The organism is Pseudomonas sp. RA_15y_Pfl2_54 (genome assembly GCF_963971015.1).
GTDB lineage: Bacteria > Pseudomonadota > Gammaproteobacteria > Pseudomonadales > Pseudomonadaceae > Aquipseudomonas > Aquipseudomonas baetica_A.
On the sequence record NZ_CAXAPN010000036.1, the window covers coordinates 1 to 57,671 of the forward strand.

48 protein-coding genes and 2 pseudogenes (1 of these 50 running past the window's edge) are annotated in these 57,671 nt (G+C 58.1%); 19 read left to right on the top strand and 31 right to left on the bottom strand.

The genetic code is table 11. The features are described from left to right. Positions 1-223: 223 nt before the first annotated feature. A pseudogene (locus tag AACY50_RS23290) lies at positions 224-472 on the bottom strand (site-specific integrase); the annotation flags it as partial. Positions 473-611: 139 nt separating this feature from the next. Between AACY50_RS23290 and dusA the strand changes: the two are divergent. Next, positions 612-1,586 carry a tRNA dihydrouridine(20/20a) synthase DusA gene (gene dusA, locus AACY50_RS23295; RefSeq protein ID WP_339466212.1) on the top strand — a complete coding sequence of 325 codons (975 nt, stop codon included), beginning with the start codon at positions 612-614 and terminating at the stop codon, positions 1,584-1,586. A gap of 49 nt (positions 1,587-1,635) precedes the next feature. On the opposite strand, the gene AACY50_RS23300 is transcribed toward dusA, so the two are convergent. Then, positions 1,636-2,469, bottom strand: coding sequence for an undecaprenyl-diphosphate phosphatase (locus AACY50_RS23300; RefSeq protein WP_339433344.1), 834 nt, complete (start codon positions 2,467-2,469; stop codon positions 1,636-1,638). Between the two features lie 503 nt (positions 2,470-2,972). Between AACY50_RS23300 and AACY50_RS23305 the strand changes: the two genes are divergently transcribed. The 3 genes from AACY50_RS23305 to AACY50_RS23315 all read left to right on the top strand — a co-directional run bounded on the left by AACY50_RS23305 (position 2,973) and on the right by AACY50_RS23315 (position 6,410). Continuing rightward, positions 2,973-3,713, top strand: a complete 741-nt coding sequence (locus AACY50_RS23305) for a winged helix-turn-helix domain-containing protein (protein ID WP_339433345.1) — start codon at positions 2,973-2,975, stop codon at positions 3,711-3,713. Between the two features lie 270 nt (positions 3,714-3,983). Beyond that, positions 3,984-4,625, top strand: coding sequence for a winged helix-turn-helix domain-containing protein (locus tag AACY50_RS23310; protein ID WP_339433346.1), 642 nt, complete (start codon positions 3,984-3,986; stop codon positions 4,623-4,625). A 390-nt stretch (positions 4,626-5,015) separates the two neighbouring features. Beyond that, positions 5,016-6,410: an undecaprenyl-phosphate glucose phosphotransferase gene (locus AACY50_RS23315; protein ID WP_339433347.1), complete on the top strand. Its 1,395-nt coding sequence runs from the start codon at positions 5,016-5,018 to the stop codon at positions 6,408-6,410. Positions 6,411-6,695: 285 nt separating this feature from the next. Here the strand turns inward: AACY50_RS23315 and AACY50_RS23320 are convergent, their stop codons facing one another. The 6 genes from AACY50_RS23320 to galE all read right to left on the bottom strand — a co-directional run bounded on the left by AACY50_RS23320 (position 6,696) and on the right by galE (position 12,896). Then, on the bottom strand, positions 6,696-8,774 hold the full coding sequence (locus AACY50_RS23320) for a YjbH domain-containing protein (protein WP_339539226.1): 2,079 nt from the start codon (positions 8,772-8,774) through the stop codon (positions 6,696-6,698). Further along, positions 8,771-9,532, bottom strand: a complete 762-nt coding sequence (locus tag AACY50_RS23325; RefSeq protein ID WP_401160224.1) for a capsule biosynthesis GfcC family protein — start codon at positions 9,530-9,532, stop codon at positions 8,771-8,773. The genes AACY50_RS23320 and AACY50_RS23325 overlap by 4 nt, the downstream gene beginning before the upstream one ends. Then, positions 9,529-10,194: a YjbF family lipoprotein gene (locus AACY50_RS23330; protein WP_339433350.1), complete on the bottom strand. Its 666-nt coding sequence runs from the start codon at positions 10,192-10,194 to the stop codon at positions 9,529-9,531. The genes AACY50_RS23325 and AACY50_RS23330 overlap by 4 nt, the downstream gene beginning before the upstream one ends. 11 nt (positions 10,195-10,205) lie before the next feature. After that, positions 10,206-11,267 carry a polysaccharide biosynthesis/export family protein gene (locus AACY50_RS23335; RefSeq protein WP_339539227.1) on the bottom strand — a complete coding sequence of 354 codons (1,062 nt, stop codon included), beginning with the start codon at positions 11,265-11,267 and terminating at the stop codon, positions 10,206-10,208. Positions 11,268-11,411: 144 nt separating this feature from the next. Next, a complete protein-coding gene (locus AACY50_RS23340) occupies positions 11,412-11,648 on the bottom strand; it encodes a hypothetical protein (RefSeq protein WP_129394762.1) in 237 nt (78 codons plus the stop codon). A 231-nt stretch (positions 11,649-11,879) separates the two neighbouring features. Next, positions 11,880-12,896, bottom strand: a complete 1,017-nt coding sequence (gene galE, locus AACY50_RS23345; RefSeq protein ID WP_339433352.1) for a UDP-glucose 4-epimerase GalE — start codon at positions 12,894-12,896, stop codon at positions 11,880-11,882. Positions 12,897-13,286: 390 nt separating this feature from the next. Between galE and galU the strand changes: the two genes are divergently transcribed. Together galU and AACY50_RS23355 are read left to right on the top strand one after the other, a co-directional pair. Further along, a complete protein-coding gene (gene galU / locus AACY50_RS23350) occupies positions 13,287-14,120 on the top strand; it encodes a UTP--glucose-1-phosphate uridylyltransferase GalU (RefSeq protein ID WP_339433353.1) in 834 nt (277 codons plus the stop codon). 44 nt (positions 14,121-14,164) lie between these two features. After that, positions 14,165-14,575 (top strand): mannose-1-phosphate guanylyltransferase, encoded by a 411-nt coding sequence (locus tag AACY50_RS23355; RefSeq protein ID WP_339433354.1) that lies wholly within the window; start codon positions 14,165-14,167, stop codon positions 14,573-14,575. A gap of 31 nt (positions 14,576-14,606) precedes the next feature. Here the strand turns inward: AACY50_RS23355 and AACY50_RS23360 are convergent, their stop codons facing one another. The 8 genes and pseudogenes from AACY50_RS23360 to AACY50_RS23395 form a co-directional block, all read right to left on the bottom strand. Continuing rightward, positions 14,607-15,743, bottom strand: coding sequence for an SGNH/GDSL hydrolase family protein (locus tag AACY50_RS23360; RefSeq protein WP_339433355.1), 1,137 nt, complete (start codon positions 15,741-15,743; stop codon positions 14,607-14,609). 37 nt (positions 15,744-15,780) lie between these two features. Then, the gene (locus tag AACY50_RS23365) at positions 15,781-16,824 is read right to left on the bottom strand and encodes an acyltransferase family protein (protein WP_339433356.1); all 1,044 of its coding nucleotides are present in this window, start codon (positions 16,822-16,824) and stop codon (positions 15,781-15,783) included. A 12-nt stretch (positions 16,825-16,836) separates the two neighbouring features. Then, entirely contained in the window at positions 16,837-17,940 is a 1,104-nt protein-coding gene (locus AACY50_RS23370) for a hypothetical protein (protein WP_339433357.1), read from the bottom strand. After that, a complete protein-coding gene (locus AACY50_RS23375; RefSeq protein ID WP_339433358.1) occupies positions 17,931-19,163 on the bottom strand; it encodes a polysaccharide biosynthesis C-terminal domain-containing protein in 1,233 nt (410 codons plus the stop codon). The genes AACY50_RS23370 and AACY50_RS23375 overlap by 10 nt, the downstream gene beginning before the upstream one ends. Further along, complete coding sequence (locus AACY50_RS23380) at positions 19,160-20,272, bottom strand: polysaccharide pyruvyl transferase family protein (RefSeq protein WP_339433359.1); 1,113 nt, start codon at positions 20,270-20,272, stop codon at positions 19,160-19,162. Before AACY50_RS23380 ends, AACY50_RS23375 begins: the two co-directional genes overlap by 4 nt. A gap of 18 nt (positions 20,273-20,290) precedes the next feature. Continuing rightward, positions 20,291-21,370, bottom strand: a pseudogene (locus AACY50_RS23385) (glycosyltransferase); the annotation flags it as partial. 31 nt (positions 21,371-21,401) lie between these two features. After that, positions 21,402-23,630 carry a polysaccharide biosynthesis tyrosine autokinase gene (locus tag AACY50_RS23390; protein ID WP_339433361.1) on the bottom strand — a complete coding sequence of 743 codons (2,229 nt, stop codon included), beginning with the start codon at positions 23,628-23,630 and terminating at the stop codon, positions 21,402-21,404. A 39-nt stretch (positions 23,631-23,669) separates the two neighbouring features. Further along, the gene (locus tag AACY50_RS23395) at positions 23,670-24,110 is read right to left on the bottom strand and encodes a low molecular weight protein-tyrosine-phosphatase (protein ID WP_339433362.1); all 441 of its coding nucleotides are present in this window, start codon (positions 24,108-24,110) and stop codon (positions 23,670-23,672) included. 288 nt (positions 24,111-24,398) lie between these two features. Here AACY50_RS23395 and AACY50_RS23400 point away from each other — a divergent pair, with 288 nt between their 5' ends. Together AACY50_RS23400 and tal are read left to right on the top strand one after the other, a co-directional pair. Next, the gene (locus AACY50_RS23400) at positions 24,399-25,361 is read left to right on the top strand and encodes a glycosyl hydrolase family 5 (RefSeq protein WP_339539228.1); all 963 of its coding nucleotides are present in this window, start codon (positions 24,399-24,401) and stop codon (positions 25,359-25,361) included. Positions 25,362-25,563: 202 nt separating this feature from the next. Then, the gene (tal, locus tag AACY50_RS23405) at positions 25,564-26,490 is read left to right on the top strand and encodes a transaldolase (RefSeq protein WP_339433364.1); all 927 of its coding nucleotides are present in this window, start codon (positions 25,564-25,566) and stop codon (positions 26,488-26,490) included. Between the two features lie 202 nt (positions 26,491-26,692). On the opposite strand, the gene rssC is transcribed toward tal, so the two are convergent. Together rssC and rssB are read right to left on the bottom strand one after the other, a co-directional pair. Beyond that, complete coding sequence (gene rssC / locus AACY50_RS23410) at positions 26,693-27,175, bottom strand: anti-sigma factor antagonist RssC (protein ID WP_042560140.1); 483 nt, start codon at positions 27,173-27,175, stop codon at positions 26,693-26,695. Next, entirely contained in the window at positions 27,172-28,356 is a 1,185-nt protein-coding gene (gene rssB / locus AACY50_RS23415) for a two-component system response regulator RssB (protein WP_221733203.1), read from the bottom strand. The genes rssC and rssB overlap by 4 nt, the downstream gene beginning before the upstream one ends. A gap of 275 nt (positions 28,357-28,631) precedes the next feature. On the opposite strand from rssB, the gene AACY50_RS23420 reads away from it, so the two are divergent. Next, complete coding sequence (locus AACY50_RS23420; RefSeq protein WP_221733204.1) at positions 28,632-28,931, top strand: PilZ domain-containing protein; 300 nt, start codon at positions 28,632-28,634, stop codon at positions 28,929-28,931. 54 nt (positions 28,932-28,985) lie between these two features. Here the strand turns inward: AACY50_RS23420 and AACY50_RS23425 are convergent, their stop codons facing one another. Further along, entirely contained in the window at positions 28,986-29,675 is a 690-nt protein-coding gene (locus AACY50_RS23425) for an MlaA family lipoprotein (RefSeq protein WP_221733205.1), read from the bottom strand. Positions 29,676-29,872: 197 nt separating this feature from the next. Here AACY50_RS23425 and AACY50_RS23430 point away from each other — a divergent pair, with 197 nt between their 5' ends. Both AACY50_RS23430 and AACY50_RS23435 read left to right on the top strand, forming a co-directional pair. Then, complete coding sequence (locus AACY50_RS23430) at positions 29,873-30,493, top strand: HAD family phosphatase (protein WP_339466204.1); 621 nt, start codon at positions 29,873-29,875, stop codon at positions 30,491-30,493. Positions 30,494-30,601: 108 nt separating this feature from the next. Beyond that, positions 30,602-30,865 (top strand): DUF4404 family protein, encoded by a 264-nt coding sequence (locus AACY50_RS23435; protein ID WP_339466203.1) that lies wholly within the window; start codon positions 30,602-30,604, stop codon positions 30,863-30,865. Between the two features lie 87 nt (positions 30,866-30,952). Here AACY50_RS23435 and queF read toward each other — a convergent pair whose 3' ends face one another. Together queF and copI are read right to left on the bottom strand one after the other, a co-directional pair. Further along, a complete protein-coding gene (queF, locus tag AACY50_RS23440; protein WP_339433368.1) occupies positions 30,953-31,783 on the bottom strand; it encodes an NADPH-dependent 7-cyano-7-deazaguanine reductase QueF in 831 nt (276 codons plus the stop codon). A 61-nt stretch (positions 31,784-31,844) separates the two neighbouring features. Then, positions 31,845-32,378, bottom strand: a complete 534-nt coding sequence (copI, locus tag AACY50_RS23445) for a copper-resistant cuproprotein CopI (RefSeq protein WP_339539229.1) — start codon at positions 32,376-32,378, stop codon at positions 31,845-31,847. A 164-nt stretch (positions 32,379-32,542) separates the two neighbouring features. On the opposite strand from copI, the gene AACY50_RS23450 reads away from it, so the two are divergent. Together AACY50_RS23450 and AACY50_RS23455 are read left to right on the top strand one after the other, a co-directional pair. Then, positions 32,543-33,223 carry a heavy metal response regulator transcription factor gene (locus AACY50_RS23450; RefSeq protein ID WP_339433370.1) on the top strand — a complete coding sequence of 227 codons (681 nt, stop codon included), beginning with the start codon at positions 32,543-32,545 and terminating at the stop codon, positions 33,221-33,223. Then, entirely contained in the window at positions 33,223-34,572 is a 1,350-nt protein-coding gene (locus AACY50_RS23455; RefSeq protein WP_339433371.1) for a heavy metal sensor histidine kinase, read from the top strand. Before AACY50_RS23450 ends, AACY50_RS23455 begins: the two co-directional genes overlap by 1 nt. Positions 34,573-34,678: 106 nt before the next feature. Here AACY50_RS23455 and AACY50_RS23460 read toward each other — a convergent pair whose 3' ends face one another. The 3 genes from AACY50_RS23460 to AACY50_RS23470 form a co-directional block, all read right to left on the bottom strand. Next, complete coding sequence (locus AACY50_RS23460; RefSeq protein WP_339433372.1) at positions 34,679-35,923, bottom strand: lipoprotein-releasing ABC transporter permease subunit; 1,245 nt, start codon at positions 35,921-35,923, stop codon at positions 34,679-34,681. A gap of 63 nt (positions 35,924-35,986) precedes the next feature. Beyond that, on the bottom strand, positions 35,987-36,685 hold the full coding sequence (gene lolD / locus AACY50_RS23465) for a lipoprotein-releasing ABC transporter ATP-binding protein LolD (RefSeq protein ID WP_401160251.1): 699 nt from the start codon (positions 36,683-36,685) through the stop codon (positions 35,987-35,989). Beyond that, positions 36,678-37,928, bottom strand: coding sequence for a lipoprotein-releasing ABC transporter permease subunit (locus AACY50_RS23470; RefSeq protein ID WP_339433374.1), 1,251 nt, complete (start codon positions 37,926-37,928; stop codon positions 36,678-36,680). The genes lolD and AACY50_RS23470 overlap by 8 nt, the downstream gene beginning before the upstream one ends. A gap of 94 nt (positions 37,929-38,022) precedes the next feature. Between AACY50_RS23470 and AACY50_RS23475 the strand changes: the two genes are divergently transcribed. Continuing rightward, entirely contained in the window at positions 38,023-38,604 is a 582-nt protein-coding gene (locus tag AACY50_RS23475) for a PilZ domain-containing protein (RefSeq protein ID WP_339433375.1), read from the top strand. Positions 38,605-38,618: 14 nt separating this feature from the next. Further along, a complete protein-coding gene (locus AACY50_RS23480) occupies positions 38,619-39,341 on the top strand; it encodes a glycerophosphodiester phosphodiesterase (protein ID WP_339433376.1) in 723 nt (240 codons plus the stop codon). 42 nt (positions 39,342-39,383) lie between these two features. Here the strand turns inward: AACY50_RS23480 and sthA are convergent, their stop codons facing one another. Beyond that, the gene (sthA, locus tag AACY50_RS23485; protein WP_339433377.1) at positions 39,384-40,778 is read right to left on the bottom strand and encodes a Si-specific NAD(P)(+) transhydrogenase; all 1,395 of its coding nucleotides are present in this window, start codon (positions 40,776-40,778) and stop codon (positions 39,384-39,386) included. A 197-nt stretch (positions 40,779-40,975) separates the two neighbouring features. Then, a complete protein-coding gene (locus AACY50_RS23490) occupies positions 40,976-42,025 on the bottom strand; it encodes an FAD:protein FMN transferase (protein WP_339433378.1) in 1,050 nt (349 codons plus the stop codon). A gap of 74 nt (positions 42,026-42,099) precedes the next feature. Here AACY50_RS23490 and AACY50_RS23495 point away from each other — a divergent pair, with 74 nt between their 5' ends. Next, a complete protein-coding gene (locus tag AACY50_RS23495; protein ID WP_339539230.1) occupies positions 42,100-43,398 on the top strand; it encodes an MFS transporter in 1,299 nt (432 codons plus the stop codon). Positions 43,399-43,472: 74 nt separating this feature from the next. Here AACY50_RS23495 and AACY50_RS23500 read toward each other — a convergent pair whose 3' ends face one another. After that, positions 43,473-44,936, bottom strand: coding sequence for a glyceraldehyde-3-phosphate dehydrogenase (locus AACY50_RS23500; RefSeq protein ID WP_339433380.1), 1,464 nt, complete (start codon positions 44,934-44,936; stop codon positions 43,473-43,475). 354 nt (positions 44,937-45,290) lie between these two features. On the opposite strand from AACY50_RS23500, the gene mfd reads away from it, so the two are divergent. Genes mfd through AACY50_RS23515 form a run of 3 tightly spaced genes read left to right on the top strand, consistent with a single transcriptional unit; the run spans position 45,291 to position 52,019 of the window. Next, complete coding sequence (mfd, locus tag AACY50_RS23505; RefSeq protein WP_339539231.1) at positions 45,291-48,740, top strand: transcription-repair coupling factor; 3,450 nt, start codon at positions 45,291-45,293, stop codon at positions 48,738-48,740. Positions 48,741-48,750: 10 nt separating this feature from the next. After that, on the top strand, positions 48,751-49,317 hold the full coding sequence (locus AACY50_RS23510; protein WP_339433382.1) for a CsiV family protein: 567 nt from the start codon (positions 48,751-48,753) through the stop codon (positions 49,315-49,317). A gap of 11 nt (positions 49,318-49,328) precedes the next feature. Then, positions 49,329-52,019, top strand: a complete 2,691-nt coding sequence (locus AACY50_RS23515) for a DEAD/DEAH box helicase (protein ID WP_339495341.1) — start codon at positions 49,329-49,331, stop codon at positions 52,017-52,019. 113 nt (positions 52,020-52,132) lie between these two features. Here AACY50_RS23515 and AACY50_RS23520 read toward each other — a convergent pair whose 3' ends face one another. The 4 genes from AACY50_RS23520 to AACY50_RS23535 form a co-directional block, all read right to left on the bottom strand. Beyond that, on the bottom strand, positions 52,133-55,426 hold the full coding sequence (locus AACY50_RS23520) for a DEAD/DEAH box helicase (RefSeq protein WP_339539232.1): 3,294 nt from the start codon (positions 55,424-55,426) through the stop codon (positions 52,133-52,135). A gap of 4 nt (positions 55,427-55,430) precedes the next feature. Then, positions 55,431-56,168 carry an S-methyl-5'-thioinosine phosphorylase gene (locus AACY50_RS23525; RefSeq protein WP_339433385.1) on the bottom strand — a complete coding sequence of 246 codons (738 nt, stop codon included), beginning with the start codon at positions 56,166-56,168 and terminating at the stop codon, positions 55,431-55,433. A gap of 12 nt (positions 56,169-56,180) precedes the next feature. Beyond that, on the bottom strand, positions 56,181-57,191 hold the full coding sequence (nagZ, locus tag AACY50_RS23530; protein ID WP_339433386.1) for a beta-N-acetylhexosaminidase: 1,011 nt from the start codon (positions 57,189-57,191) through the stop codon (positions 56,181-56,183). Positions 57,192-57,349: 158 nt separating this feature from the next. Continuing rightward, positions 57,350-57,671: the 3' end of a TetR/AcrR family transcriptional regulator gene (locus tag AACY50_RS23535; protein ID WP_339433387.1), read on the bottom strand. It continues 386 nt past the right edge of the window; the window shows 322 of its 708 coding nt (coding positions 387-708); its start codon lies beyond the right edge, outside the window — the gene reads right to left on this strand; the stop codon is at positions 57,350-57,352.

Sequence of the window (57,671 nt, forward strand, 5' to 3'; positions counted from 1 at the left end):
GGTCTGGCCAGACAAGAAACTGGGAGCCGATGGGCACTGTGATGTTGAACCCGGATCGGCAGCAGCAGACCGAGAAAAGAGCGGCATAGTTAGACGGCGACGCGACAACAACCTTGAAAAACGCCGCCGAGAACAAACCTAAAGAAGCCGGGCGCCAAGGCACTATCCTAGGTGGTGGGGCCGCTGGTGGCGCGTTGGCTGGACAGAGCATCTCGATGCTATGCGGCCACGCGCTTTCAACTTTGCGCAGGTACTGATCAATCATCGCTTTGGCAGTGGCGCCCTTGCGGCTTGCCCGCTCGATCGCACCAGGCTCATCGAGTTCCGACTTACGCGCCCACGCCTGCGCAGCCTGTTTTCGGGCGAAGGTCTGGCTCTCTTGGTAGACTTGCACCCCATCACGCTTGATGCGGATCTGAGCGGTGTAGCTCACAGACCCATCCGCCAGTTTTCTTGCCCTGATAGCTGCCATATCGAAAGTGGTACGCGTCAGTTTTGAAGTGGTACATCGTACCACCGAGACCTGAAAAACGCCTGAAAACGCCCTAAAACACGCCGAAAACACGTTGAGTAAAATGGTACAGAATCAGAGCCTTAGCCCAGTAAAACCAATGCCTACGCTGTCTCGCCGCTTCAGCGTGGCCCCGATGATGGATTGGACTGACCGCCATTGCCGGTTCTTCCTACGCCTGCTGTCGAAGAACGCCCTGCTCTACACCGAGATGGTCACCACCGGCGCGCTCCTTAACGGCGATCACGAACGTTTCCTCCGTCACAACGAAGCCGAGCATCCGCTGGCGTTGCAGTTGGGCGGTAGCGTTCCGCTGGATCTGGCCGCTTGCGCGCGGATGGCCCAGGAACACGGTTATGACGAGGTGAATCTCAATGTCGGCTGCCCAAGCGATCGTGTGCAGAACAACATGATCGGTGCGTGCCTGATGGGGCATCCGCAACTGGTGGCCGATTGTGTGAAGGCGATGCGCGATGCAGTGTCGATTCCGGTGACGGTGAAACATCGGATCGGGATCAATGGGCGCGACAGTTACGAGCAGTTGTGTGATTTCGTCGGGACGGTGCGGGATGCCGGGTGTACCAGTTTTACAGTGCATGCGCGGATTGCGATTCTGGAGGGGTTATCGCCGAAGGAAAATCGCGACATCCCGCCGTTGCGCTATGACGTTGCCGCGCAGTTGAAGGCGGATTTTCCGGCGTTGGAGATTGTACTGAACGGCGGGATCAAGACGATAGAGGCTTGCCATGAGCATTTGCAGACCTTCGACGGGGTGATGCTAGGGCGTGAGGCTTATCACAATCCGTATTTGCTGGCGGAGGTGGATCAGCAGTTGTTTGCTAGTTCAGCGCCGGTGATCAGCCGCGCTGAGGCGCTGGCGCAGTTGCGGCCTTATATTGCCGAGCATTTGCAAGCCGGGGGCTCGATGCATCACATCACGCGGCATGTGCTGGGCTTGGGCACCGGGTTCCCGGGGGCGCGCAAGTTTCGTCAGTTGTTGTCGGTGGATATTCACAAGGCCAAGGATCCGCTGGCGTTGCTGGATCAGGCGGCGGAGTTGCTTGAAGGCCGTTGATGCCCTCCCCTCAAACTGGCCAGGCGAGCTGATTCGCCTGGCTTGATCCTCATCCCGCCGCTGCCTCCGTCCAGTTCACCCAGCCGAACAGCCACGTTGCCAGTATCAGCAAGCCAAACGCGATCCGATACCAGGCGAACGCGGCGTAGCTGTGGTTGGCGATGAACTTGAGCAGGCCGCGCACGGCGATCATCGCGAAAACAAACGCAGTAACGAAGCCGAGGGCGAAGACTGGCAGGTCACTTTGCTGAAACAGGTCGCGGTACTTGTAGCCAGAGTACACGGCAGCGCCGACCATGGTCGGCATGGCGAGGAAGAACGAGAACTCGGTGGCGGCTTTGCGCGACAGACCGAACAGCAGGCCGCCGATGATGGTCGAGCCGGAGCGCGAGGTGCCTGGAATCATCGCCAGGCATTGTACGAAACCGACCTTTAGCGCGTCAGACCAGTGCATGTCGTCGACGTGATCGACACTCACGACGTGATTACGCTGTTCGGCCCACAGCATCACAACACCGCCGACGACCAAAGCCACAGCGACGGTGATGGGGTTGAACAGGTATTGATGGATTTTGTCAGCGAACAATACTCCCAGTACAACGGCGGGGAGAAAGGCGATCAACAAGTTGAGGGTGAAGCGCTGAGCATTACGCTCAGTGGGCAATCCTTTGGCGATGGCGAAGATCTTCGGCCGGAACTCCCAGACGACGGCAAGAATGGCCCCCAGTTGAATAATGATGTTGAAGGCCATCGCACGTTCGCCGCCGAAATCCAGCAAGTCGGCGACGATAATCTGGTGGCCGGTACTTGAGATAGGCAGGAACTCGGTCAGGCCCTCTACCGCACCTAATATCAACACCTGGAAAAGGGTCCAGAAATCCATTAATCCTCCGTCAGAGTGCTCGTGGCGAGCGACCCGTTAAAACTGCACTCAGAAATTGAGTATCGGTATTGAAACAATTGCCGTATCGCCCCATTGCTGAGTAGGCGACGCAGAATATGCCTTATCAAAAGACACACTCAAGCCATGTTAGTAATCGTCCGCGTACGAACTACTCGAAAAATATTCAGGCACTTTAATAGAAAAAGTTTGCCAACCGGGAAAAGTGTGATCAATATCACACTCTCTTCGATGGCTAGATAATGGCAAAAGGACACAGACCAGTAATGGCCACTGATTCAAAACAGTGGCACAATTTCATATTGCCACCATCTGGCAGCTAGTTCAGCACCTCGAGAAAATCAACTAAAAGCATGGAATGCTTAATTATTGTTATAAAACTCGGGAGCCACGTCTAAAAATCGCGTGAATGTTACCAATTGTCAGTCACAGATGAGAATTAGTGCTTTAACATCCCGATGTCAGCACTTAATTCGAGTCAATGCATGATGCTCTCAGGGAACTTGGCGACTAGAAGTCCGCGCCCGACAAACGACGAACCCGGCGTTCTCACTCTGGGTCGAACCCGTGGCGTGGCTGAACACTTTAGAGCGCTGATCGCCCGGCACATACGAAGCGATATGGCACTGGATGCCAACGCCTACACTAGTTCATATGAGCAGAATGAACACCCTGGTTCGTATCGAGCCATCTTCATTGTCATCGACAGCCCCCAGGCTCTTGAAGAGAATCTTGCGCTGGTGGAGAGCCTGCGCACTGACAACTTGAAACCTATCATTTGTGCGGTCATCACCGGTCGCGGCGCCTTCAACAAGATCAAGTATTTTCTAGCCGGGGCGGACTTTTGTATCAAGGTCAACACTCCTTGCGACGATGGCGCCGAGTCACTTGGCGAATTCTTCAACAGTGAAGAATGGCAAAGAGAAGTCAATCTGACACTCGACCCCACTCGTATCTGCCTGATGGATACCAGCAAGAAGCTGGATATTTCTTTCGCTGAAATGAAGATCCTGGAAGCCTTTGCGCAAACCAGTAATCACATCCTCAGCCACGATGAAATCGCCGATATCATGGGGCTCAATACCAATTTCTACGATCCCAGGGCGCTGGAAAAATCAATCAGCCGCTTGCGTGGAAAAATCAAGGACATGTATGGTACGAACGCGATTCAGAGCATCCGCGGCTACGGCTATCGCCTGATGCGCGGTCTGATATCGACTGCCTGACTCAAGGGCACCCTCCCTTTTGCATACTTACGAAGGATCGTCTGATGCAACCATATAGCTCTAGTTATACCTCACGCCTACTAATAACAAAGCGCTTGAATGAGCACGCCAACATAATAATAAATTCAACAACATAGCAGCAGATCGAGTGGAATTCATCGAGAGCTATCATTGGGCCCAGACCCTGCCTATCGATTACTTCCAAGGAAGTCATTGCTCGCCTGCCGATTTATCTTTTAGCCATTTTTGGTGTGTATTTAGGAGAGAGACATGGAAACTAGTACAACCCTCCCAAGAAAATATTTTGTTGTCGTGACTCACAGTACAAGTTCTCAGCGTGAACTTGAGAGCATGCTGTCCAGCAAGCGCTTCAATTCGTTTGGTACGTCTCAGGCACAAATGTTTATTGAAGGTGCTACTTCGCCCTCTTCCGCCCCCATGCTGATGGAGTTCACCTACGCAAACGGCACCCGAAGAAACGTCGCCCGCACGATTGAACATGACACACAGCGAATATTGGCCACTCTTGAGTCCGAATGGCTGGCTGCACAGTCGGCGAATCCATTTCACAGCGTTCCGGCAAACACGCCTCCAGTCATCATGGACGACACGCCTTGCAGCGAAACCTGGCATCTTGATGATGATCAGGGCGCACTGAGCAAAGAAGGCGTCGAAATCAGTCTGACTGGCCTGGAAACAGCATTGGTCAAGAAAATGCTTAACCATGAAGAGCGTGTTGTCAGTCGCGATGACCTGATCCTCAGCATCGGCCGAGAGCCGGAGCAGTATCGCGGCCTGGAGATGTGCCTGAGTCGCCTGCAAGACAAATTCAAAAGCGCCAGCAAGGGTGAGCGATTGTTCCGTGCCGTAAGAAATCGCGGTTATTGCCTCATCCAGGAAATCGTCGCGTAAACACGGCGACCGCTCCATACAAAGCAAACAGATAACAGTGCGATTACAAAAACAAGAAGAGCACTCTGTTTGACTTTACCTCCCTTCGCCAAATAAGACATCCCTGCCTCCACCCGACAACAGTAACAAAAACGACATCACCTATTCACCCCCTCCTCCACGACCTTTTCTAACACCCCTCTATTTAATTATTAAAAAGTTGGCACTATGCCACCTTGTTAGAACTCGTCAGACACCATCCCCGACAATAACTTAGTCTATTGATTGACGACAGTTCGGCCTATCGACGTTGTTACCTCAGGACACTCGTTAAAACAAAAACAATAACTCTGACTAACAACTCGGTTTTCAACTGTTGAAACCTGAATGGACGTCTTTTGGGGATATCGTATGGATCTTTCTCTTAGTATCAATCGAAGCGCAGGCCTCAAAGGACTGACCTTTTGGGGCCAATGGGCGCTGGCACAGGGCTTTGTTGTAACGCTGTTGTTCATGCTCGCTGAACAGCACACCGGTACCGTGGCGTTCTACTACCGAATGTGCGCAACGCTGGCGGTATTGGCCTCGGTCCCGGCTTACACGTTTAGCGGCGTTTATCGCAAACGCGACAATTACCTGACCGGGTTGGGTCGGCTGTTGATGGGCTGGTCCATGACCATGGCGGCGCTGGCCTTCATCGCCTTTGTCTGCAAGGCCGATGAACTGTTCTCACGACAGGTGATTCTGAGTTGGGCGGTGTATGGCTTCCTGGGTCAGGCACTGCTGTACGCGCCGCTGCATGCGTTTTCGAAGTTCTATCAGCGCTCACGTAAAAGCGAGCACAAGACCCTGATTGTAGGAACAGGCGAACTGGCACTGGGCTTGGCGAAGAAGCTCAACCAACTGGAGAACCTGCCGTTGGTGGGTCTGGTCAGCAACGGTGATCTGCCGGCCCTGGACTCGGACGCACCGCGCATCGTCGGCGCTCAGGAAGAGTTGCTGACGCTGATCGAGGCCCATGACATCCGCCGCTTGTACATCACGCTGCCGCTGTGCGAAGCGGCGAAAATCGAAGCGATGTATGTCGATTTGCTGGGGGCCAACGTGGACGTTGTCTGGGTGCCGGATCTGAACAGCCTGACGCTGCTCAATCACTCGGTGAAAGTCGTGGACGGTCTGCCGGCGATCTACCTGAACGAGAGCCCGCTGACCAGCCGCCCGACGGCGGCCCTGAGCAAAAGTCTGATGGAGAAAAGTGTGGCGCTGCTGGCCATCATCCTGCTGAGTCCGGTGCTACTGGTCATTGCGCTGGCGGTCAAACTCAACTCGCCCGGCCCGGTGTTCTTCAAGCAGGATCGCCATGGCTGGAACGGCAAGGTGATCAAGGTCTGGAAGTTCCGCTCGATGCGTATGCACGATGACCATGAAGTGAAACAGGCCAGCCGTAACGACTCGCGTATTACGGCGGTCGGCCGCTTTATCCGTCGCACATCGCTGGACGAGTTGCCGCAATTGTTCAACGTGCTGCAAGGGCATATGGCCCTGGTGGGGCCGCGTCCCCATGCTGTCGCGCACAACCATTTTTACTCGGGGAAGATCCTTGCCTACATGGCGCGTCACCGGATTAAACCGGGGATCACCGGGCTTGCTCAAATCAGCGGCTGCCGAGGCGAGACGGACACCATCGACAAGATGCAAAAGCGTGTTGAGATCGACCTGCAATACATCAATAGCTGGTCATTGTGGCTGGATCTGAAGATCCTGGTGAAGACACCGTTTACACTGCTGTCGAAGGATATTTACTGAGGTTGAAGGCTTAACACCGCGAGGGGACGAAAGTCCCCTTTTTTGTGCCTGTTGTTTTTTTTGGGGGGGGCAGGCGACATCGATGCTGAATGTGCCGACGCCTTCGCGAGCAAGCCCGCTCCCACAGGGATTCTCGGCGGGCAGCGGGGTTGGGGTTCGGCAGATAACACGGTGGGAGCGTGGCTTGCCCGCGATGGCGGTGGGTCAGGCAACATTAATGCTGGATGTGCCGACGCCGTCGCGAGCAAGCCTGCTCCACAGGGGTTCCCACCGGTTTAGCGAGGGTTACTCGGTGATCTTCTCGAAGTTGCGATAGAACATGTCCCCTTCCCGGCTATCGGTCATTGAGTGCAATTGATAGCTGCGATTGAGCCTTGCGCCACCGTCACGAGTCAGTGGCGCCCACACCAGGTTGGCGCGGCGCATGGTGGACATGCTCATCATTTCGTCGAACGGAATGGACAGGTAGATGCCTTTGTCGAAGCTACCTTCACCGTACTCGGCACTGCCGGCGGTGGTGATCGTCGCCCAGGCCCCAAAGCGTACGCCGTTGAAAAACTCACGCGAGATGTCCAGCGTGCCGCCCCAGTCGCCGGCCAGGTATCGGCCGACGCTGACGGCCGCCAGCGTGTCGTAGGGCAGGTCGGTGTAGCCCGTGATGTGCCCGGTCACTACCGAGTAGTCACGCAGCGCGAAGCCCTGATCAAAATCGCGCTGACGCACGTAGTTGAGATCCGCTCCCACCGACCAACGCTCACCCGTCGGACGGAACAGTACTTCCCCGCCAACCCCGGCAAACATCGACTCCAGATACCCGCCGTACACCATGCCATACAGGTCTTTATCCAACTGTTCGGCATGGCTGACCTGGAACAACGGCATGGTCACTTCGGAGGTGGTCAGGTATTGACGTAAATCCGTGCGCACGCGCGGCAAGCCGCTCGGCGCATCGTAGGAAAACTTGTCGAAGTTGTTCGCCAGGTTGGCGCTGAGCAGGCCGCTCCACCAGGTGTTGCGGTTGAAGCGGTATTCGGCGTCCGCATCGGCACTGAACTGATAGAGCAAACCATCGGGGCCGCCAACGTTCTGTTTGAAGCCCAATCCAACGCCATAACTGAAGTGCTGCGGTGCTTCGGTGTAGAGAGTCTTCTCGTTGCGCGGCATCGCCGGGTTGATCTCGGTGGTGCGGTGCAACGACTCCAGCGGCTCTTCGTTGTTGATCACTTCACGGAAGGTCTGGCGCGGTACGCTGGTTTCTTCCAGCGGCAGGTCGTAGCGTTTGTTGACCAGGGTGAACCAGTCGATGTCGTCGTTGACGCTGTTGTCGAGAACCCGGCTCGCACGGCCGACCGCCTTGGACGAATGGAAGTAGCGCTGTTGCTCGCCATACACGATCAACTCGCGATCGCGCTGGCTGATGCGCTCGACCTTATAGCCGGCATTCTGCTGCAGGCGTTGCGACACGTCGACCCAATTGACCTGTTCCATCGACGTGGTCGGCATTTTTGCCGGCAACGGCTCTGGAGTGGGATCGTACGTTTTGGCCGGGGCTTTGCGGCTGACGAAATTGGTGTGGAACGTCACGCCAAACATCGCTGTATTACCACGCTCCCACGCTGCACTGAGGTCGATCGAATCGGTGACCTTGAACACCGCACCGAGGTTGATCGGCGAGTCCTGTTTGATCACGTTGTCCTTCGGTTCGCTTTTGTAATCATTGCCTTCGTATTCGAGTTTCAGGCTGAGGCGATCCCAGGGCGTCTGGTAGCTCACGCCGCCAAAAAGCGAGGGGCTGCCGCGAAAGTACGAACCGGCGTTGACGTCACCAGTACCTTCAGTTGCCGGGCGGGTTTTGAAACGGTCATCGGCGTAGCCCAACGGGTTGTCGACGTCGCCGCGATTGCCGATATAGCCCCACGCGATACCGGCGCTGAAATCGAAGTTGTCGTAGCGCTTGTTGGCGACGAAAAACTCACTGGAGAACAAACCCGTACCCCCGATATCCCGGAAGCCCAGCGCCACTTCGGGCGCCCAATGACTCTCCTGCCACAGCCGGACCTTGGCGTCGACCGCCTTATCCTTATAGCTCTGGCTGCCACTCAGCGCCTCGGAGCCGTATGGCCGGTTGGTGATTGCGGTGTAGCGAAAGGAACCTTCGAGCCAATCGAGCGGCTGCAACGAAACGCTGTAGCGGCTGTAAGGCTCGGTGCGGTTGGCGTTGACGCTCAACTCGCCGGCCGGCGCCATGCGCGCCGTCGGCGTTTGCAACAGCCCCGTGCCACCGAAGTCATTCTGGGTAATGCGCGGCTCGGCATGAACCAACCCGCATGGCAATAACAACACAGCTGCAAACCGTAAATTCAACGAACCACCTCAACCAACTGCGTGGCAATCAATTCAGCCAACTGCTGATTCAGCTCAGGAACAGGCGGATCAAGATCATCATTTTTTACCGGTACAAAAATCTTGCTGCCGGCAACGGGAAGCTGGCCGCTTTCGCGATTCCAGTGGGCAATGCCAACGCGCCGCGAAGTGCCGTTGGGCTGGATCAGCCACAGATAGTCGGCCTCGGCATCGGCCAGAATCGTGCAGTCTTGCAGGTAGTCGCGAGCCTCCTGCAAGGGCTGATACGGCAAGTGGCAAGGCTCGGCGACTGCACCAAGCACTTCAACTTCGTCGACCCGCTTCGGGTAGATCAGCCGATCACCGTTGTCGAGACGAATGTTGCGCGCAAAGCCAACTTCCAATGCCACCGGATCAAGATCGGCGATCTGCCGGCCAGTGACCGGCATCTGCCGGACGTCCTCGATCAACCGCGCAGCCAGCGCTGCGCGACCCGGTCGATCGAAGAGCAAGGCCATACGCCGCAACACATCCAGATCAAACAGCACACCGGCCTTGAGCCGCGCCTGCTCTTGCAGCAGTGACTGACGCAGCAGCACACCCGCCAGCCAATAACCCTCGGCATTGGGCACGGCCTCGTTGATCACATCGAGCAAGCGCCCATTCGCCGGCAACTCGACCGGCCCGGGATTGGCGACATCGCCACTGACGGTGACGGCGGCGTGGCTCATTGCGCTGATCAACATCAGACTCGCCGATAACATACCGAGCCGCTTCACGGGATGTGCCTGCGGTCAGGCGTCAGTTGCACAATCTTCACGCGTAACTGCGAGGTCAGTTGTTGCTCGCTCTGCATAATGAAACCGTCACGCGGATCGACCCAATAACGATTGGTCGCCCGCAGGCCGATGGCCGGGGCATCAATCTGCTCATCGACACGCAGCACGGTGTAGTCCTTATCAAGAATTCTGAGGGTTTGCGTGGATCGGCGGGAGAAGCGGCTGTTGACGATGACGCCAACCTCCTGGCCTTTGTAGAGGTCGATCCAGCGCCGCGTGGTGTAGCCGTCCGCAACCTGATGCAGGCCTTGTTTGAACGGCGAATCGTCGGACTGACGCATGCCATCCAGATCGCCCTCCAGGCCCAGGCCAACGCTGCGCACGGCGAGGCCGTTACGAAGCAGCAACACCTGCTTGCCGGAGGCGACCCAGAACTGCAGATCCTCACGCTCGCGCACCAGCGCCAGCACCCCGGAGCCAGACGGCGTGGTCAGTTTGAGTTGCGGATAATTGACCCCGGCCACTTCGGCCGCCGACACGTCCACTTCATCCGGGCCGATGACCGCCGCTTTGAGGTTGTTCAACGAAGCGCTCATCAACGGGTTGCAGCCACACAACAACGTGGCCGCTATCAGGCAGACGCCCACTTTCAAGGTGTTCACAGTCGGCGGCCTTATTTGGTGTTGTTACTGTATTCGCTCCAGTTCTTCGCAGCGGAAGCGCCCGTACCGACAATCGATGCCGATGGCACCAATTGGCTGATGAAGCGGTTCCAGCGAGTCACGTTGGCAGGTCCGACATAAACAACATCCTGAGGACGCACCTGGAAGTGCGAAGCGAGCGCCATGGCGGTCGGCGATTGGGCCTCCAACTGGTAGATCTTCGCCGGCTCGACATCGAGGTTTTCCACCCCGCGAATGACGTAAACCGCGTTGCCATTGGAGGTGGTTTGACTCAAGCCTCCGACCGAGCCGAGCACGTCCGAGAGGTTCATGGTCGCGGTCTTGAAGCTCAGTGCACGGGGCTGATTGACCTCTCCCATGACGTAGATGCGCTTGTTGTCGTTGTACGGCAGATAAAGCTTATCGCCACCCTTGAGGTAGACGTTCTGCAACTCCGAATCCGGCTGGTTGAGCGAGTCGAGATTGAGCGGATACGTTTGCCCATGGCGCGTCAGCAACAGGCCGGACAAGTCAGCGTTGTTGGCGTCGATGCCGGCTGAGCCGAGGGCCTCGACCACACTCAGCGGAGTGGTGGAAATCGCTTGTGGGCCAGCCTTGGTCACCGCGCCGGTCACCACGACTTTCTGGCTGGCGAAACGCAACACCGCGACATCCACTTGTGGCTCGGCGATGAAGGCCGACAGCCGCTGTTCGATGTCTGAGCGCAGTTGCTGAATGGTTCGCCCGGCGGCCTGGACTTCCTTGATGTAGGGGTAATAAAGCGTGCCATCGGAACGCACCAGACGGCCATTGGCGTCGATCTGTTGTTGCGCGCCGGACGGGGCCGTCAGCTCTGGGTGATCCCACACCGTGATGTACAAGACATCGTTGTTGCCGATGAGGTACTCGGACGGCGTTGCCAACAGTGCCGCCGGCACCGGCTCACGCTTTTGCGTGGCGCGGTTCATGGCAATCAGTTTGGGGGTGATCGGAATCAGCTCGACCCGGCTACTTTCACTGGCCCCTTGGCGGGTGATGTCACCGGTGCTCAGGTATTGGCCGGGGGAAAACATGCAACCTTGCAAAGCGAGACTTGCCAACATTAAAAGAGAAAAACTACGAGTCATAATGGCACTACGCTATTCAAGGGCGAATCCAAAAACAAAGTCACCCGACTTACGTCGGGCGACCTTGTACTGCACTAACAAATGTTCCTGTTAGTTGTGCGTGCCGGTGGTACCGGTGGTACCCGTCGTACCGGTGGTACCGCCGTTGGCACTGCCACCGCTGTTGGACGCCGCTACAGCACTGGCAACCATTGCAGTACTGGCTGCAGGCGCTTGAGAAGCCGCTACATTGCCACCTACATTGGTTACCGCTGTCAGCGGCGCTTCAGCGGCGGCTGCCCAGTTGCTCAACATCGTCAACAGGGCAATTGCCATCACTTTTTTCATATCAACTCCTTTCTAACATTCAACCTGATCGAAATCGGGTGTGTGCTAGAGGTGGTAGAGTTCAAGTCCGCAAAAAGCGCGAACAAGATCCGTTGTTCTTTCACAGTCTTACCCAACTGATAAAAGTCGAACGGCAGGTTTATATCTACGGACTTGCAATAAGCATTGCCAGTGTAATTTCCCGACGTTATCTAACAACCTGACTGAAAATAACATTGGGTTAAATAGCCATCATCGCAAGTAACCCTTGGGATGATTCGATTGCCAGCGCCAAGTGTCGGTGACCATGTCCTGCAAGTTGCGCGTGGCTTTCCAGCCCAGTTCTCTCGCCGCCTTGGAGGCATCGGCCCAGCTCTCGGCAATATCGCCCGAGCGACGCGGCATGACCCGATACGGAACGGGCTGCCCGCTCGCCTGCTCGAAGGCGTGCAGCACTTGCAGCACGCTGTAACCGTCACCAGTGCCCAGGTTCCAGGTATGAATGCCGGTGCGCCCGGTGATGGACTGCAAGGCCTTCAAATGCCCGTCCGCCAGATCGACGACATGGATGTAGTCGCGCACGCCCGTGCCGTCGACGGTGGGGTAATCGTCGCCGAAGATCGACAACTCTTGCAGGCTACCGACCGCCACCTGGCTGATGTAGGGCAGCAGATTGTTGGGGATGCCGCTGGGGTCCTCGCCCATATGGCCGCTGTCGTGGGCGCCGATCGGGTTGAAGTAACGCAACAGGGCGATGCTCCAGCGCGGCTCGGACTGACACAGGTCGCGCAGCACGTTCTCGACGATCAGCTTGGATTGGCCGTAGGGATTGGTCGGATTGCCGGTGGGGAAATCTTCGCGGATCGGCATTTGCTCAGGCTCGCCATACACCGTGGCCGATGAGCTGAACACCAGGTTAAACACCCCCGCCGCTGCCATCGCCTGGCACAGCGTGATGCTGCCGCTGACGTTGGTTTCGTAATACGCAAGCGGCTTGCGCACGCTCTCGCCCACCGCCTTGAGCCCGGCAAAATGCAGCACGGCCTCGATCGCGTGCTCGCGGAAAATCCGGTCGAGCAAGGCTCTGTCACAGACATCGCCTCGAATCATCCAGGCACTTTTGCCGCAGATGGCTTCTATCGCATGCAACGCCGCTTCACTGCTGTTGCACAGATTATCCAGCACGACAACTTCATAACCTGCTTCAAGCAGCGCAAGTGTGGTGTGCGAGCCAATATAGCCGGCACCACCGGTTACCAGAATTTTCATAGCGCGGTCCGTTATTGAATAAGTGCCAAGTAGCGTGTCAAGCCTCATTGTTGGATTTTGTGTGGTACACCACACAAACAAGGCGACAACAACCGAAAACAAAACTGGTTCAATGACTGGCAATAAATATCTTTGCAGGTCACACTCTATTGCCCGGTACTTATTAGCACTGCAAGTGTGCTTGTCACTATCAACAGATACCGACTAAAAATAACTAATAACGCGCTGACCGACATCTCATAACATTGCCATGTTTTACCCCCTCGATTCATTGCCATTAACAACCTGACTCAGGTATTAAAGTAGACCTTCAATCATCACTGAAACTTGCAGCCATTTGTTATGGCCTGCCATCGTCGCCTGTGTTCCATGACTGTCCAGGATACTTTTATGATTCGTAAATGTTTGTTCCCCGCTGCCGGCTATGGCACGCGTTTCTTGCCGGCCACTAAAGCGATGCCCAAGGAAATGTTGCCGATCGTCAACAAGCCGTTGATCGAGTACGCCGTTGAAGAAGCGCGGGACGCCGGTCTGCAACACATGGCCATCGTTACTGGCCGCGGCAAGCGCGCGCTGGAAGACCACTTCGACATCAGCTACGAACTCGAACACCAGATTCGCGGCACCGAGAAGGAAAAATTCCTCGCCGGCACCCGAGCGCTGATCGACACCTGCACCTTCTCCTACACCCGCCAGGTGGAAATGAAGGGCCTGGGCCACGCGATTCTCAGCGGTCGGCCACTGATCGGCGACGAACCGTTCGCCGTGGTACTGGCCGATGACTTGTGCCTGAACCTGGAAGGTGACGGCGTACTCAGCCAGATGATCCGGCTCTACAAAAAATTCCGCTGCTCGATCGTCGCCATCCAGGAAGTCCCGGCCGACCAGACGCACAAATACGGCGTGATCGCCGGTGAGTTGATTTCCGATGGCATCTACCGGGTCAACAACATGGTGGAGAAACCTGCGCCGCAGGACGCCCCCTCGAACCTGGCGATCATCGGCCGCTACATTCTGACACCGGACATCTTCGACCTGATCGCCGACACCCAGCCAGGCAAAGGTGGCGAGATCCAGATCACCGACGCGTTGATGAAACAGGCGCAGAACGGTTGCGTGCTGGCCTACAAATTCAAGGGTTTGCGCTTTGACTGCGGCGACGCCGAAGGGTATCTGCAGGCGACCAACTTCTGCTACGAAAACGTGTACCTCAAGGGCCGCTGAACCGGCCACATCCCCCGCCCACTCTCCACTTCAGGCAGACAACCATGAACATTGCACAACATTCGGCAGACATTGAACGAGAAGTGGGCAACCAAGGGGTGATGAGCTGGTTGTCACGCCATCAGCCATTGCCCAGCGCCAATGAGTCGTGGCTGGGCACGATTTTGCTGGTTGAGCGCATCGGCATGTTTCCTTCGTCCGGTGATATTCGCCGGTCGATGTCCGATCCCTATCCCCTGCTCGCGCATTTGAAAAGCATCTATGGTGAGCAGGCACTGGAGATGGATGACCGCGATGGCCTGAAAGTGATACTCAGCGACTGGCGCTTTCGCGTACGCATCTGCTGCAACGATCCGGGGATCATCATCAACGTGGAAACCCGTTGTGATACGCGGTTGATGCCGCAGAAAACCGCCGAACTGTTGAGTCAGTTGGATGCGTTCGAAAAAGCTTGAACACACAACGTTTCAAGCTGATCAAAGTGGGTTACAGGGCAGGTGTTTCGTTGCAGCTGCCTTCCCTGCCACCCACGATCCAGCGGTAGAAATAATCGGCAATCACCTTGCCGCCCGTGGCGGGCTGCGGATGGATCCTGTCCGGGCCGATCATCGTAGCAGCGTAGCGTCTGACGTCGGCGCCGAACGCACATTGCAGGTTGGCGTAACCCAGATGCTGTTCCCGTGCCCAAGGCGCTAAAACCTGTGCGTAAGCCGACATCGGATAGGCACTGGAGCGCGTGGTGTCCTGCCGCATGATCAGGTTGATGCTCGCCGCCGGTTGAATCTCGCGGATCATCCCCACCAGGCCCTGAACGTTCTGCAGATACTGCGCAGGCGTCACACCAAAGCCCTGATCGTTGCCACCGAGCATGATCAGGTAAATATCGGCAGGGATCTTCGCCACCACGGCTTTCCACTGCATCTGCCACTGTGGATCGCGGTGATAGAAATCGGCGGACGCTGCGCCGGACGCCGCCAGTTTGGAGACGCGAATGCCGGTCTGATCGTTGCTCATCCAGACGCCGAACAGCGTGGGCGCGCCTTTCACCACTTCCAGTTTGAATGCCCAATCAGCCGCGGCCGGTGTGCCCGGCAATGGCACCTCCTGAACCCCGACACCTGCGAGCTTCAACGGTTGCCAGTTCTGGGATGGCGTCCAGCGGTAGCGGATTTCACTGGATTGACCGTTGCCGAGGTAAAGCAACTTTGCCTGAGTAATCACGGTGTCGATGGCCGGTGTCGGGCGGGCGTCTATTTGCAGCCATGAACCGGGCCGACCGGTGAGGGTGCGGCTATCCGGGCTGGCCTGACCGAGGCCAGACACCCGCCAGTCACCACCAAAGTACTTTTCACTGCGGCGGGTGTATTTGAAATGCGTGCCGCCCAGTGCTGCGCCATGGTTGAAACCAACGTAGCCAGGCCCGGCGAAACCGACCTCCCCGGCTACTCGCTGCACCAGTTTGTTCAGATAGAAATCCTGCCCGGCGCTGTAGCTGTCGCCGATCACCGAGACCGACAACACTTTGCCGGCCTGGCCTTCTCGCCACTTTGCAAAGCGCTCGCGCGCATCACCGACCTCTATCACCGACGCCGCAACAGGCTGGCCGTCATCGACTGCAACCATGGATCAATTCCTTCAGTCTGAGATGCCCGCGAAGCTTCTAGCGATTGATCTGCGCAACCGGTGCGATGGTCGCCACCGGTTTCTTCACCGCCGCCCGCTCACCCAAAAACAGCACAGACGTGAAGTTGAATCGACTGAAAACCAGCGACAGCACCACCGGCCCCAGCAAGCCACACGCAACGCCGCCGAGTACCAGAAGGCTTTCATCCTTCACGCCCAACCGTCCCAGTACGAACCGCGACGTGGCGGCGAACAGCACATGGAACAGGAAAATCGCATAGGAATAGCCGCCCAACCACGTCAGCCACTTCGAGCGCATGTCACTCGACAACAGTGCCAAGCAAGAGACGCAGCCCACGGTCAACCCGATCAGGCTGCGACGGTCGACGATCAACGCCCGGTCCTCCGCCGCCACGTACAGCAAGGCCAGCGAAATCAGCACGAACACCAGCGGGCCGATCACCTTGAATGTCTGCTTCAACTGGCTGACGTTTGCCTGACCAATCATCCCCGCCACAAAAAACGGCAACAGGTAAAGGGCGCCATTGATGCCGAAGGCATCGAACGTGAACGGCGGCAGCAAAAACACCGCCGCCGCGAAAGCAAACAGCAGGTACAAGCGCGTTGCCGAACGCAGCAAGCCACGCCACTCCAGCAAGCCGACGAACATGAAAATGATGAACACCGCCTGCAGGAACCAGAAGTGGTTGATCGGCACCCAGAACGACAACAACGCGTCGATCACGCCAACGTCCTTGTTGACCCCTGGCCCCACCGCTTGCAATACCGAGAACGGCACGCCCACGCAGAACAACGGCACGATCAGCCGCCGCACCTTACCGGCGAAGAACGCGGAAAAGTCATTGCCGCGAATTTTGTAGAGGGCGTAGATGTACCCGGAAATGAAGGTGAACAGCGGCATGCGCACATACACCATCGAGTCGGCAATCACTCGAAACGGCGAGCCGATGTCTATTTTCAAACCACCGCCCAACGGACCGATGACGTGATAGAGCACCAACAGCAGGCATGCCAGGCCGCGCAGGGTTTCGATCTCCAGGGACTTTTTCTTGCTCGACATAAAGCACCTGCCTCAATTCAGAATTCTTGATTCGACCTGCACGGGTTTGTTGGCCCGCAGCATCAATCCCAGACCGACAAACAGCACCGGCACCACCATGGAGAAGTGCCGGGCGAAGGAACCGAAGTCCGGTTCGAACAGGCCTTGCACCAGCAAAAACGCCAGCGGTATCGCGATCAGCTCCTTGGGTTTGGTCTGGATCGGCGCACCTTTGTAGTCGGTCGAAGTGATGACTTTGAACAGCAGCAGCGCGGTCATGATCATCAATGCGACGAAGATCACCTGCCCCGGCCCGGACAACAGAATCAACTCCACCGGGAACGACAGCCGGAAGAAGATGATCATCGAGTCCAGCGCCTGCGAGACGAAGTCACCGCCACTGAGCCAGGACACGATCAACGATTTCGACCCCTCCTCGCCCGCCGTGCGCAACTCGTTGTTGCTGGCACGGATCGACGACACCGGAAACCCGAGCGCCACCTGAATGGCCATCGCAACGGCCAGGTAGAACAGGAACAGCATCAGGAAAAAAGTGAAGCGCGAGACGTACTTCTTCATCACGCAGACGCCGACCCAGGACAGCGAAAACAGAATCCAGTAGGGCCGGATCAGCACGCCGTAGATCACCGCCGACAGAAAAAACCCGCCACGGTATTTGCGCGTCAACGAGCTGAGCAAAATACTCAACACGGCCACCGACACGATGATTTCCTTGGTCAGGTTTTCCAGGAAAAACGAGCGAACGATGCCCCACAGACACAGGGTGCCGAAAATCGCCAGCGGCATGCGCCGGAACACCACCACCGGAATCGCCGTGAGGAAAAAATTGCAGAACATCCCGTAGGCCCAGGCGTTGGTCAGGTTGATCCCGGTGGGCCGCAGCAGGAACGCCGAACACTCGTAGGACGAACGATCCGGCGAGAACGGGTTCCAGAAATTGCAGTTGTCGGCACGGGCGTAGGACGACCACAACGTCATCGCATCCGGCCCCGGATCGCGGGGGATCAGCAGCGGCATGGCCACCGACAGAAACAACCCGGTGAACAAAATCAGGAACGAGATCGACGAATCGAGTTTCTTGCCACGAAACTCGATGCACGGCAGCTTCAGGCCCATGACAGCACGGCCTTTTTCGCCCGGGTCACACGGGTCAACACGGCAATGACGCCGAGCTGAACGATGACCGCAAAGACGTTGCCCCACGCGGCGCCGTAGATCGAATAGTGCTTGATCAGCACGTAGCTGACCGGCACCGAAATCAACAGGCAAATGGCTGCACTGAGCAGTGATACGCGGCTGTTCTTCGAAGCGATCAAACCACCCCAGACGATGTCGCCAATGGCGCGCAACGCAAAGGAAAAAATCAGTACGCCGAGGATCGCGTTGTCTGGACGCGGCACAGGGGTGGCGACGTAATCGAGCACCACGTTAAAGAACAGATAAATCGCCACCGCGACCGCCGCAGACACCAGCAGCGAGCGCATCACCCATTTGTTCACGAACAATTGCTTGACCGTGAACGGCTGTTGATCGGCCTGAAACCGCTTGGCCAGTACCGGAATGCCCACCACCGCCACCACCGCGTAAGACAGAGCCTGCAAGGTGTTGGCCGCCGACCACGCGTACACGTATTTACCGAGGCTGGCGTAGGGTTCCAGATCAATGATCAGAAAGCGTTCGGCGTACTGACTCAACGCGATCAATCCGGTGCCGAGATAAAACGGCAACCCGGCCTTCCACACGGTGGCCGTGGCTAGCGTGCCGCTCGTCCGGCCTTTGTGAACGTTCACCACTATCAGGTAACCGGCGACGATCACCAGCACGTTGGCGGCAACCCACAGCCACAACACACTGACAATCCCCGAGATCCAGCCGAGCATCATCCCGCCCACCGCCAAAACCGCCCACAGCCCGGTTTTGATGAAAAACAGCAGCGCGCCCGCCGTGGCTTTCTGCGCGGAAAACACGAAGGCGTTGAGTTCAAACGACAGGTGTTCAGTGAGCAACACCAGCGTCACGCAGAGGATCAGCGCGCTCGTCGCCTCGACCTGCTGGAACAGTGAATAAATCCCCACGGTCACCAGCGACAACACCAGCCCCACCGCCAGATACAGCAGCAAGACCTTGTCGACGACCCGGCGCGAACTGCCACCCACGCTGATCAACCGATTGATCTCGGAACTGAAACCGACGCTGTAGAACTTCGACGCGATCAACGAGGCCGCCACGACCACGCCGTAAAAACCCAACGCCTCGTAACCGAGGAAATGGGTGATGGCCAGCACCAGCAAAAACTTCGCGCCCAATGCTCCGCCGCGAAGCAGTAGCCGAAATATCATCGAACGACACCTTTGATGATGTCGTCCATGGCCACGGTTTTCGCCTCGATCTCGCGGCAGGTGTCAGTCAGGCGCTTGCCAAAATTCGCCAGTGCGTTCGGCGCGTAAACCGTGTCGAGGATGGTGTCGACATTGATGTCGCCACCGTTGATCACCCAGTCTTCCACGCCCATGTCCTGATAGGCGCCAAAGCCTTTGCGCTCGTAGCTGATGTGATACGCCGGAACGCCGCTGAGCAGCGATTCGATGGCGCCATGCAAACGCACGGAGATCACCAGATCCGGCTGATATTTGGCCAGCGTCGCCTTCAAGGGCAGCAGGTCTTCGGTAATGCCCAGTTCGCGATAAAACGCGCCGTCATCGTTGCCGCGAACGGCGCTCTGGACGGCGCAGACGACTTTGCTTTTGCCCTTCAACCGCTGCAGCAACAACTTCAGGTTGGCCACGTAGGCGATTTTCTTTTCCTTGCTCCACTGCGGCGGCTTGCGCAGCACCACGCAGACGGTTGCCGGCGACGACGCGCAACGGGTGAATTTCGGCTGCTGCAGGATTTTGCTGGCCAATGACTGCACCGCCAGATCCGGCGCGCGGTACACGTTTGCACAGGCGTCGAACATCGCCGAGGAGCGGTTGTCGCGCACGAACACCGCATCGGCGCTGGCGTAGTGCTCGACGATCTTGCGGCTCTCGCCATGGAAGGGCCCGATGCTTTGCGGCAGATAAATCGAAGGGACGTTACTGAGGATCGCGGTTTCCAGTTGCTTGGCGTGGCCCAGTTTCAACTTGATGTGCTCGAAGGCACTTTTGGAGCGCATGTAGCCACCGCCGACGCCGACAATCAGATCGGTTTTCTTCAGCAGGTCAGCAAGGCCTGCGTAAGACTGATTGAGGAACACCGCTTGCTTGACCCGCCCCAATCCCTTGGCCGCCATCACTGGCGCGTCAAAACGCGGGTGCGGCAGGTAGCTGAAGGACTCGGGATCGGAAGCCACGACACTGATCGCCGTGTCGTCGCCAAAGTTGCGCTGCACCAGGGCAATCGCCAGATCCACGAGCAGGCCGTCACCGGAGTTGGACGCACTGTAGCCATGCAAAATCGTTACGTTCATAAGCTGAGTTCTACTTAAATAAGTGGGGGCGCAATACACGTCGTAGGTCTGGCGGATCATCAACGTGGCGCTGAAGCGCTCACGCACGATGTTGCGACCTTCGTTGCCGAGGTCGAGCAATCGGGGCTTCTGGATTTTCCCCAGCACATCGGCCAGGGCCTGGTGATCTCCGGTCGGAAAGACGTAACCGGACACCTCGTTGGTAACCAGTTCGGGCAGTGACGTGCAGTTACTGGCAATCACCGGCAAGCCCATGGCCATGCCTTCCAGCGGCACCATGGCAAACCCTTCCCAGCGACTGGGCACAATCAGCGCATCGGCTTTCTGGTAGAGCGCCTGAACTTCGCTGGGCGTGACCCAAGGCAGGTATTCAACGGCGTCCATCGGTGGGCATTCGACCGAATCTTCATTAACCGCACTGCCGACCACCGTCAGTTTCAAATCGCTGCGTTGCACCTTGGCGAAGGCCTTGAGTAATACGTCGAAGCCTTTTTGGTAGTCGAGACGGCCAACAAACAGCAGATGAATCGGCTCCGGACTATCGACTTTCGGTACTTCGTCGCGTTGATGAATGCCGTTGTAGATCAGCGTCATGCGCTTGCGCTCGATGCCAAATTTCGCGGCGCTATCCAGCTCGTACTGGCTCACGCAAATGATCACGTCGGTGACCTTCTGCAGCACGCGCTCAATCCACGCATAGGCCTTCTGCTTGATTGGCGAACTTTCCATCAGGAACGAAAAGGCGTGCGGGCAGTAAACGATTTTCGGCTTGCGCCATGGCCTCAACAGCACGCACACGCAACGGCCGATCACCCCGGAAAAAGTGCTGTGCAAATGCACCACGTCGGGTTTTTCCTTGAGCATCACCTGGGCCAGACGCCAGGCGAAACGCAGCAGCGACGACACATTGCGTCCGGTTCGGGCGAAGGTGCGAATCTGAGGCGCGGGAATGCCGTGCAATTCTTTTTCCTGATCCTGCGGGACCAGGTAAACCCGTTGGTAGTTCGCCGCGTCGCCTTCGGGCGATGCCGAGATCGTCCGAATGACGGTCGCGACGCCACCTTTGATCGTCTCTGCTACGTGCAGTATTTTCTTCACAACTCACCCACTTCAAACATGTAAGGACATCTCAGGATTTGTCGGACGCGTATTCGTAGTTGTAATAGCCGTAGCCGCCATTGCCGTAGTAACTGGCTGCGCGCTTCTCGACGCCGTTGAACACCGCGCCCTTCAACTCGATACCGTTCTGGGCAAAGCGGCGAATGGTCAACTCGATCTCTTTGGCCGGGTTCACGCCAAAGCGCGTGACGATCAGGCTGATGCCGGCTTCACGGCCGACAATCGCCGCGTCGGTCACGGCCAGTAGCGGCGGCGTATCGATGATCACCACGTCATACATCTCGCTGAGTTGCGCCAGCAGTTCGCGGAAGTTGACATGCATCAACAGCTCGGAAGGATTGGGCGGCACCTGCCCGCGACTGATGAAGTGCAGGTTGTCGACTTCGATTTTATTGATCGCCTGCTCGATGCTGCAGCGCTTGACCAGCAGGTCCGACAGACCATTGCTGATCGGGGTATTGAGGGTTTTGTGCAAATGCCCTTTGCGCATGTCGGCATCGATCAGCACCACACGCTGACCGCTCTGGGCCATGACTGCGGCGAGGTTGGAGGAGACGAACGTCTTGCCGACTTGCGGGCTCGGCCCGGAAATCATGATGCGGTTGTTGGTCGAATCCAGCCCGGCGAAGTGCAGGCAGGTGCGCAGGCTGCGGATCGACTCGATGGACAGGTCCGTGGGGTTGCGCAGGGCCAACAGGTACGCCGGTTTATCGACGCCATCACGCGCGCGACCTTTCTTACCGTCCTCCTCCTGCTGCAGCGTGCTGTAAGGGATCGACGCGTACACCGGCAAACCGAGTTGTTCAATGGCTTCTGGCCCTTCCAGGCCGCGACTCAGCGACTTGCGCAGCAACACCAGCGCGACGCCGACAAAGGCGCCGAGGAAAGTGGCGATGAGCACAATCAGGGCTTTTTTCGGTTTGACCGGACTGGTCAGGTCGACGTCCGCCGTGTCGATCAAGCGCACGTTGCCTACCGCACCCGCGCGGACGATGTCCAGCTCCTGGGATTTGTTCAGCAGTTGCGTGTAGATCTGCGAGGCGACTTCAACATCGCGGGTCAGGTTCAACAACTCCTGCTGTGTGGCCGGCAGATCGCCGACTTTGCTCTCCAGCGACTTCTGTTGCTGGGTCAGTTCGGCGATCTGCGACATCAACGCACGGTAGGCCGGATGCTGTCGGGTGAACTTGCGATCCATCTCCGCCTGCTGCATTTTCAATTCGGAGATACGCGTGTCCAGCGCAACGGTCTGGCCCAGTACCGATTGGGTTTCCAGGGAGATGTTCACCGTTTTGCCGCGGGTCTGATAGGCGTTGAGCGCATCACTGGCCTTGGCCAGATCGCGCTTGACCTGAGGCAGTTGGCTCTGCAGGAAGGCCAGGCTCTGCGCCGCTTCCGCCGAGGTGCGCTGCACGTTCTGCTGCACATACAGCGCCGCGATCTTGTTGAGGATTTTTACGGCCTCGGGCGCGTCGGAGCTGGCCAGGGCCAGACGAATAATCCCCGACTCCTTGCCTTGCTCGGAGATATCCAGCGCATCCTGATAACCCTGGATGGTCACGATTCGAGGGTTGCGCACCACTTCGAAGCGCGTGCCGGGGTTCGCCGAGAGTTGTGCGATCAGCCCTTCAACGCCCTCTTCAACGAAGGCTTCGCCAGCCACGCCTTGCGCCAGCAGGTTGTCGTTATCATCGAACAACTGGAAACGCTGCTGTTCGCCGGCGATCAGCGTGAGCTTCTTGCCCAGCAACGCGTTCGGCAGCGTGAGCCGAGCGATCTCCACGCGTTCACCGCCCCAGGCGTAGCTGTTCAGGCCAAAACGCGGTGGCGCCACGCTGAACGCCGTCTCGCCGCGATAACGGCGAGCGAGAAAAGCGCCAATCAGCGGGAAGGTCTTGGGGGTGACATCGATATCCAGACGCAGATCGTCGACGGTTTTGCCAATCACGGCGCGGGATTTGATGATGCCGATTTCGGTCACCGACGGCGATTGCCCACCGAGCATGCTGTTGAGATCGGCGAAACCGAGCATGTCGTTCTTTTTCGGCTCGACCTGAACCAGCGCGTTCGCCAGATACACCGGCGTGGCCAGCACCGCATAGGCAACGCCGGTGACCATAAAGGCGCCGGTCAGTGCGCCAATCAACCATTTCTGGTCAATCAGACTGCCGAATATGCCGAGCAGATCAATACTGTCTTGATCATTGCTTCGGGTGCCGATTACTGACGGTAACTGCATAAGTCTGTTCTTACCATTCATTGATCTGAAGAATATTCATCAACGCGCGAGACGTTGTGCCCAAGAGCTGACAGCATCTTCAATCAATGCATGGGCATGAATAAAAGCGGCCTTGCCTTGACGGTACGGATCTTGTATTTCGCGCTCGCTCTGCCACTTACCGAGCAAAAACACTTTGCCTCTCGCATGAGAGGCCATGTTCAATACTTGTTTTACATGCTCTTTTTCCATCACCAGAATAAGGTCTGATTCATTAACGATGTCCGAGGTCAGTTGCCGCGCCTTGAAACCCTCGGCGCAATGCCCGTGGTCTTCCAGCACCTGACGGGCCGAGGCCTCTATGGATTCGCCAACCCGCGCGGCGAGGCCGGCGGAGGAAACCGTGATTGATGAGGGGGCCAGCGCGTTACGCAGCATGAGCTCTGCTGTCGGACTTCGGCATATATTGCCCACGCAGACGACAAGGATCTTTCTGAACAAGGTGTACTTTCCTGTGTAATATCAAACTGCCAACATCTAGAGCGGTTTAAATGAACCCGCTAGATCTTCCCGCACTCAGAAATAGATTCGCCCTGTTAATACAGCGTATTAAGTACCACAGCCCTAAAAGCGCCCCAACCAGAATTACCGGACCAAAAATAACTGTGATTTTCAGATAATGAATTGCTGACAAAAAATAACACTCACGCACTTAGCGCTCTTGTTAGTTTCAAAACGAATGTCACGAGATCACTATTCGCCGTTGTCACTTCTCATTGGAGATCAGACATGAAATCCGCCCATCTCATACGATTCAGTGCCTCGGCGTTATTGGCGCTCAGTGCCGCCACTCACGTGCAGGCCAGTGATCTGTTTCCCAACCTTCCCGCCAGGACCATCGGTGTTCAGGTGAAGATCCAGAACTTTTCCGCCGACGACGCTGCACACATCAAAGCCGCAGGCTTCAGCTTTGTGCGTTTCGGTGTGTGGAGCGACAGTCTCAGCGCCAGGGCGTATCAGCAGCAGGTCAGCGATGCTTTTGCGGCGGCCGGTTCCGCTGGTTTGCCGGTCCTGTTGACCGTGCGCGCGATCAAACCGCTGACCGCGACGCCCGGCAACACCCGTCAACTGAAGGCCGCCGGCGATTCGTTTGCCAATGTGTTGGCGGGCCTGGAAGACGCCTACAGCGCGCAACTGGTCGCGACTGAAATCTGGAATGAACCCGACCTAGAAACCTACTGGCCGACGCGCCATTTCGACACAACATTTGTGCCGTTCATGAGCGCGGTGTGCAAATCCCTGCAAGGCAAACCCCAATCCACGCCACGGGTCGGTTACGGCTTCGCCCGCGCGCCAACGGCGGGATCGGCTTCGACCGTTGCGCTAAACCGCATCGTCAGTGAGTACCCCAAATGCCTGAACGCCATTTCCTATCACCCCTACGGCATGACGCCGGCGCAGATCAGCAACGCGCAGGCCTTTATTCAACAGAACTTCCATTTGCCGGGCGTTATCAGTGAGTGGGGTATATCGGCACTCACCTCCAACGGTGGGAACGCCGGACAAGCCAGCAAAATCAGTGCGTTCATCACCGATGTAAAAAAGCTCAACATCCCGCTGACATCAATATACGAATGGAAGAACAGCGATTCGGGCAGCAATGATCGCGAGAAGAACTTCGGTTTTCTGACCTCGGGCGGTCAGCCGAAACCGGCGAAAACGGCCGCCGCAACGCTCTTGAATGCTCAGTAGGCGTGGCGTAACCGATCTGTGCGCAGGTCGGTTGCTTTGAACCTGTGGGCGGTTTCGCTATCGAACTCATCGATACCGCGCCCTACCTTTCAAACAATCGTTTTCAGGTTGTTGCCGCAGGGGCCGTCGATACACGCACCCGCCCTTGAGTGGCTGTCAGCGCTCGGGTAATGTCGTCAAACCCACAGGACAGAGCACACACATGACTTCCAAGCTGGAACAACTCAAACAAATCACCACCGTGGTTGCCGACACCGGCGACTTCGAAGCGATCGCCCGGGTTAAACCGGTCGATGCCACCACCAACCCATCCCTGCTGCTCAAAGCGGCAGCCATCCCCGCTTATGCCCAATTGCTGAATGCTTGCGTCAGCGACTGCAAGGGTGATGTCGGCCTGGCCAGCGACCGTTTCGGCGTCGCGGTGGGCCAGGAAATTCTCAAGGTTATCCCGGGCCGTATCTCCACCGAAGTGGATGCGCGCCTGTCGTTCGATCAGCAAGGTGTACTCAAGCGTGCGCATCGCTTGATCGAGTTGTATGACAAGGCTGGCATTGGCCGCGATCGCGTGCTGATCAAGATCGCCTCGACCTGGGAAGGTATCCGCGCTGCCGAGGTCCTCGAAAAGGAAGGCATCCAGACCAACCTGACGTTGCTGTTCTCCTTCGCTCAAGCGGCGGCATGTGCCGATGCCGGCGTGTTCCTGATCTCGCCGTTCGTAGGCCGCATCTACGACTGGTACAAGAAGGCCAACGGCAACGACTACACCGGCGCCGACGATCCGGGCGTGCAGTCCGTGACGCGCATCTACAACTACTACAAGGCCAATGACTACAAGACCGTGGTCATGGGTGCGAGCTTCCGCAACCTGAACCAGATTGAGCAACTGGCCGGTTGCGACCGTCTGACCATCAGCCCGGACCTGATCGACAAGCTGGCGGCGGACTCTGGCAAGCTTGAGCGCAAACTGGCGCCAGGCAATGCCGGTGAAGCACGTCTGAGCCTGAACGAAGCGCAATTTCGCTGGTTGTCCAACGAGGACGCGATGGCGACCGAAAAACTGGCCGAAGGTATTCGTCAGTTCGCTCGCGACCAGGAGAAGCTTGAGGCGCTGTTGCAAGCCAAACTGTGATTTGACTGAGTGAAATGCAAAAAGGGCGAACCCTAACAGGTTCGCCCTTTTTCATTGCACCAGCACTGGCAAATGTAACGTCAGATTTGACGCTTTCGCGAGCAAGCAAACTCCCGAAGGTCTTTTTTTGCTCGACACAGATCAAAAGTGGGAGCGGGCTTGCTCGCGAAGGGGCCTGGCCAGGCAACCTGATTTCAGAGGATCAATGGCGTTCGAGGGCATTCACCAGGTCATGGAAAGCTTCACGGTTGGAATCGTTCAGCCCCATGAGGATCTTGTGCGCTTCAAGCACCTTGATCCGCACCACCTCTTCCGACTGATCCTGATCAGGCAGATCGTCCAGGCACTCCGGGCAAGGCACCGGGTGATTGACGATGTTGAACACCTGCTCGAAGCCCATCGATTGCAGCAGTCGGGTGATGTCATCGTGGGTGGTGACGACGGTCGGCAGCAGGCCGACCTTCTGCCGCGACAGGATCGACAGTTTGGCCAACAGCCCCAACGTGGTGCTGTCGATGCTGCGGGTTTCGGTCAAATCGATCACGATCGCGTTGAAGTTCAGCGCGGTGAAGATTTTCTCAATAGTCGCATCCAACGCCGAACACAGGGTCAGGCGAACTTCACCGACGAACTTCAGGACGAAGGTGCCGTCCTGCTCGGCGAACTGGATTCTACCGGTACTCATTGAAGGTTCCTGCTCAACACCAACAGGGCGATATCATCCGGCATCTCCCCTAGCGTGGCCAATCCAAACACTTGCCGCAGACCATCCAGGCTGCCGCCCGCTGACTTCACCCGCTCGGGCAAAGCCGCTTCTTTTTCTTTGAGCGTAGGTTCTGGCAAAAGGTCCAGAATACCGTCAGACATCAGCGTCAGGCTGAACGTCGGCGGCAGCTCAAGTACGTGATCTTCGTAGGCGGCTTCATTGAAAAGGCCTACCGGCAGACCACGCCCTTCGAGGTAACGAACACTGTCAGGCGTGTACAACACAGGCAAAGGCAGATGGCCGCCAATGCTATAGGTCAACAAACCGGTCTCCTCGTCGATGACTCCACCGACCATTGTGACGTGTTTGCCCAGCTTACAACTGATCAGCCCCCGGTTGATATGACCAAGAACCTGCGAAGGCTTGAATTCCGGCAACGTGCCGTTGCGCTTGGACTCGAACAGCAGACGCGTGGTCATGAACTTCAGCAGCACCGTCACAAACGCTGAAGAGGCGCCATGACCTGATACATCTGCCAGGTAAAACGCGACCCGGCGCTCGTCGACACGGAAATAGTCGACAAAATCACCGGACAGGTACAGCGACGGAATGATCTGGTGAGCAAACCTGAGCTCGTCAATGCTCCACGGGCTTTCCGGCAGCATGTTCATCTGCACCTGGCGACCGGCGTTCTGGTCTTCCTGGAGCAGACTCAGGCTGGCCTCAAGCTCGCGATTGGCCTTTTCCAGCTTCTCGCGGTAGCGCTGATTTTCCAGCAGCAGACGCGCGCGATCCAGGGCCCGGCGCACGGAGTGCTCGAGCACGGCCAGATCTTCGAGAGGCTTGATCAGGTAATCCGCCGCACCGAGACGCAGGGCCTCGACAGCGTCGTTCATCACGCCGGCACCGGACACCACGATCACCGGTGTTTGCGGCGATAGCTCGGTGACCTGACGGATAAGTTCGAGACCACCCATCTGCGGCATGCGCAGATCGCAGATGACCAGGTCGGGCGTGTCTTGCTCGAATACCTGAAGACCCTGTTGGCCGTTACTGGCCTGCAGGACGCTGAAACCACTGTCTTCCAAATAGGCCGCGAGGCTCGCGCGCACTACTTCGTCATCATCGATTATCAGCAGCGTGGCACTGGTTTTTGGCATGTGGGCAAACGGCGCCAGAATTAGGTTGGCGTAGCGGGCGGGGCTACAGCCCTGCACTGACTACTGGATTCGCTTTCTAGCCTCTCTGCTGCATCGCTTTCGAGCGTTTGCTCTGCACGACGATTACACCAGAGGTGCCCTTCTAAGGCGCAGACGGTACTCCCATCCGCGGGGTGTTTCAAGCATGTGCCGATGGTCGCTTGACGACTTTACTTGTCAAATCACAGAGAGTTATAAGAACAGCTCAAACCGTAACCCAATGGAAGGACGAAGCCATGAGTCAAACCGGTCGGGACTACAGCGAAAAGCGCGATTTCATCCGTATGCGGGTCGATGCCGATGTCGTATTGATTCACGCAGGTGATCAGGTGTCAGCGGTATGCATCGACCTCTCCAGCAGCGGCATGCAGGTAGAGGCGCCTAGGCAATTTGCGGTCGGCGACCGATTGAGCGTGCGCATCGACTCCGAACATGCCGCGCTCAGCGGGCTTGAAGCCGAGACCGAAGTGGTCTGGGTCCGGGCACAGGATGGCGGCGGCCAAAAGCTCGGTTTGACTATTCTGCAGATGAAATAAGCGCAAACAAAAAAGGCGGCCCACAGGCCGCCCTCTTCATTTTATCGGTCGAGATTAAAAATCGTCGACGACCTTACCATCCTTCACCTTGAACTCGCGGTTCTGCAGGTAAGCGTTGCGAATGAAGGTGTACTTGTCGCCGCTGATCAGCTTCTCGCTCGACAGCAGGCTGGCACGGGTGTCGACGATGTTCAGGCCGAACACTGAATTACGCACCGGCACATCGTTGATGTAAGGGTAAGGACCGGTATAGCCGTCGACGTATTTAGCAGGCGCGTCACGCAGTGTGCTTGGGCCGAGCAGCGGCAGCATCACGTACGGGCCACTGCCAACCCCCCAGTAGCCGAGCGTCTGGCCAAAATCTTCGTCGCTGCGGTTCAGCCCCATCTTGGTCCCGACATCGAAGAAGCCGAGCAACCCGAACGTGGTGTTGAAGATCAGGCGCGCGGTATCAACGCCCGCCGCTGCCGGTTTGCCCTGCAGAATGTTGTTCGCCAGGTTGGTCACGTCACCCACGTTGCGGAACATGTTGTGGATGCCATCTTCCAGAAATTGCGGCGTCACGAACTCATACCCCTGCGCCAGAGGCTTCAGCGCGTAAGTATCGACGAAGTCGTTGAACTGGAAAATTGGACGGTTGACGCTTTCCCAAGGGTCTTCTTCCGTTGCAGCCTGAGTGGCGAACGGAGCCAGCAGCAGGCCGGCATATACACAAAGCTGAGCGAGCGGGTTGCTCCAGCGCATAGAAAAACTCCTTGGATTTATACTGGCGCGGGCTTCAAGGCCTAGGCGTTAAGAGCGCTAGTATAAGCGCAAAAGGTCTTTTGGGCAGTCTGCGAATGAAGCGACCTGTAGGACGATTCCTGCAACGGCTTTAACGCAGCTGTCATCCAACTGTCACCGGCAGGTCCTAGCCTTACCGCTATTTCAGGGACGTTGCCATGTCACATGCCGAAACTTTGCCCCTCAGCGCGCCCGGCCTGACCGCCGTGCTGTTCGGCCTCAGCGGATGTCTGGTGGATTTCGGTGCCCGTGCCCGCCGACAGGCGGCCATCCTGCCAGAGCACGCCGAGGCCACCCCTGGAGCAATCGATAGCCTGCACAGCTTGCAGCGCCAGCAGATACCATGCGCGTGGCTGGATGAGCTGTCCCCTGCCCTGGCGCAATCGCTGTCAGCCGCCTTACCGAACTGGATCAAACCCGCGCAACATTCAGCAACAATCAATCCATGGCCGGCGCCCAACGCTTGCTGGCAAGCGCTCATGGATTTGAATGTCCACAGTCTGGACGGATGCGTACTGGTCAGCGGCGAGCCACGACTGTTGCAAGCCGGCCTGAATGCCGGGTTATGGACAATCGGTCTCGCCTCCTGCGGCTCGTTGTGCGGCCTGGCGCCGGGGGATTGGCAAGCCTTGAGCCAAAAAGAACGGGAGCAGTTGCGCGGCAAGGCGACCATGCAGTTATTCGGACTCGGCGTGCACTCGGTGATCGATCATTTGGGTGAGCTCCAAACCTGTCTGGCGGACATCAGCCTGCGTCGCCTCAAAGGCGAAAAGCCCTGATCGGGATCATGCAGGCTGGCCGAGAGTGGATTAATCTAAAGGCCAGCCATAGACCTTTGGCGCGCGGCCGCGGTCTATGCCAATGCCTCTCGATAAAAGGAAACCACCATGCCCGCCCGCGAACTGCAAGAACAACTCAATACCCTGCGCGAGCAACTGGAGCAGAATCCACCGCTGTCTGAACATGAGCGCGCTAACCTGCACGACCTGATGCAACAGATCGAAGCGGAACTTGAACTCGAAACCAAAACCCAGGATTCCAACATCGCCGACGGCGTGACCCTGGCGGTTGAACGCTTTGAACTCAAACACCCCGGGATCGCTGGCACGCTGCGCAACATCGTTAATGCGTTGGGCAGCATGGGGATCTGACGCCCTAAACGCAAAAAGCCCTGCCAGCAATGGCAGGGCTTTTTCGTTTTCGCGATTTGAAATGCAGCCTGTTACCAAACGGGATGCTTACTGACGCACCAGTCGATGGTTCGGCAGTTGCACACTCTCAGTGCTGCGATATGGGTTGATATCCAGCCCACCGCGACGCACGTACCGCGCAAATACCGTCAATTTCTCCGGCTTCAGCAACCGCTGCAGATCGAGGAAGATCCGCTCCACGCATTGCTCATGGAAATCCGAGTGCTGGCGGAAGCTGACGATGTATTCCAGCAGACTGGCATGATCCAGCGCCGAGCCACGGTACTCCACCACCACACTGCCCCAGTCTGGCTGACTGGTCACCGGGCAGTTGGATTTGAGCAGATGACTGTGCACGCTCTCTTCGACCATCCGCGATTCATCACACCGCAACAACTCCGGCCGCGGATGCTCGTAGTTGCTGACGCTGATATCCAGATCGTCGATGCACACACCCGGCAGCGCGACGACGCCTTCGGTTTCTACGTCTTTGAGGCTGCGAACCCGCACGCCCACCGGTTTGCCGGCAGCAGCGGACAGATCTTTGGCCAGCGTTGCTTCAAGCGTGGCCACATCAGCGAACGGCGTCTGGTTCAGCGAGTTCAGGTACAGCTTGAACGACTTGGACTCGATGATGTTTGGCGAATCCGCCGGGATACTGAACTCGCCGATCGCGACCACAGGCTTGCCCGAGGGCAGCAGCCACGACAATTCGAAGCAATTCCAGAAATCCACACCTTTATAAGGCAGGGTATCGGCGGTCAGGCCCAGTTCGGCCCATTTCGCGGTGCGCGGAATCGGGAACAGCAACGACGGCGTGTAAGTGGCGATGTATTCGCTGGATTTACCCAGCGGCGAGTGTTCGGCTGCGGGATGCATGGCGGAAACCTGACTGAAGAATCAGCGGATTCTAACAGCCTTTGCTTGCACCTTTGAGTGCTTACTGACTGACAGTCAGTTTGCCGACCATCCCCGCCTGATAATGGCCGGGGATATTGCAGGCAAATTCCAGGTTGGTGGCTTTACTGAAAGTCCAGGTCAACTCAGCGGTTTTGCCCGGCTCGACCAACACACTGTTCGGGTCATCATGCTTCATGCCATGGCTCATCGCCCCGTGATCCATGCCCGCCATGTCGTGGGACATTTCTTTCATGCCGGTAGGCGTGAGCATGCCGCTTTGTTGCATCTGCAACATTTCCTGCTGGTGTTTGGCATGCATCGCCGCGTCGCCCAGGTTGAATTCGTGCAGCAACTGGCCTTTATTCACCAGCACAAAGCGAACGGTCTCACCGGCCTTGACCTGGATCGTCTTCGGGTCGAACGACAGGTCAGCCATCACCACTTCGATGCTGCGCGTGGCTTTGGCGGCAGGCGCGGGTTCGCCGAAGGCATAGGTGTGTGCCGACGCGGCCCACACTGGCGAGCTCAACGTCAACAGACACGCGGTCACCGCCAGGGATTTACGCAAAAACATGGTCGTACTCCAACAAGAGAGGGTTCAGCCTGTGGGAAACTTTAGCCGGCCTGCGCTGGCATCTACCTGACAGGCAGATTACAACTTTGTCAGGTTCGCGCTTACCGAGATGCCCCACGGTATAAAGCTTTCGTTCCTACACCCCGAATCAACCCGAGTCGCCCATGAAACTGTTGATCGTCGAAGACCAAGCAAAAACCGGCCAATACCTGCGCCAGGGCCTGACCGAGGCGGGGTTCAATACCCAACTGGTGGCCGACGGCAACAGCGGCCAGCAACTGGCCTTGAGCGGCGACTATGCGTTGCTGATCCTCGATGTCATGCTCCCGGGGCGCAACGGCTGGCAAATCCTGCAAGCGGTACGCAGTGCGGGTCTCGACACACCGGTGCTTTTTCTGACGGCCAAAGACGCCGTGGAAGACAGGGTTCACGGTCTCGAACTGGGTGCCGACGATTACCTGGTCAAGCCTTTCGCCTTTTCCGAGTTGCTGGCCAGAGTGCGCAGCCTGTTGCGTCGCGGCAGCGCCACCGCACAGGAGACCAGCCTGCAATTGGCGGATCTGCGCCTGGACCTGATCCGCCGCCGGGTCGAGCGTAGCGGCCAACGCATTGACCTGACTGCCAAGGAATTCGCCCTGTTGGAAATGCTCCTGCGCCGCCAGGGCGAAGTGCTGCCAAAATCGCTGATCGCCTCGCAGGTCTGGGACATGAATTTCGACAGCGACACCAATGTCATCGAAGTCGCGATTCGCCGCTTGCGCCTGAAGATCGACGACGAATTCCCCAATAAACTGATCCACACCGTACGCGGCATGGGCTATGTGCTTGAAGAGCGCTCAGCCTGATGCGCCGGTTGTCTTTGAGCTCGCGACTGGCCTTGCTGTTTGCTGCTTGTACCGCCGTGGTGTCGCTGTGTGCCGGGGTCCTGTTCAACCACGCCAGCGAGGCACACTTCGTCGAACTCGATCAGCAGTTGCTGGACGGCAAGCTCATCGGCCTGCGCCGCGCCCTGCAGGATGTTCAACCCGGCCAACGCGAAGCGCGCCTGACCGATGAACTGAGCCGTCAGGCTGATCTGTCGCTGCGCATCAATGGCAGTGACGGCCAACACTGGTACGACAGCTCGACACAGATCCCCAAGCAATTACCGTCACACCTGGGCCTGTCGACGATCCGCAATGATGGCACTGACTACCGCGTACTCAACGCCCCACTCTACCCGGACAACACCGATTCACCGCAACTGACCCTGTTGCTGGACATCACTCATCACCAGCACTTCCTGCAACGCATGCAGCATTTGATCTGGCTGACCGTCGGCCTCTCGGCGCTGGCCACTGCGCTACTGGGCGCCTGGGCCGCACGCAGCGGCTTGCGGCCACTGCGGCAGATGAGTGCGGTGGCCCGTGGGATATCGGCGCAATCGCTCAATGCCCGACTGCCGGAAGCGCAAATGCCGCCAGAGCTTGCGGAAATGGCCCACAGCTTCAACGCCATGCTCGCACGTCTCGACGACTCTTTTCAGCGCCTCTCGGCGTTTTCTGCCGACATTGCCCATGAACTGCGCACGCCGCTTTCCAACCTGCTGACCCACACCCAGGTCACCCTCACCCGCCCACGGCCGATCGAGGATTATCGCGAAGCGCTGCACAGCAACCTCGAAGAACTGCAATGGATGGCGCAACTGGTCAACGACATGCTGTACCTGGCCAAGGCTGACCACGGCTTGCTGATGCCCAAGCGTCAACCGTTGGAACTGGCGGAAGAAGCGGATGCGTTGTTGGAGTTTTTTGCGCCGCTGGCAGAAGACGCCGGGGTGCAATTGAGCCGCGAAGGGAATGCGCGAATCGAGGGTGACCGCAGCATGTTGCGCCGGGCGCTGTCGAATCTGCTGGATAACGCGCTGCGGTTTACGCCAGCCGAAGGCCATGTACGTCTGACCATACTGGATAAGACGAATGTTGTGCGGGTGTCCGTCGAGAACAGTGGTGAAGAGGTTTCGGCTGAGCTGTTGCCACGCTTGTTCGACCGGTTTTATCGGACGGATCCGGCGCGACAGGAAGGTAGCAGTGAACATGCGGGGCTGGGGCTGGCGATTACTCAATCGATTGTCCGGGCGCATGGTGGGCAGATTCATTGCGAATCGGATCAGGGCTGGACGCGGTTTGTGATTGAGTTGCCCAAGAAAGACTGAGATTCATCGTTCCGGCCCCTTCGCGAGCAGGCCCGCACACACTGGATCTGCGTCGTACACAAATCCTCTGTGGAGGCGGGCTTGCTGGCGAAAGCGATATAACAGCTTACGAATATCTCAGCGCATGAGCCGGCTCGATCTTCGCTGCCCGCCACGCCGGATACACCGTCGCCAGGAAGCTCAGGATGAACCCGGCGGAACAGATCAACAGCACATCCCCCGCCTGCAATTGCGACGGCAGATTGCTGACGAAATACACATCGGAACTGAAGATGTGCTGCCCAGTCACCCGCTCGACCCAGCCGACCATCTCACTGACGTTCAGCGCCGCGATAACGCCCAGCACGCCACCCATCAGGGTGCCGACAATCCCGATCACCGTGCCCTGCACCATGAAGATTGCCATGATCTGCCGGGGCGTAGCGCCGATGGTACGCAGGATCGCGATGTCCGCGCCCTTGTCGTTCACCACCATGATCAGGGTTGCGATGATGTTGAACGCCGCCACCGCGACGATCATCAGCAACAGCAGACCGATCATGGTTTTTTCCATTTTCATGGCACTGAACAGACTGCCTTGAGTGTGGGTCCAGTCGTCAGCCTTGAAATCGGCGCCCAGACCGGCGGCGATGTCCGCAGAGACCTTCGGCGCCGCGTACAAGTCTTTGACCGCCAGACGCACGCTCTGCACCTGATTCGGCTGCCAATGCTGCATGGTCGCCGCATCGGCGACATGGATCAGCCCCATGGAACCGTCCAGTTCAGCGCCAACCTTGAACACGCCAACCACGTTCAGGCGCTGCATACGCGGAGTGATCCCCCCCGGTGCGGTGCTGACTTCCGGCACGATCAGGGTGATCTTGTCGCCGACATTCAAACGGAAACGGCGGGCGGTGATTTCGCCGATCACCACGCCAAACTCACCGGGTTTCAAGGCATCGAGGCGGCCCTGGACGATGTGCTGGGCAACAATCGACACCTTGCCTTCCTGAGCAGGATCGACGCCGCTGATCTGGATCGGCTGCATCAAGCCCTTGTAGGAGAGCATGCCTTCCATTTCCGTGAACGGCACGGCGGCGGTCACTTCAGGATTTTTCATCGCGGCGGCGGCTACGGGCTGCCAGTCGTCAATCGGCTTGACGCCAACGATGGTCGCGTGAGGCACCATACCGAGGATGCGCGAGCTCATTTCACGCTGGAAGCCGTTCATCACCGACAGCACAACAATCATCGCCAACACGCCGAGGGCGAGGCCGATCATCGAGGTCATCGAAATGAACGAAACAAAGCGATTGCGGCGCTTGGCTCGGGTATAGCGTGCGCCGATAAAGATCGATAACGGTCTGAACATTCGCTGGGGCACCGTATAAAAATAAAAGACCCGACGCCTTTCAGAAGTCGGGTTTGGGCCCAATCAGATGGGCGTCAGGCAACCTTCCTGCAAATGCAGGACGCGATCCATCTGGCGAGCCAGGTTCATGTCGTGAGTCACCACCAGAAACGCCGTGCGCATCGAAGTGCTGAGCTCCAGCATCAAATCCTGAATGCCTTGGGCGGTATGGGAATCGAGGTTGCCGGTCGGCTCATCGAGCATCACCAGGCCGGGATTGTTGACCAGGGCGCGGGCGATGGCGACACGCTGACGTTCACCACCGGACAGTTCGGCCGGCTTGTGCTCAAGACGATGACCCAACCCTACCCGCTCCAGCAACGCCGTGGCGCGCTGACGTGCTTGCGGGATCGGCGTCTTGCCGATCAACAGCGGCATGCAGACGTTTTCCAGTGCGGTGAATTCCGGCAGCAGGTGGTGAAACTGGTATACGAACCCCAGCGCACGGTTACGCAGCAGGCCGCGCTTCTTCTCGCTCAGCGCCGAGAGTTCTTCGCCATCGAGCCAGACGCTGCCCTGGGTCGGCGTGTCGAGGCCACCCAACAGGTTGAGCAAGGTACTTTTGCCCGAACCCGAGGTGCCGACGATTGCGACACGCTCGCCCGGGTGCAACTCCAGTTGCAGACCGGCCAGCACTTCTACCGACTCCGGACCTTCCTCGTAGGATTTGCCCAGGTTGCGGCAGCTCAAGATTGCTTGTTCACTCATGCCCGACTCACTCATAACGTAGCGCCTCCGCCGGCTGGGTGCGCGCGGCACGCCAGGCTGGATACAGGGTGGCGAGGAAACTCAGGACCAACGCAGCGGCGCAGACCATGACCACATCCTGGCTCTGCACCTGCGACGGAAGATAATCAATGAAATACACGTCAGCATTAAGGAATTTGTGGCCGATCAGGCCTTCAAGGGCCGAAATCGCAGCACTGACGTTAAGCGCGGCCAGGATTCCGACCACCGCGCCAATGGCGGTGCCAACCACGCCGATCACCGTGCCTTGCACCATGAACGTGCGCATGATGGTGCCCGGTGTCGCACCGAGAGTACGCAGAATGGCGATGTCGCCCTTCTTGTCGTTCACCACCATCACCAGCGTGGAAATGATGTTGAACGCCGCAACAGCGACGATCAGCAGCAACAGCAGCCCGATCATGGCTTTTTCCATACGGATCGCCTGATACAGATTGCCGTGGGTGCGCGTCCAGTCGCGAGCGTAGTAATGGTCTTCGCCAAGTTGCTGGGCGATGCTCCATGCCACGCGCGGCGCCTGGAACAGGTCGTCGAACTTCAGACGGATACCCTGCACCTGATCAGGTTTCCAGCGACGCATTTTCGCCAGATCCTGCAGGTTGGTGACGCCCAGAAAGCCGTCCAGTTCACCGGCGCCGACATGAAAAATGCCCACCACGGTGAAGCGCTTCATGCGCGGGAACATCCCGGCCGGGGTCACGCTGACCTCCGGCGCAACAAAGGTGACCTTGTCACCGAGGCCCACACCAAGCTTGGTGGCGGCCTTGTCGCCGATAACGATGCCAAAGCTGCCCGGCGTCAGGTCGTCGAGTTTGCCCTGCTTCATGAAGTTGTCGATGATCGACACGTTGCGCTCAAGCGCAGGGTCGATGGCATTGAGCAACACCTTGGAGATTTGACCGTTGTTGGTCAGCAGGCCCTGCATCTGGGTAAACGGCGCAACCGCCGCCACCTGCGGGTTCTGCTTGACCTTGGCGGCCAGGCTTTGCCAATCGTTGATCGGCTCGGTGGATTCGATGGTCGCGTGGGGCACCATGCCCAGCACGCGGGTGCGCATCTCATGATCGAAGCCGTTCATCACCGAGAGCACGACGATCATCACGACCACGCCAAGGGCGAGCCCGATCATCGAGGTCAGGGAAATGAATGACACAAAATGATTGCGACGCTTTGCACGGGTATAACGCGTGCCGATAAATACGAAGAGAGGTCTGAACATGTCGGGGCTTGTTCGGAGGGAAAAGGAACGTCCTTGTGGCGGGGGTCGATAACCAGCTTTACACTCAGACCACCGCCGCTACCATGGGTTCGCCATGTCGACATTAGATGAAGAAGATCGCCGCGAATACTACCGTATCGAGGACACGATCGCACTGGAAATTAGGCCTCTGTCTGCTCCCGAAGCCGCAGGCCAGGAAGTGTTGCAGGATGCTTCCCCACTCTTCAACCTGCTCAGCGAACTGCACCTGAGTGAATTCGAGTCGCAGCACCTGTTGCGCCAGATCAGCGAACGCGACAGGGCCATCGCTGCGTTCCTGAAATCGCAGAACAAGCGCATCGACCTGCTTAGCCAGGTGGTCGCCCTGACCGTGCTCGGCCACATCGGCGAGCCGCAACCGGTGATCATCTCCGAAGGCGGGATCGACTTTCAGTACCCGACGCCGATTGCGGTCGGTGCGCACCTGTCGGTGAAACTGGTGCTGATGCCTCAGGCGCTGGGCCTGCTACTGCGCGCCCGCGTCACCCATTGCGACCGCAAGGGTGACGGCTATGACGTCGGCACCGAGTTCGAACACCTGACCGATGCCCAGCGGCAGTTGCTCGCCCGCTATATCTTGCAGAAGCAGGCTCAGGAACGACGTCTGGCCCGCGAACAGAACGAGTCTGGCATTTAAATTAAGGAAGCACCGTGACCCTCATCTACGGCCACCGCGGCGCCAAGGGCGAAGCACCGGAAAACACCCTGACCAGCTTTCAGGAATGTCTCAAGCACGGCGTACGCCGTTGCGAACTGGATCTGCACCTGTCCAAGGACGGCGAGTTGATGGTCATCCATGACCCGACGCTCAAGCGCACCACCGAGCGGCGCGGCAAAGTGGTCGAACACACTGCCGCCGAACTGGTGACCTACGACGCGCGCAAGGGCGGCCCGGGCTGGATCAAGCCGTGCCCGATTCCGACGATGGAAGAGTTGTTCGAGAAATGCGATTTCGAACACTGGCAACTGGAAGTCAAAAGCGCTTCACGCACCCGTGCCGCGACCACGGTACTGGCGATTCGAGAAATGGCTCAACGCCACGGTTTGCTGGACAAGATCACGATTACTTCGAGTTCGCGAGAAGTATTGAAAGCGGCGCTGGATCTGGTGCCGGACGTGTCGCGCGGCCTAGTAGCCGAGTACGCCTGGCTCGATCCGTTGAAGGTCGCCCAGAATTATGGCTGTGAGATTCTGGCGCTGAACTGGACGCTGTGTACGCCGGAACGCCTGCAAAAGGCGCAGCGTCAGGGGCTGCATGTGTCGGTATGGACCGTCAACGAGCCTGCGCTGATGCGCAGACTCGCCGACTTCGGCGTTGACAGCCTGATTACAGACTTTCCCGGTTTGGCCACTGCCACCCTCGAGAATTGCTGAAATCGGTCTCCCCGGCCGGCTCAGGCCACCGGCCGGAGCCCGTCAAAAAAGCCGGTTGAGGCCATCGTACGCCGCTACCCGATAGGCTTCGGCCATGGTCGGGTAGTTGAACGTCGTGTTGACGAAGTACTTCAGGGTATTCAACTCGCCCGGCTGGCTCATGATCGCCTGACCGATGTGCACGATCTCCGACGCCTGATAACCAAAGCAGTGAACGCCCAGCACTTGCAGGGTTTCACGGTGGAACAGGATTTTCAGCATGCCTTGCGGCTCGCCGGCAATCTGCGCTCGCGCCATGCTCTTGAAGAACGCTTTGCCGACTTCGTACGGCACTTTGGCCTGGGTCAGTTCCTGCTCGTTCTTGCCGATCGAACTGATCTCCGGAATCGTGTAGATACCGGTCGGCACGTCATTTACAAAGCGCCAGCTACCATTATCAACGATGCTGCCGGCCGCCGAACGACCCTGGTCGTGGGCGGCACTGGCCAGGCTCGGCCAGCCGATCACGTCGCCCGCACCGTAAATGTTCGGCACGCAAGTGTGATATGCCTCGTCGACTTCGATCTGACCACGGCTATTGACCTTCACGCCGATGTTTTCCAGACCCAACTGATCGGTGTTGCCGGTACGGCCGTTGCACCAGAGCAAGGCGTCGGCCTTGATCTTCTTGCCGGACTTGAGGTGCAGGATCACGCCGTTATCGACGCCTTCCACACGCTCGTAGTCTTCGTTGTGGCGCACGGTGATGTTGTTGTTGCTGAAGTGGTAGCTCAACGCCTGGGAGATTTCCGAGTCGAGGAAGCTCAGCAATTGACCGCGGTTATCCACCAGCTCAACCAGTACCCCCAGACCACTGAAGATCGAAGCGTATTCGCAACCAATCACGCCCGCGCCGTAGACGATCAGTTTGCGCGGTGTGTGGCCGAGGCTGAGGATGGTGTCGCTATCGTAGATACGCGGGTGGTGGAAATCGATGTCGGCCGGGCGATAAGGACGCGAGCCGGTGGCGATGATGATGTGCTTGGCCACCAGTTTCTCGACCACACCGTTGGCGCAGACCACTTCGATGGTTTGCTCGTCGGCGAAGCTGCCAGTACCAAAGAACACGTCGACGCGGTTACGGGCGTAGTAGCCGGTACGCGAGGCGACTTGTTTGGCAATGACTTTTTCGGCGCTTTTCAACACATCCGGGAAGGAGAACCAGCGCGGCTCACCGATCGCCCGGAACATCGGGTTGGTGTTGAACTGCATGATCTGCCGCACCGAGTGACGCAGTGCCTTGGACGGGATGGTGCCGAGGTGGGTGCAGTTGCCGCCGACCTGACGACGGCTGTCGACCATCGCGACCTTGCGCCCTGCTTTGGCGGCGTTCATTGCCGCGCCTTCTCCCGCTGGGCCAGAACCCAGTACCACCACGTCGTAGTTGTAGACAGCCATGCGTACTCCTCAGAACAGGCCGAGGTGCCAGCAGCACCTGCGGCTAAATCACGCCGAATGGCGGCGCGAAGGAACAATTGGGGGCCAGTAATGAACCCGGACACAGTCTATAGAAGCGTCACCGCCGCGCACATTAACCCTTGGTCGCGTCGTAGGCTACTTTTGCCTGCACTACAACGCCAGCTTTCGTACTGTCCTCAGTCAGTTTTTGTGCCACTGAGCTGCTCGAAAGCCTGAGTGGTGCGTATGACGAAACCTGTATCGGCACGCATTACAAAGAATGCAGCAATGTCATGTTTTTCGGCATAGTCCCACGCCCTTTCAGGACCGAGAATCAGCAACAGTGTCGATAGTCCATCGGCCATCAACGCTGAAGGATGAATCACCGTGACTGACGCGAGGTCATGTAGGACCGGCGCACCGCTACGAGCATCGAAGGTGTGGGAATAGCGCCTGCCATCGTGCAGAAAATAGTTGCGGTAGTCGCCGGAGGTGGAAACGCCGTAGCCATTGACGTTGATGATGCGCTCGGCGACTTGTTGATCATCGCGAGGCTCTTCCAGTGCGATGCGCCATGGCGAGCCGTCGAGTTTTTTGCCCTTCGCCTTCAGCTCGCCCGTGGCCTCGGCGAGGTAATCGTGGATGCCCATGGCATCCAGCCTGGCAGCGATCGTGTCGACGGCGTAACCGGCAGCGATGCTGTTGAAGTCGACTTCAACAGCGGCGTCCTTGCACAACTGATCGCCCTCAATGCGCAGATGCTGATGGCCGACCCGCTGCATCACTTCAGCCAATGCAGCGGTGTCGGGGATTTTTTCTTCGCGACCTTGCGGGCCGAACCCCCAGAGATTCATCAGCGGTTCGACGGTGAGGTCGTAGGTGCCTTCACTTTGCTCTGCCAGTTGTTCGCCGACCCGAACCAATTCGAGCACCGACGCGGGCACGGCTCGGCAACTGTCAGCGGGCAACGCGTTGAAACGCTCGATGTCCGAGTCGCTACGGTAAGTGGACAGTTGTTGATCAACTTCGCTGAGGATGCCTTCCACTTCGCTGCGAACTATCGCCGGTTCGGCAAGACCGGCGTGGCGCACATACTTGACCGACCACGTGCTGCCCATGGCCGGGCCGCCGAAGCTTTCCATGGAATCGCCGTTGCCGCAGCCGGACAAAATGCCAGCCAGCACCACGAGCCACCCCCAGCGTCCAATTAACAATTCTTCATCTCCCTGCAAAACCGCGCCAGCCATTATGGGCTACAGACCCCGCTAGCTCCCAAACGAACGCAACGACTTCATAAAAATTCAATAGTGAGTACCTGCACATGTCCTCTACAACGGGCAAAGGCAAAGCGATTTTTCGCGTTGTCAGTGGCAACTTCCTCGAAATGTTCGACTTTATGGTCTATGGCTTCTACGCCACGGCCATCGCCAAGACCTTCTTCCCGAACGACAGCGCCTTCGCCTCCCTGATGCTTTCGCTCGCCACCTTTGGCGCCGGCTTCCTGATGCGGCCACTGGGCGCGATCTTTCTGGGCGCTTACATCGACCGCCATGGTCGTCGCAAAGGCCTGATCATTACCCTGGCGATGATGGCCGCCGGCACCGTGCTGATTGCCTGCGTACCGGGATACGCAACGCTCGGCGTCGCCGCACCGTTACTGGTGTTGTTCGGACGCCTGCTGCAGGGCTTCTCGGCGGGTGTAGAACTGGGCGGTGTCTCGGTTTATCTGGCGGAAATTTCCACCCCGGGGCGCAAGGGCTTTTTCGTTAGTTGGCAATCCGCCAGCCAACAAGCGGCCGTGGTATTTGCCGGCCTGCTTGGCGTCGGCCTCAACCACTGGCTGAGTCCGGAGCAAATGGGCGAATGGGGCTGGCGCGTGCCGTTCCTGATCGGCTGCATGATCGTTCCGATAATCTTCGTCATTCGCCGCTCGCTGGAGGAGACCCCGGAATTCCAGGCGCGCAAACATCGCCCGACCTTGCGGGAAATCGTCCGCTCGATCAGTCAGAACTTTGGCATCGTCCTCGCCGGCATGGCGCTGGTGGTGATGACCACGGTTTCGTTCTACCTCATCACCGCCTACACCCCGACCTTCGGCAAAGCTGAACTGCATCTGTCGGATCTGGATGCATTGCTGGTGACGGTGTGCATCGGCCTGTCGAACTTCTTCTGGTTGCCGGTGATGGGCTCTGTATCCGACAAGATCGGCCGCAAACCCCTATTGCTGGCGGCGACAATTCTGGCGATTCTGACGGCTTATCCGGCGCTGTCGTGGCTGGTGGCGAACCCGATTTTCAGCCATCTGCTGATCGTCGAGTTGTGGCTGTCGTTCCTGTACGGCTCGTACAACGGCGCGATGGTGGTGGCACTGACCGAGATCATGCCGGTAGAGGTTCGTACGACCGGGTTCTCGTTGGCCTACAGCCTGGCGACGGCTACCTTCGGCGGCTTCACTCCAGCGGCGTGTACATACCTGATCCATATATTGGGCAACAAGGCTGCGCCGGGGATCTGGCTCAGCGGTGCGGCGGTACTGGGGTTGATTGCGACGCTGGTGCTGTTTCGTGGCAATAAGCATGAACTGCGCACGGCGCAAGCCTCGGTAGTCGGCGGCGCCTGACAGGACACCTTCAACAGCCGCACAAACAAAAACGCCCCGACCAAAGTCGGGGCGTTTTCATGTGCAGCTAAGGCTTAGCGCGGGAAGGCTGGCGGGTTTACACCGGCCATGTCTTCCATCACGCGAACAACCTGGCAGCTATAACCGAACTCGTTGTCGTACCAGACGTAAAGAACAACGCGGTTGTCCTGAACGATGGTTGCTTCAGCGTCGACAACACCGGCGTGGCGCGAGCCAACGAAGTCGGTGGATACCACTTCCTGCGAGTTGACGAAGTCGATTTGCTTGTGCAGATCGGAGTGCAGCGCCATGTAGCGCAGGTACTCGTTCATCTCTTCACGGGTGGCAGCTTTCTCAAGGTTCAGGTTGAGAATGGCCATCGACACGTTTGGCGTCGGAACACGGATCGCGTTACCGGTCAGCTTGCCGGCCAACTCAGGCAGGGCCTTGGCAGCAGCGGTAGCAGCACCGGTCTCGGTGATGACCATGTTCAGCGCAGCGGAACGACCACGGCGATCGCCTTTGTGGAAGTTGTCGATCAGGTTCTGGTCGTTGGTGTACGAGTGAACAGTTTCGACGTGACCGTTGATGATGCCGAACTTGTCATTCACAGCTTTGAGCACCGGCACGATGGCGTTGGTGGTGCAGGAAGCGGCGGACACGATCTTGTCGTCAGCGGTGATTTCACCGTGGTTGATGCCGTGAACGATGTTCTTCAGCTTGCCTTTGCCAGGCGCGGTCAGAACAACGCGGTCGATGCCCGGGCACGCCAGGTGCTGACCCAGACCATCGGCGTCACGCCATACACCGGTGTTGTCCACCAGCAGCGCATCTTTGATGCCGTACTGGGTGTAATCCACCTCGGTCGGGTTCTTCGCGTAGATCACCTGGATCAGGTTACCGTTGGCGGTGATGGTGCTGTTTTCTTCATCGATGGTGATGGTGCCGTTGAACGAACCATGAACCGAGTCGCGACGCAGCAGGCTGGCGCGTTTGGTCAAGTCGTTGTCGGCGCCTTTGCGCACCACGATGGCACGCAGACGCAGACCGTCGCCACCACCGGTTTTCTCGATCAGGATGCGGGCCAGCAGACGACCGATACGACCGAAGCCGTACAGTACAACGTCGGTGCCTTTGCGGGCCGAAGCGTTTTGCTGGCCAACCACGTCAGCCATCTCTTCGCGAACGAACTGCTCGGCGGTGCGGCCATTGCCTTCGTTACGGAATTTGAACGCCAACTTGCCCAGGTCTACCGAAGCCGCGCCGAGCTTGAGCTCGCTCATGGCTTTAAGCAGAGGGAATGTTTCGTGGACGGAGAGTTCGCTGTCGTCGGAAGAACGGTGGCGCGCAAAGCGGTGAGCTTTGAGAATCGCGATGACAGACTGGTTGATCAGGCTGCGGCCATAGATCGAGCTCACCACGTTGTTATTGCGGTAAAGCTGACCGATAAGCGGAATCATCGCTTCTGCGAGTGCTTCACGGTCGATCCATTCACCAAGACACTGGTCGGGCTTCTGAGTCACGGTAACCTTCCACATGTAGGGGCAGAAAAAAGGGGCTACATTATGCCGCCGGGAGCCTCTTGTAGCAATGCGCGCTTGTCGCGCAACCGGTAACAAAATCCCGTTCAAAAAAATTACGCCCTTCTCCAGCCCAGTAAAACCGGGGCCTGCAGCGCAGTCAATTTTTCGACGACTGTTAGACGATGTCCGTAACCCTCCGTAACACCACCCGGTTTCGGCACTACATAATCATTAAAAAAGTACTCGTTTTTATGGTTACCACTACATTTTGCGCAATCAGCGAAGATAGACACAGTCTGCAACTGACAGGCAGCACCTGACGCCGCTACAATTACCGACTTTGTCGCAACGCCTGGAGCTCAACCTTCCGTGCCTGTTCTGCGTCTACCGCTTCTCCCTGCCGAGGCAGGTAAACAGCACTGGGGCAACCTGCCCGGTGCCGCCCTGAGCCTGGCGATTGCCGAGGCTGCCAGCGCTGCCAAGCGCTTCACCCTGCTACTGACCGCCGACAGCCAGAGTGCTGAACGACTGGAACAGGAGCTGAGTTTCTTCGCCCCGGATTTGCCCGTTCTGCATTTCCCCGACTGGGAAACCCTGCCCTACGATCTGTTCTCGCCGCACCAGGACATCATTTCCCAGCGCATCGCCAGCCTATATAGGCTGCCGGAACTGGAGCACGGCGTGCTGGTGGTGCCGATCACCACGGCCCTGCATCGCCTGGCACCGACCAAATTCCTGCTCGGCAGCAGCCTGGTGCTGGACGTCGGCCAGAAGCTTGATGTCGAACAGATGCGCTCGCGGCTTGAAGCCAGCGGCTATCGCTACGTCGACACCGTTTACGAACATGGCGAGTTCACCGTGCGCGGCGCGCTGATCGACCTGTTCCCGATGGGCAGCAAACTGCCGTATCGCATCGATCTGTTCGACAACGAAATCGAAACCCTGCGCACTTTCGACCCGGAAAACCAGCGCTCCATCGACAAGGTCGATTCGGTCAAGCTGCTGCCGGCCAGGGAATTCCCGCTGCAAAAAGATGCGGTGACCCGCTTCAAGGCGCGTTTTCGCGAGCGTTTCGATGTCGACTTCCGTCGCTGCCCGATCTTTCAGGACCTGAGCAGCGGCATCACGCCGGCCGGTATCGAGTACTACCTGCCGCTGTTCTTTGATGAAACCTCGACCCTGTTCGATTACCTGCCACAGGACACCCAAGTGTTCTCGCTGCCGGGCATCGAGCAAGCGGCAGAGAACTTCTGGAACGACGTGCGCAACCGCTATGAAGAACGCCGCGTCGATCCATCGCGTCCTTTATTGCCACCCGCCGAACTGTTCCTGCCGGTGGAAGACTGCTTCGCCCGCCTCAAGAACTGGCCGCGGGTGGTCGCCAGCCAGCAGGACGTGGACACTGGCGCTGGTCGCGAACGCTTCCCCGCTCAAGCGCTGCCGAATCTGGCCATCGAAGCCAAAGCCACCCAACCGCTGGCGGCGCTGGCAGCGTTCCTCGATGAGTTCCCCGGCCGCGTGCTGTTCACCGCCGAATCGGCGGGCCGTCGCGAAGTGTTGCTGGAGCTGCTGGAACGCCTGAAGTTACGGCCGAAAACCGTCGACAGTTGGCCGGACTTTGTCGAGAGCAAGGATCGCCTGGCAATTACGATTGCCCCGCTCGACGAAGGCTTGCTGCTCGACACGCCTTCGCTGGCACTGGTGGCGGAGAGTCCGCTGTTCGGCCAGCGGGTGATGCAGCGTCGTCGCCGCGAAAAGCGGACCGACGCCAACAACGACGCAGTGATCAAAAACCTCACCGAGCTGCGCGAAGGCGCACCGGTGGTGCATATCGACCATGGCGTCGGCCGCTATCTGGGCCTGACGATTCTGGAAATCGACAATCAGGCGGCGGAATTCCTCACCCTGGAATACGCCGAGAACGCCAAGCTCTACGTGCCCGTCGCCAATTTGCACCTGATTGCTCGCTACACCGGCAGCGACGATGCGCTGGCCCCACTGCACCGCCTCGGCTCCGAGACCTGGCAGAAAGCCAAACGCAAAGCCGCCGAACAAGTGCGTGATGTGGCTGCCGAACTGCTCGATATCTACGCCCGTCGTGCCGCTCGCGAAGGCTACGCCTTTGCCGACCCGAAAGCCGATTACGCGACGTTCAGCGCCGGTTTCCCGTTCGAGGAAACGCCGGATCAGCAATCGACCATCGAAGCCGTGCGCGAAGACATGCTCGCGCCGAAACCGATGGATCGACTGGTCTGCGGCGACGTGGGTTTCGGCAAGACCGAAGTGGCCATGCGCGCGGCGTTCATTGCCGTGCACGGCGGCCGCCAGGTGGCGATTCTGGTGCCGACCACCCTGCTCGCCCAGCAACACTACAACAGCTTTCGCGATCGCTTCGCCGACTGGCCGGTGACCGTGGAAGTGATGAGCCGCTTCAAATCGGCCAAGGAAGTCAACGCTGCGATTGCCGATCTGGCCGAAGGCAAGATCGACATCGTCATCGGCACCCACAAGCTACTGTCCGATGACGTAAAGATCAAAAACCTTGGGCTGGTGATCATCGACGAAGAGCACCGCTTCGGCGTGCGTCAAAAAGAACAGCTCAAAGCGCTGCGCAGCGAAGTCGACATCCTGACGCTGACCGCTACGCCGATCCCGCGCACGCTGAACATGGCGGTGTCAGGCATGCGTGACCTGTCGATCATTGCCACGCCACCGGCACGACGTCTGTCGGTGCGCACCTTCGTCATGGAGCAGAACAAGAGCACGGTCAAAGAAGCCCTGCTGCGTGAACTGCTGCGCGGCGGCCAGGTTTACTACCTGCACAACGATGTGAAAACCATCGAGAAGTGCGCCGCCGATCTGGCCGAACTGGTGCCCGAAGCGCGGATCGGCATCGGCCACGGGCAGATGCGCGAACGCGAACTCGAACAGGTGATGAGCGACTTCTACCACAAGCGTTTCAACGTGCTGATCGCCTCGACCATTATCGAGACCGGCATCGATGTGCCAAGTGCCAACACCATCATCATCGAGCGCGCCGACAAGTTCGGTCTGGCGCAGTTGCACCAGTTGCGCGGTCGCGTCGGTCGCAGTCACCACCAGGCTTACGCTTACCTGCTGACACCGCCACGCCAGCAAATCACTTCGGACGCAGAAAAGCGTCTGGAGGCGATCGCCAATACCCAGGACCTTGGCGCCGGTTTCGTACTGGCGACCAACGACCTGGAAATCCGCGGCGCAGGCGAATTGCTCGGCGATGGCCAGAGCGGTCAGATTCAAGCCGTGGGCTTCACGCTGTACATGGAGATGCTTGAGCGCGCGGTGAAATCGATCCGCAAGGGCGAGCAACCGAACCTCGATCAACCGCTCGGCGGTGGCCCGGAGGTCAATCTGCGAGTGCCGGCGCTGATTCCGGAAGATTATCTGCCGGATGTTCATGCCCGACTGATCCTGTACAAGCGCATTGCCTCGGCGACTGACGAGGAAGGCTTGAAGGACTTGCAGGTCGAGATGATCGACCGCTTCGGCCTGCTGCCGGAGCCGACCAAAAATCTGGTGCGCATCACTGCGCTGAAATTGCAGGCCGAACAACTGGGCATCAAGAAGGTCGATGGCGGGCCGCAAGGTGGACGTATCGAATTCGCCGCGCAGACGCCGGTTGACCCGATGACGTTGATCAAACTGATCCAGAGCCAGCCCAAACGCTACAAATTCGAAGGCGCCACGATGTTCAAGTTCCAGGTGCCGATGGAGCGCCCGGAAGAGCGCTTTAATACTGTAGAGGCGCTGTTCGAGCGCCTCATCCCGAAAACTGCTTGAAGGACGCCGCATGCGCCTGTTTCGCTCACTGACCTTGCTACTGACCTTGGTAGCGCCCACGGCATTTGCCGATGACACCTATCAAGTTGAAATGATTCTGGTCCGCCAGAACGCGGTTCCGGCGATTGTCAGTCGCACCGCACCGGAAGACTGGGCCGCAGGCGCCCAGCGCCTGGGCGATGATAGCAACCGCACACCTGCGCTCGGCGATGTTGCCAGCAAACTCACCGCCAGCGGCGACTACAGCGTGTTGATGCACAAAGCCTGGCAGCAGCCACTTGGCGAGGCGCCGACCAAAGTCGCTGTCAGCGACGGCAAAGAACAGTTCGGCCAGTTCCCGATCGAAGGCACGCTTGAGATGAAGCTCGGGCGTTTCACCGACGTGACGGCCGACTTCTGGGTCAATCAGATCGACGCCAATGGCCTGGTCACCTCAAGCGAACGCCTGCGACAGGACAGTCACACCAAAAACGGCCAACTCAACTATCTCGACAACGGCCACCTGGCCCTGCTGATCAAGATCACTTCCCTGACGGCTCCAGCTCCACGGCAAGCGCCTGAAGCCATTGCGGACTGACCGAAGTCCTTATGTCTGCCCCCTTAAGTAAACCGTTGGCACCCTCCTGGGTCAGCCGATTCAAGGAACAAAGCCTGGAGCGTGGCCGCCGCTACGCCCTGGAAAACCGGGTACGCATCGCCCAGGTCGGCGATGCGACCATCACCGCCAGTTGCGAAGGCTCTGGCGGTAACGTCTACCGTCAGACCATTCACTTGCGCGAGTCAGCCAAAGGCACCTTGCTGTTGGTCGACGCCGGGTGTACCTGCCCGGTTCGCATCAACTGCAAACACTGCGCAGCGGTGTTGCTGCACATACAGGAAACCCTCGATTTCCCCGCCGCCGCCAAAGACGCCGAACTGCTGGAAAAACTTCAAGCCGTACTGGAGAACCGCAGCCCCAAAGCCCCGCCGCAAGTGCTGATCGACAACGTGCAACCGCTGCCACGCCTGTGGCTGGCCAGTGTCGAGTTCAGCGCTTTCGAACCGCGCAACGGCAAAATGCAGCGCTATATTCAACATCGCGCGGCGTTGTCCTTCAGTTATCTGGACGAATACGTCAGCGGGCAGAAAAACAGCGACATCCTGATTCGCCAGGAAGCCCAGACGCTGCGGATAAAACGCCACCCGGAAATAGAACAGTCCTACCGCGAACAGTTACGAATCCTCGGCTTCCGTATCGCCACGCGACAAAGCAAAGCCTTGCCGGAAAGTGCTGGCGAACTCTATGAGATGGTCAACGACAGCGCCTGGCTGACCTTTACCCTCAATGATTTGCCGAAGCTGCGCACACACGGCTGGGAAATACAGATCGACGAAGAGTTCGGCTTCGACCTGACTGCCGTGGATGACTGGTACGCCACCGTCGAACAGGCGCCGGAGCGCGACTGGTTTGATCTGGAGCTGGGGATTATCGTCAACGGTGAGCGCCTGAGCCTGTTGCCGATCCTGCTCAACCTGATGCGCTCCCATGCTGAAATCCTCAATCCGGAACGCCTTGCACGCCGCCGCGATGACGAGCTGATTCTGGTCAATGTTCCGCAACGCAACAGCGAGCACGGGCCGCTGCAAGTAGCGCTGCCGCTGGGTCGATTGAAACCGGTACTCGCGACCTTGGGCGAGTTCTATTTGCAGGAACCCGGGGAAACCACCCTTCGCCTGAGCAAGGCTGACGCCACACGCTTGAATTCGCTGGAAGGCATTCCGCTGCTTTGGGAGGGTGGCGAACAGATCCGCACCTTTGCCCAGCGTCTGCGTGACATTCGCGATTTCAGTGCAAAAGCACCAGAGGGATTGAACGCGACGTTGCGCCCCTACCAGCTCGAAGGCTTGAGCTGGATGCAATCGCTGCGGCAGCTGGAGGTCGGTGGGATTCTTGCGGACGACATGGGACTGGGTAAAACCCTGCAGACACTGGCGCATATTCTCAGCGAGAAAAATGCCGGACGCCTGAACCGCCCGTGCATGGTGGTGATGCCCACCAGCCTGATCCCGAACTGGCTTGATGAAGCGGCGCACTTCACACCGCAACTGAAAGTGGTGGCCCTGTACGGAGCCAGCCGCAAAAAGCATTTCGATCATTTGGCCGACTATGACCTGATCCTCACCACCTACGCGCTGCTGCCCAAGGACATCGAGCGTCTGGCGCAACAGCCTTTGCACGTATTGGTGCTGGACGAAGCGCAGTACATCAAGAACCCAAACAGCAAAGCGGCCCAGGCCGCGCGCGAATTGAACGCTCGTCAACGCCTGTGCTTGAGCGGCACGCCGCTGGAAAACCACCTCGGCGAGCTGTGGTCGCTGTTCCATTTCCTGCTGCCCGGCTGGCTCGGCGACGTCAAAAGCTTCAACGCCGATTACCGCGTACCGATCGAAAAGCGCGGGAGTGAAGTCAGACTTCAGCACCTCAACGGTCGGATAAAACCGTTTTTGCTGCGCCGCACCAAGGAGCAGGTTGCGACTGAACTGCCACCCAAAACTGAAATCATCCACTGGGTCGATCTCAACGAAGCCCAGCGCGATGTGTACGAGACCATGCGCTTGGCCATGGATAAGAAAGTCCGCGACGAGATCACCCGCAAAGGCGTGGCACGCAGTCAGATCATCATTCTTGAAGCGCTGCTGAAACTGCGTCAGGTCTGCTGTGATTTGCGCTTGGTTAACGACGCTACCCTGCCCGCTCGCGGCAGTACCTCAGGCAAACTCGACAGCTTGATGGAGATGCTGGAGGAGCTGTTCGAGGAAGGTCGGCGGATACTGCTGTTTTCGCAGTTCACTTCGATGTTGTCATTGATTGAAGACGAGCTGAAAAAACGCAATATCTCCTACGCTTTGCTGACCGGGCAGACCCGGGACCGACGTACGCCGGTGAAGGAATTTCAGAGTGGCAAGCGTCAGATTTTTCTGATCAGCCTGAAGGCCGGCGGTGTTGGCTTGAACCTGACGGAAGCGGACACAGTGATTCACTACGATCCATGGTGGAACCCGGCGACCGAGAATCAGGCGACTGACCGCGCGTATCGGATCGGCCAGGAGAAACCGGTATTCGTCTACAAGATGATTGCCCGAGGCACGGTGGAAGAGAAGATTCAGCACCTGCAGAAAGAAAAATCCGACCTGGCGGCGGGCGTGCTGGATGGGCGCAAGGCGGGGGACTGGAAATTGCAGAGCGATGACATTGAAGCGCTGTTTGCGCCGTTGCCGGATAAGTTCGAGAAGCGCTAAGACTGTCGGCGTCAGTCGGGCAGTTTTTGCGAGCAAGCCCTCTCCCAACCTGGATCTGTAGTGCTCACAACTCCAGACTGGGAACAGCGGGGCAATACTGCAAGGTTCAGCTATCAACTCCTGGGGGCAGGCAGCGGCGCAAAAAGTGCCTCAATATCGCTTTGCTCCAGCTTCCAGCCGCCAGTGGTACCGCCTTCAAGCACCGCACCGGCCAACGCCGCTTTCTCCTGCTGCATCGCCTGTATTTTTTCTTCCACCGTGCCTCGGGCAATCATTTTGTAGACGAACACCGGGTTGTTTTGCCCAATCCGGTAGGCACGGTCTGTCGCCTGATTTTCTACCGCAGGGTTCCACCACGGGTCGAAATGGATGACTGTGTCCGCCGCTGTCAGGTTCAAACCTGTGCCGCCGGCTTTCAAACTGATCAGAAACAACGGCACCTTACCGCCCTGAAAGTCTTTCACCGGTGTACGCCGATCCGTCGTTTCGCCGGTCAGCAGCGAATAGCCAAGACCACGCTGCTGCAACTCCTGCTCAATCAGGGCGAGCATCGACGTGAATTGTGAAAAGAGCAGAATTCTGCGGCCCTCACCAAGCAGCTCTTCGAGCATCTCCATCAGACTGGACAGTTTTCCGCTGCCGGAGCGAAGGGTCTTCGGCGTCAGCGGCATTTTGATCAACCGCAGATCGCAACAGACCTGGCGTAGCTTGAGCAAAGCGTCAAGGATAATGATTTGACTGCCGCCTACACCGCTGCGGGCAATTTCCTCACGCACCTTCTTGTCCATGGCCACGCGAACCGTTTCATAAACGTCTCGTTGACCATCGCTCAGATCAACCCAATGCACAATTTCTGTTTTTGGCGGCAACTCGGTCGCCACCTGGTCTTTCTTTCGACGCAACAGAAACGGCTTTATCCTGGCCGTCAAATGTTGCATACGCTGGGCATTGCCGTGTTTTTCGATGGGCGTACGGTAGTCGCGATTGAACGATTTGCTATCACCAAGCCAGCCAGGCAATAGAAAGTGAAACTGAGACCACAACTCGCCCAGGTGGTTTTCCAGTGGTGTTCCGCTCAGGCACAACCGCTGGCGAGCCTGCAGATCACGGGCCGCCTGAGCAGCCTTGCTGACTGGATTCTTGATGTTCTGTGCCTCATCGAGAATCAGCACACTCCACATCTGCGGCTGCAGAGCGTCAAGGTCTCGCGGCAGCAGCGCGTAGGTCGTCAGTACCAAGTCGTACTCGGCAAGGCAGGCAAAATCCTTTTGACGCGTCGCGCCATGCAGCGCCAACACCTTCAATTGCGGAGTAAAACGCTGTGACTCATCCAGCCAGTTGGGTATCAGGCTTGTGGGCATCACGACGAGTGCAGGATGATCGAGCCGTCCAGCCTGCTTTTCCGTGAGTAGATGCGCCAGGGTTTGCAGGGTTTTCCCCAACCCCATGTCATCGCCAAGAATACCGCCAACCTCCAGCTCGCGCAGGGTTTGCATCCAGTTCAGACCTTCGAGCTGGTAGGGACGCAACTGCGCCTTGAGACCGGCGGGTGCAGCGACGTGCGCATGCGTCGACTCGCGCAATCGCTTTGCAAAAGCGCGCAATCGATCACCACCTTGCCAGTCGAGCGACACGCCTTCCAGTAAACTCAGACGCGCAGCATCGGGAGCACTCAAGCGCAACGCATCGCCCTGATGATTGCCCAGATACAACTCAGCAAGCGTGGCCATCAGCGGCTTGACCCTGCCATAGGGTAGCGCGACTTTTGTAGTTGCACGGGAAGCGAGGTGACCACCTCCCAGCTCGATCAAGAGTTGCTCATCATCGCTGCGCTGACCCAGGCTGGAGGGCTCGAGCAACTGTGGCTGGCTGCGTAACAAATGCAGCAGGATCGGCAACAGGCTGTACCGCTCGCCGTTGACGACAATACCTAGCTGCAGATCAAACCACTGATGCCCGGACTCCTCCTCGACTTCTGCATACCACTGCTCCACAGGCTGCAAATTGAAATGAAAGCCAGGGCTGATATCGATTTTCCAGTTAGCCTCGCGCAACACCGCGAGTCCATCCTGCATAAATAATAGCCAGGCCGAATCATCGGGCAGGGCGAACATCTCGCCCGGACGGTCAATGCTACTTTTGCGCGTGGCCTTTTTAAAACCTTGCTTCGTCAAGAGCTGGCGCAAGGCTTTCTCGGCGGCGGGTTGGCGTTGAATACGCTGAGTTTCAACACCACTGAGGACCAACACTTCCGGATTTCTGTCCGTTGCTGGATGTCCGTTGTAGGTAAACGCCAATGCCGCCCGATGCTCCAGCTCATATTGCCAGCGCGCATAACGCTTGCCACTGGCGAGAGTGAGGTGAGCCTTGGGCAGAACGTTGTCGATAACACGATCAGTGAGGGCATGCGGCGGAGCAACCTGGGTCACAGCGCCCATGCGATGGCTAAACTGCATCGACTGACGAGCCGGAATTTCCGGAGCCAGCGTCAAATGACAAGCCAGTTTCTCTTCCAGGTCGCTAGACAGAGGGCCGATCTGATGCCGCTCGCGGTCAAGATAGTAAAGAGGCTCCACAGCCAGTGGCGACTCCACCGCGGCTTCGTCACTGCTCCACTGAGAACGGAAACTGCCGTTTGGCTGCTCGGCCCAAGCAAAACGCCCCACCCTCCTCACGCCTTTGGTTAGAGGATGCAACACTTCAAAATCCAGGAAGAGTCGTGAGGTATTCAACAACATCTCAAGCAATTCAGCACCACTGCTACCCTCCAGAGGATAGCCGCTGTAATACGCATGATGGGAGTGCATGGCGATCAACAGCCTGGCAATGCGCAAGTCGAGTTCGGATAAGTAACCAGGTTGGCGGATCAGCAAGTCCGACAGCGAATACAGCGACTTGATATCGCGCAACTCGCCACTCTTGAGCTGATAACCCTTGAAAATCTGTACCAGCCACTTCCCTGTAGCAGGGGTTTCCTTGAGTTTGTATAACAGCCGCGTACTCGCCGCTTGCGCCAGTTCCCCGCCAGGCTTTGTCGCCGCGGGTATATCGGCGAGCCAACGCTCCAACTCACGATTGAGTTGAACCGGAGCGCGACTGTCAGATGAATTAACGGGTACTTCCTCCTTCAGGTGGTAAATAGCCGCAGCGCAGTGCTTGCAATAAAGCATGACAGGGCAAGAGCAAGAGCATTCGAGCCGCCAATGCCCCCCCGCTTTGACAAGCTCAATGACTTGCTCATACACCTCAATCCCAGAGCCGACACACGAAGCGACGACCCTTGAGTCGTCGATCTGAAGGATCGCTATCCGATCCTCGTCCGCATACTTCAGAGCCCTGTCCAGAGTGCGCTGGCTGAACACATCTTCCCAAGGCAGAGCATCCAGTTGCTCAACTATCGTAGTCACGCTGTCAACCCGCCAAAACGCGTGACAGGATCGACTTCACCGCACCCATCCCGTCCTGTAACGCCTGCTCGATCTGGGCCATGGTGATGACTTCAGTGGTCTTGCCCGCCGCCGGGTTCACCACCAGTGCCAGACAGGCGTAGTCCAGATCCAGTTCACGAGCCAGCGCCGCTTCCGGCATACCGGTCATGCCGACGATGTCGCAGCCATCACGCTCCAGACGGACGATTTCTGCGACAGTCTCCAGACGCGGGCCTTGCATGCAGGCGTAAACGCCCTGATCGCTGTATCCGCAGCCTTCGGCGGCTAACGCAGCAATCAACTGCTGACGCAACGGTTCGCTGTAGGGAAAGCTGAAGTCGATGTGGGTGACATGCTCCAGGTCATCGGCGAAATAGGTGTGCTCACGCCCACTGGTGTAATCGACGATCTGATGCGGCACGCAGAAATGCCCGGTGTCCATGGCCGGGTGAATCCCGCCGACGGCATTGACCGCGATGATTGCTTCGGCACCGGCCTGCTTCAACGCCCAAAGATTGGCGCGGTAGTTGACCTTGTGCGGCGGGAGACGGTGCGGATGGCCGTGCCGGGCGAGGAACAGCACTTCCTTGCCCGCGTATTCGCCAACCTGCACGTCGGCCGATGGCGCGCCGTAAGGCGTGTCCACCGCCAACGACTGGCGAATGCTCAAGCCTTCGAGCTGGGTCAGGCCGGTGCCACCAATGATTGCGAAAACCGCCATAACGGAAAATCCTTAATCGATCAGTTGAGCGTCTTTGAGCGCAACGATGGCGCTGAGCCAGCGCGGATCCTGACGGTAATCGGTGCTGGCGAACGCCTGACCGCGCATCCGCGCGATGCGAGCGGATGGCCTGACCTTCATACGTTGTGCAGCGCTCAGGGCCAACTCGGCCGCGGCGCGGTCGTTGCATACCAGGCCCATGTCGCAACCGGCAGTCAGTGCGGCTTCGATGCGACTGGCTGCGTCGCCGACCACGTGGGCGCCGGCCATCGACAGGTCGTCACTGAAGATCACACCGTCGAACTGCAACTCGCCGCGCAGAATGTCCTGCAGCCAGCGGCGGGAGAAACCAGCAGGCTGCGAGTCGACTTGCGGGTAGATGACGTGAGCGGGCATAACAGCAGCGAGTTGCTTGCTGAGCCGGGCGAATGGCACGAGGTCGTTGGCACGGATCTCATCGAGGCTACGCTCGTCGTTCGGGATCGCCACATGCGAATCGGCTTCCGCCCAGCCATGACCGGGGAAGTGTTTACCGGTGGCCGCCATGCCGGCGCTGTTCATGCCGCGAATAAAGGCACCGGCCAGTAATGCGGCACGTTCGGGATCGCCTTCGAACGAGCGGGTGCCGACAACGGCGCTGCGCTGATAATCCAGATCAAGTACCGGGGCGAAGCTCAGGTCGAGGCCGACCGCCAGCACTTCGGTGGCCATGATCCAGCCGCACTGCTCGGCCAGATATTCGGCATTCGGGTTGTCAGCAATGGCGCGCATGGCCGGTAGACGGACAAAACCCTGACGCAAGCGCTGGACGCGACCGCCCTCCTGATCCACGGCCAGCAGCAGGTCTGGACGTATGGCGCGAATCGATGCGCTCAGCTCGCGTACCTGACGTGGATGCTCGATGTTGCGGGCAAAAATAATAAGGCCGCCCACTTCGGGCTGACGCAACAAATGGCGATCTTCAGCCGTCAGCCAGGTACCGGCGACGTCCACCATCAACGAGCCTTGCAGGCCAGCAGTCATAGAGATTCCTTGAAAACAAAAAAACCGATCCACATGAAATCGCTACCAAGGGCGGTGCCTGGCACGTCGGCAATTTCTATGCAGAAGGGTTTCAGAACGAGAGTCGGCATGGGCAGCTAGCTTAGCGGATACAAGCTGCCGCGCCCACCCGTGCGCGGTTAAACCTTGGCGGCGACCGGCATTGATTTGCTGCGCGGACGCAGTTGAGCGGTGGCCATGGCCGCGTCGGTGACGCCGGTTTCGGCACGCATGCCCGCGGCGAGGAACGGCACCATCAGGCGCATGACTTGCTCAATGGAGGTGTTGACGCCGAAATCGGTTTCAGCAATCGCACGCAAGGCCTTGATGCCGGACATGCTGAACGCAGCAGCACCGAGCATGAAGTGCACGCGCCAGAACAACTCGATCGGAGGAATACGTGGCGCCGCCTCGTTGACCAGCAGCATATAGCGGCGGAATACCTTGCCGTACATGTCTTCC

What these genes read in the sequence shown, in the direction of transcription:
- dusA (WP_339466212.1), top strand. Translation starts at nt 612, where the DNA reads ATGCCTACGCTGTCTCGCCGCTTCAGCGTGGCCCCGATGATGGATTGG.
- AACY50_RS23450 (WP_339433370.1), top strand. Translation starts at nt 32,543, where the DNA reads ATGAAACTGTTGATCGTCGAAGACCAAGCAAAAACCGGCCAATACCTG.
- queF (WP_339433368.1), bottom strand. Translation starts at nt 31,783, where the DNA reads ATGCATCCCGCAGCCGAACACTCGCCGCTGGGTAAATCCAGCGAATAC.
- AACY50_RS23500 (WP_339433380.1), bottom strand. Translation starts at nt 44,936, where the DNA reads ATGTGGAAGGTTACCGTGACTCAGAAGCCCGACCAGTGTCTTGGTGAA.
- AACY50_RS23355 (WP_339433354.1), top strand. Translation starts at nt 14,165, where the DNA reads ATGAACATTGCACAACATTCGGCAGACATTGAACGAGAAGTGGGCAAC.
- AACY50_RS23475 (WP_339433375.1), top strand. Translation starts at nt 38,023, where the DNA reads ATGTCGACATTAGATGAAGAAGATCGCCGCGAATACTACCGTATCGAG.
- galE (WP_339433352.1), bottom strand. Translation starts at nt 12,896, where the DNA reads ATGAAAATTCTGGTAACCGGTGGTGCCGGCTATATTGGCTCGCACACC.
- AACY50_RS23495 (WP_339539230.1), top strand. Translation starts at nt 42,100, where the DNA reads ATGTCCTCTACAACGGGCAAAGGCAAAGCGATTTTTCGCGTTGTCAGT.
- tal (WP_339433364.1), top strand. Translation starts at nt 25,564, where the DNA reads ATGACTTCCAAGCTGGAACAACTCAAACAAATCACCACCGTGGTTGCC.
- AACY50_RS23300 (WP_339433344.1), bottom strand. Translation starts at nt 2,469, where the DNA reads ATGGATTTCTGGACCCTTTTCCAGGTGTTGATATTAGGTGCGGTAGAG.
- AACY50_RS23515 (WP_339495341.1), top strand. Translation starts at nt 49,329, where the DNA reads ATGTCTGCCCCCTTAAGTAAACCGTTGGCACCCTCCTGGGTCAGCCGA.
- AACY50_RS23380 (WP_339433359.1), bottom strand. Translation starts at nt 20,272, where the DNA reads ATGAACGTAACGATTTTGCATGGCTACAGTGCGTCCAACTCCGGTGAC.
- AACY50_RS23425 (WP_221733205.1), bottom strand. Translation starts at nt 29,675, where the DNA reads ATGCGCTGGAGCAACCCGCTCGCTCAGCTTTGTGTATATGCCGGCCTG.
- sthA (WP_339433377.1), bottom strand. Translation starts at nt 40,778, where the DNA reads ATGGCTGTCTACAACTACGACGTGGTGGTACTGGGTTCTGGCCCAGCG.
- AACY50_RS23490 (WP_339433378.1), bottom strand. Translation starts at nt 42,025, where the DNA reads ATGGCTGGCGCGGTTTTGCAGGGAGATGAAGAATTGTTAATTGGACGC.
- AACY50_RS23310 (WP_339433346.1), top strand. Translation starts at nt 3,984, where the DNA reads ATGGAAACTAGTACAACCCTCCCAAGAAAATATTTTGTTGTCGTGACT.
- AACY50_RS23365 (WP_339433356.1), bottom strand. Translation starts at nt 16,824, where the DNA reads ATGTCGAGCAAGAAAAAGTCCCTGGAGATCGAAACCCTGCGCGGCCTG.
- rssB (WP_221733203.1), bottom strand. Translation starts at nt 28,356, where the DNA reads ATGCCAAAAACCAGTGCCACGCTGCTGATAATCGATGATGACGAAGTA.
- AACY50_RS23420 (WP_221733204.1), top strand. Translation starts at nt 28,632, where the DNA reads ATGAGTCAAACCGGTCGGGACTACAGCGAAAAGCGCGATTTCATCCGT.
- AACY50_RS23400 (WP_339539228.1), top strand. Translation starts at nt 24,399, where the DNA reads ATGAAATCCGCCCATCTCATACGATTCAGTGCCTCGGCGTTATTGGCG.
- nagZ (WP_339433386.1), bottom strand. Translation starts at nt 57,191, where the DNA reads ATGACTGCTGGCCTGCAAGGCTCGTTGATGGTGGACGTCGCCGGTACC.
- rssC (WP_042560140.1), bottom strand. Translation starts at nt 27,175, where the DNA reads ATGAGTACCGGTAGAATCCAGTTCGCCGAGCAGGACGGCACCTTCGTC.
- AACY50_RS23430 (WP_339466204.1), top strand. Translation starts at nt 29,873, where the DNA reads ATGTCACATGCCGAAACTTTGCCCCTCAGCGCGCCCGGCCTGACCGCC.
- lolD (WP_401160251.1), bottom strand. Translation starts at nt 36,685, where the DNA reads ATGAGTGAGTCGGGCATGAGTGAACAAGCAATCTTGAGCTGCCGCAAC.
- AACY50_RS23375 (WP_339433358.1), bottom strand. Translation starts at nt 19,163, where the DNA reads ATGATATTTCGGCTACTGCTTCGCGGCGGAGCATTGGGCGCGAAGTTT.
- AACY50_RS23305 (WP_339433345.1), top strand. Translation starts at nt 2,973, where the DNA reads ATGATGCTCTCAGGGAACTTGGCGACTAGAAGTCCGCGCCCGACAAAC.
- galU (WP_339433353.1), top strand. Translation starts at nt 13,287, where the DNA reads ATGATTCGTAAATGTTTGTTCCCCGCTGCCGGCTATGGCACGCGTTTC.
- AACY50_RS23455 (WP_339433371.1), top strand. Translation starts at nt 33,223, where the DNA reads ATGCGCCGGTTGTCTTTGAGCTCGCGACTGGCCTTGCTGTTTGCTGCT.
- AACY50_RS23335 (WP_339539227.1), bottom strand. Translation starts at nt 11,267, where the DNA reads ATGTTTTCCCCCGGCCAATACCTGAGCACCGGTGACATCACCCGCCAA.
- AACY50_RS23370 (WP_339433357.1), bottom strand. Translation starts at nt 17,940, where the DNA reads ATGGGCCTGAAGCTGCCGTGCATCGAGTTTCGTGGCAAGAAACTCGAT.
- AACY50_RS23360 (WP_339433355.1), bottom strand. Translation starts at nt 15,743, where the DNA reads ATGGTTGCAGTCGATGACGGCCAGCCTGTTGCGGCGTCGGTGATAGAG.
- AACY50_RS23460 (WP_339433372.1), bottom strand. Translation starts at nt 35,923, where the DNA reads ATGTTCAGACCGTTATCGATCTTTATCGGCGCACGCTATACCCGAGCC.
- AACY50_RS23525 (WP_339433385.1), bottom strand. Translation starts at nt 56,168, where the DNA reads ATGGCGGTTTTCGCAATCATTGGTGGCACCGGCCTGACCCAGCTCGAA.
- AACY50_RS23510 (WP_339433382.1), top strand. Translation starts at nt 48,751, where the DNA reads ATGCGCCTGTTTCGCTCACTGACCTTGCTACTGACCTTGGTAGCGCCC.
- copI (WP_339539229.1), bottom strand. Translation starts at nt 32,378, where the DNA reads ATGTTTTTGCGTAAATCCCTGGCGGTGACCGCGTGTCTGTTGACGTTG.
- AACY50_RS23315 (WP_339433347.1), top strand. Translation starts at nt 5,016, where the DNA reads ATGGATCTTTCTCTTAGTATCAATCGAAGCGCAGGCCTCAAAGGACTG.
- AACY50_RS23340 (WP_129394762.1), bottom strand. Translation starts at nt 11,648, where the DNA reads ATGAAAAAAGTGATGGCAATTGCCCTGTTGACGATGTTGAGCAACTGG.
- AACY50_RS23390 (WP_339433361.1), bottom strand. Translation starts at nt 23,630, where the DNA reads ATGCAGTTACCGTCAGTAATCGGCACCCGAAGCAATGATCAAGACAGT.
- AACY50_RS23470 (WP_339433374.1), bottom strand. Translation starts at nt 37,928, where the DNA reads ATGTTCAGACCTCTCTTCGTATTTATCGGCACGCGTTATACCCGTGCA.
- AACY50_RS23435 (WP_339466203.1), top strand. Translation starts at nt 30,602, where the DNA reads ATGCCCGCCCGCGAACTGCAAGAACAACTCAATACCCTGCGCGAGCAA.